The following is a 57,671-nucleotide window of genomic DNA, read 5'->3' on the forward strand; positions in this document are numbered from 1 at the left end:
ATGGATCAAAAAATCATGAAATTCCTCTCCCCACAGCAAGCGCAATATTTAGAGATTGATGCTTTTAAGGAGTCTATTTTGAAACAGGAAGTGGGCTTCGAATACTTGGCTTCTCAAGCAACGGATGAAGCGAAGAAGCAGGCGAAGAAAGAGGCAGATAGCCAAATCGCAGATTTGAAGAAAGCTCTGGGCGACAACTATAAGAAAACGCTAAAAGACGCTGACGTTACTGAGGGCGACATCCATAGTTATATGGAGCGTGTGCTGACGGTTTATCAGGATATGCTGCTTAAAGTGACCGACGATCAGGTTGTTAAAGAATTTGAAGCTACAAAAGGTGACTTTACGGTAGCGACTTTGCGTCATGTGCTGATCGGTCTGACCGATGCTGACAACAAAGAGCGCACCAGCGAAGAAGCTCTGAAAATCGCGAAGGAAGTTAAGGCAAAGCTGGACGGCGGAGCTGATTTTGCAGCAATCGCTAAGGAATACTCTGACGATACAGCCTCTAAGGAAACGGGCGGAGAATACAAAGATAAAGCTGTAGGCACCTATGTAGATGAGTTTAAGAAGGCTGCCCAAACGTTGCCTTTGAATACCATTAGTGATCCTGTAGAGACTTCTTACGGTTACCACATTATTAAGGTGGAGTCCCGCACAGACAAAACCTTTGACCAGTTAACGGATGAACAAAAAGAAGGCATTAAGAGCTCCATTGTGTCCAAGAACCTAGAAGCGTTCATGGAGAAGGATTTGGAAGGCATTATTGAGAGCATCAATCTGCCGAAGAGCTCTGCTGCCGCAGATGAATCCGGAACAGAAGCCACTACAGCACCAAGTGCATCCCCAAGCGCTACAAAAGCCGCTGAATAAACATCGGCAAAAATGGACAAGCTTACCTTAGAAAAAGCCATCCTCACTTAATGTGAAGATGGCTTTTTATTTCGAGGAAACATCTGTAGAACGGCTTTATCTTGATACAGATATTAATACATGTCAGCTTATGTATAAGGATCTGGGAAGAGATGAATACTATGGTCAGATATTACGATAAATCACTGGGATTATCCTTTCCCATAATGGACAGTAGTAAGACCATACTTCTTAAGAAAGCGGGGCACATGTGAAATGAAAGCTACTGGAATTGTTCGGCGTATTGATGATCTCGGACGAGTGGTTATTCCCAAAGAAATTAGACGTACTCTACGGATTAGAGAAGGCGACCCATTGGAAATTTTCGTCGATCGGGACGGTGAAGTCATACTCAAGAAATATTCCCCGATTGGTGAGTTGGGTGACTTTGCAAAAGAGTACGCGGAGTCGTTATTCGAAGGTACTGGTCATATTACGATGATTGCTGATCGTGATACCTTTATTGCACTAGCTGGAGGCTCCAAGAAAGACTATTTGGAGAAACAAGTAGGAATCCTCTTGGAGAAGGTCATGGATAGTCGTAAGACGGTGCTGGAAACCAACGAAGGCAGTTATGAAATCGCTAAAGATCATCCGGATTTGGTGTCCTCATATGTAGCCTCACCGATCATTTCCGGTGGAGATCCTATTGGTTGTGTAGTGATGGTAAGCAAGGATGATTCGGCAAAAATGTCGTCAATGGAAGTGAAAATGGCCGAAACCGCCGCTGCATTCCTCGGCAAACAAATGGAGCAGTAATCGTAATATAGACCCCGCTTTCCTTTTGGTAAGATATACAAAGGGTAAACGGGGTTTTGTCGTTCATACAAAACCGTTTCTACTTGTGGGCATACATACGTTATAATATAGAAATTCATCCCATCAAAGTCGTAGAAGCAGGTATTTTATGAAATCTAACACACAAACATCACGATTGCTCCAAGGGGCATTTATTTTAAGTGCCGCAGCGATTATTTCAAAGCTTATAGGTACACTCCAAAAGATCCCGCTGCAAAATCTTGGCGGAGATGCGGTATTTGGTATATACAACACAGTTTATCCCTTGTACACGATGTTGTTAACGGTAGCGATGCTGGGTCTGCCAGCAGCCATATCCAAATTTGTCGCTGAGGCTTCTGCCGGAAGGCGGGATGACGAGGGGCGGCGGATTTTGCTGGTATCTGCCGTAATAACGGGTCTTAGCGGATTGGTTATCGGAGCAATTACCTACGCAGGTGCGCCGATTATAGCTGAGTGGGTCGGCAACTCGCATGTGATGCCCGCTTTACGAACAAGTGCTTGGGGACTGGCAGTTGTACCAATCATGTCAGCACTGCGCGGTTACTTTCAGGGACTTCATAATATGGTTCCAACGGCTGTGTCACAAATTGTAGAGCAGTCCGTACGTGTTACAGTGATGATTGTACTGCTGTTATATCTGACCTCACAGGGGGCAGGCGCTGAGAGTATCGCTGCTGGCGCATTGCTTGGCTCCGCTGGGGGAGGGGTAGCAGGGCTTGTGATTATGCTGTTGTATTTGCGACGTCATCGGCAGCGGTTAAGACAGGACACCTCTTTAGATGCTGCCGTCTCTGTCGAGAGTCAAAATTTAAAGCTGCCCAATATGGAAAGTAAAGGGCGTTCCAATCAACGGATAAAGGGCGTTAAAGCAAGTACATTGCTGGCTTATGGAATTCCTGTGATGCTTGGCGCACTGGCAATGCCTCTTATCGGCCTTGTAGATGTATTCACTGTACCTCGCTTGCTATCCTCTGTAGGGAGCGAAGTGGAGGCGATGACACAATTTGGTGTGTACAATCGCGGTTTGCCGTTAGTGCAGATTGTAACGATGATCGCCACTTCTTTGTCCGTTGTGTTCATTCCAGCCTTGGCAGAGGCGAAGTACAAAGGGGATACGAAGCTGATCGAGAGCCGTTGCAGCTTATCGCTGCGTTGGTTCTGGCTGTTAGGTCTAGCGGCCTCAGCAGGCCTAGCAGTGCTTGCTGAGCCGATTAATATGGCTCTTTACGGGGATACCGCCGGTAGCAGCACTATGACTTGGCTGGCCTTAACCGCTGTTGGCGGTACGGTCAGCATCATCTCGGCTGCGCTCCTGCAGGGCCTCGGCTACGTGCGCGCCCCGGCCCTGCACCTTTTGGCCGCCGCGCTGCTCAAGGCGGCCCTGAACCTGCTGCTGGTCCCGCAGCAGGGCATTACCGGCGCGGCCATCGCTGGCGTGGCCGCGCATTCGTTCGCAGCAGCGCTCAACGTGCTGCTGCTCTACCGCCAGGGCCATCTGCGGCTTCGCCTAGCAGATGCCCTGGCACGGCCCGCGCTGCTCACAGCGGGCCTGGCTCTTGCCGCCGCAGCCGCCAGCTGGGGCGTGGGCGCTGCGGCTACGGCCGCTGGCATTGGCGGCGGGCGCACCGCCAGCTTGGCGCAGAGCCTGCTCGGAGTGATCGCAGGCTGCGTTGTCTTTGCCGTAGGGGCAATAGCCCTGCGGCTCCTTAGCGAGAGCGAGCTGCGCCAGCTTCCGGGCTTCGGCCCGTCCCTGGCGGACAAGCTGAAGAAGCTGCGCTTATTCCCTTAATCTACATTTACATCACAATATAAAAATGCGGTCTGCTGAGACAGCCGCTGATGAGGAGGAACAGACATGAGTGCAACATTAACGGTCGTTGGTCTTGGTTCAGGTAACCCTGATCGACTGACGTTAGGGATTATAAAGAAATTGAAGGCAGCATCTGTTGTTTACGTGCGGACAAAAGAGCATCCAGTCATGGCTGCACTCTCCGAGCTTGAAATTGCTTCACAGTCTTTCGATGGATTGTATGAATCCTTATCTTCGTTTCCTGAGGTTTATGCAGCGATTACTTCAAAGCTGATTGAAGAGGCTCGGTCCGCACCTGAGGGTACAGATATTGTCTATGCGGTTCCGGGTCATCCTATGGTGGCGGAATCAGCGGTTTCACAGCTGCGTGAGCGGTGTCCTGAGGAAGGCATTGAACTGCAAATATTAGGCGGAGAGAGCTTCCTCGACGAGGCGTTTGTTCGACTGGGGTTTGACCCCATCGAAGGATTTCAACTATTAGATGCTTCTGGTATTCGCAGCGCTCAGCTTCAGCCTGAACTGCATACCCTGATTGGCCAGGTATACGATAGCTTTACAGCCTCGGAGACAAAGTTATGTCTGATGGAGCTGTATCCGCCTGAATATGAAGTGGTTGTGGGTCATGCACTCGGTGTGGAGAACGAAGAAAGTATTGTAAGAGTCCCTCTATACGAGCTGGATCGTCTTAACGGTTATGGAAATTTGTCGTTGGTCTATGTACCTGCGAATCGTGACGAGAATCTAAGAAATCGTACCTTTGCTCGTTTGCATGAAATTGTCGATATTCTTCGAAGCCCGGAGGGTTGTCCATGGGATCGGGAGCAGACACATGAATCCCTGCGCAAAAATTTAATCGAAGAAACCTATGAAGTCCTTGAAACCATTGATGAGGACGACCCCGATCATATGAAAGAGGAGCTGGGCGACCTTTTGCTGCAAATTATGCTTCACTCTCAAATGGAGGAGGAGCTGGGCACGTTTAACGTGTATGACGTCATTGAAGGGCTGAATGATAAGCTTATCTTCCGTCACCCTCACGTCTTTGGAGATACCAATGCGAATGATGCCGAAGAAGCGTTGAAGAACTGGGAGGGCATGAAGGCAGAAGAGAAGCGGCGTAAAGGTGTGAAGCCAGAGGAATTATCCGTTCTTAGTGGTGTTCCGCGTGACCTACCTGCCCTTATGAAGGCATACAAGCTTCAGAAAAAAGCATCCAAGGTGGGCTTTGACTGGGACAACGCTACGGATTGCATAGCCAAAATTCGTGAGGAGATCGATGAGCTGCAGGAGGCGATTGACACAGATGCGGCGACAGATGATCAAATTCTGGAACTTGGGGATTTGTTGTTTGCAGTTACGAATGTCGCTCGTTTTATCGGTGCAGATCCGGAAGAGGCATTAACCCGAACTAACCGCAAATTTGTGCGCCGGTTCCAATATATTGAGCAAAGCTTGCACCGCAAGGGAAAGAGTGTAAAGGATAGTAGTTTGGAAGAGATGGAAGAATTGTGGCAAGAAGCTAAGGCGGAGGAGCGAAAAGTCTAGCCTTTCACAGCCTCCTTACAGTATATGGACTCTAAAATGGGGCAATGCTGTGGATGTAGCTTTTATTTTCTGATTTAGAATGTGGCCAGTAGTTTAATAGTGCTATAGAATAGATTCTGCGACGATTTGTGAGAAATAACTACTTCTTTTTTAAAAAAACGACGAATCGTGGCAGGATTTTAAGGTGACATCAAGAATAACATAAAGACGAAATGCGATTCGCCCCATCCTATGGTGGTGATTCTCGTTTCATTTATTTTTTCGTATCCTAGGAGGAACTTTAAATTATGAACAAGACAGATTTGGTAAACAACATTTCCGAGAAAAACGGATTGGCAAAAAAAGATGTAGAAGCAGTATTGAACGGGTTCTTGGGTGAGATTACAGAAGCTTTGGCAAAAGGTGATAAAGTCCAACTGATCGGTTTCGGAACTTTTGAAACTCGCAAACGTGCAGGACGCACTGGTCGCAACCCGCAAACGGGCACAACGATTGAAATTCCAGAATCGACTGTACCGGCTTTCAAAGCTGGTAACAAGCTTAAAGAAGCCGTTAACTAATGCGTCTTGACAAATTCCTGAAAGTGTCTCGTTTAATTAAGCGCCGTACAGTGGCCAAGGATGTGTCCGAACAAGGCCGGGTACTGATTAACGGGCGGGAATCTAAACCTAGTAGTGCAGTTAAGATCGGTGACGAGATTACTGTACAATTTGGGCAAAAGCTTGTAACGGTCAAAGTAGAAAAGCTGGTCGAAACGACTCGCAAGGACGAGGCCGCTGGGATGTATACTCTAGTTCGGGAAGAGCCTGTTGCCAAGAGCAGCGGACTGGACTGGTAAGAGTAATAGTAAATAAAGAAGAAGGCATAACTTTACATTCTGTAGAGTGGTGCCTTCTTTTTTTCTTTTTGTTTCTCTTATTTTTTTAGAGGGACGGGATGTTCTATAACTTCTACTTCTGCCATAGATTAGAGGTAAGAAGGAGGGGTACATGCTATGATCGAGCCAGGAAAGGTAAACAAACAGCATGATCTGCACATGCGCAGTCGTAAGCAGTTAGAGTTGACGGGCGTGCAAAATGTGGAGAGCTTCGACAGTGAGGAATTTTTGCTTCGTACAGAACTCGGCCATCTCACCATTCGCGGGAATCATTTACATATCAAAAATTTAAGTCTGGAGAACGGAATGTTGTCATTAGAGGGCAATGTACATTCCCTGATTTATCTCGATCCCGGATCGCAGGGCAAAAACAAAGGTCTACTCGGTAAGCTATTTAAATGAATCCTGCAGTTCAGTGGGTGACGCTGTTCTACATGATCATGGCTGGGTTGGCAATGGGACTGGCCTATGACAGCTACCGGGTGCTGTCGCTGAAGTTCAATTTTCCCAAATGGCTGAATGCTATGCTAGATCTACTATATTGGCTATGGGCCGCTTTGCTAGTATTTCGTATGCTATATGCCGGAAATCAAGGCCAACTGCGATTTTATGTCTTTTTAGGTTTGTTTCTAGGAGTATGGATCTATTTTTTAATCTTCAGTGTTACGGTACGGCGTTTTGTGTTAATGTTAATTCAATCGGTTCAGTATATGTTCAGGTTGCTATGGAGACTTGTGGAGATCCTGATAGGTACACCTCTTCGCTGGCTTTGGCGTTTTATTTTAGGACTGCTAAAGCTAACAGGTCGTATTCTATGGTTTATTCTTAAGCTTCTGCTGCGTCTGACCAAACCAATTTGGGTATTACCTGTAAGGTGGATCTCTCCACGGTTATCGCGGCTGACACATAGCGCCTGGATTGTGAAGATCACTGGATGGATTACCAAATGGCGGAAACGCTGACCTTGAATTAGGGGGTACGTTGCATGAACAGATTTACTGCGGAAGAGAAAAGTAATCATAGTAAAAATTCGGCCGCAGGCGCGAAGAGAAGAAGATTCATGTGGATTGTCTTTGTGGCACTATTTTTTGGCTGGGCGGGTTATACTTACTTCGATCAGAGTGCAGTCATTGCGGACAAGGGCAAGGAACTTGCGAAGAAACAGGAAACTAGTAAGGATGTCATGGCATCTTTAACTCAATTAAAATATGAATTATCCAGACTTAATGATGACGAGTATATTGGCCAATTAGCACGTAAATGGTACAATATCTATCCTCAAGGGGAAACTCCTATTCGAACAGAGCAATCCGAGCAATAATAGAGGTTAAAAGAGGCTTTTACTCTGTTGCCTTGATTTGCTCTTTACTGTATAATCAAATCACCGCAGACAGGATGACCTTAATATTCGTCTGTATATTTTTAAGGGAGGATCATTTTATTCTATGGCAATTGAAGTGGGCACCAAGTTAGAAGGCAAAGTGACAGGCATCACGCATTTCGGAGCATTTGTGGATCTGTCAGGAGGTGTCACAGGTCTCGTTCACATCTCGGAAATCGCCGATAATTATGTCAAGGATGTTAACGATCATCTGAAGATTAGTGATGTAGTAACAGTCAAGGTGATCAACGTCGATAAGGACGGCAAGATCGGACTTTCCATTAAGCAGGCTGTTGACAAGCCGGCATCGGAAGTACGTCCGCCTAGAGCTCCAAGACCAGAACGTCCTAGCGGCGGAGACCGTTTCGGCGGTGGCGGCGGCAGTGGTGGAGGCGGCGGTGGATTCAATCGTGAACGGGGTGGGCGTCCATTTAAGCCTGCAGCCGGTAAACCTTCATTCGAGGATAAAATGTCGCGATTCCTGAAAGACAGCGAAGAACGTATATCTTCGATCAAGAAGAACACAGAAGGAAAGCGTGGAGGCCGTGGAGCCAAACGCGTATAATCCAATAACCTGTACATCATAAATAACCGCAGGGGCATTTCGCCCTTGCGGTTTTTTTGTCATGTCATATAAAATTGCCGACAGCATCCATGCCATTCTCACATAACTCTAGGGCAATCGCTGACGAATGACCGCCGCGTCAGCGCGTGAAACTGCGTTGGAAATAATCTTGAAACTAATCAACCTACCGCCCCGCATGGGATAGAACAGCTTTTTTAAAGATCGCGGTCGAAGGCTTTTTTGTCGGAAATTTCTTGTGTGTGTCCCTCCATTTCTGACAAACTTTCTCAAATCCCCGGCTATATAATGAGTACCATAAATTCTTAAACGGGTGGTGTAGGGGAATGAGTAAAAGCAACGTGGTAAATTTGCCAGAGTGGACAAGAGTGGGAAGTGAAGATAAGAAGCAAAGACAAGCCTTACGCACGCGTATTGCAGCTTGGGGTCAGAAGCAGCGGTACATTCAGCTTATAGCAGCGAAGAAATGGATGCTTTTGCTTAGTTTCATGGGATTTCTGCTGGGTAGAGCCATGATTTTGGACGAACTATCTCCTTTTGCCGCCGCATACTTTGCCGTCATTGTGTTTATGCGTCGCGACTCTATTCTACCTGTAGCTGCAGCCATTATAGCTGGAAGTCTCTTTACCCCATTCCCTGGAGCTTTGATTGTTACTGCTGAACTGATTATTTTCTTTCTAGTTTATAAAGGGCTGGAAAGTTATGAGCGAATAGACTTGTCCTATGCACCACTGATGGTGTTCGTGTCTTCGTTTATGGTTGGCTTGTTCCAGATCGTTATTGGCCCTTCTCTTTCTTGGTATCCGCTTATGATGACAACACTAGATGCTCTATTAGGCTTTGTGCTTACATTGGTGTTCATTCAAGCGCTACCTCTACTAACCTATAAGCAAAAGAGTAGAGCGCTCAGGAATGAGGAGATTCTATGCCTTATTATCTTGCTCGCCTCAGTAATGACAGGCCTAGTGGGTTGGACCCTTAACGGTTTGTCTTTGGAGCATATATTGTCACGTTATTTAATTCTTCTCTTCGCCATGGCAGGAGGGGCTCCTCTTGGTGCTGCTGTCGGGGTGGTGACCGGGTTGATTCTCAGTCTGGCGGATATCAGTGCAATCTATCAGATGAGCCTGCTTGCTTTTTCCGGAATGCTGGCGGGAATGATGCAGGGCGGCCGAAAAGGTGCAGTATCTATTGGGATGTTGCTAGGATCCACGATCCTTTCCGTCTATTTTACGGGTCCGGGTGATATGATGGCCTCAACATGGGAGACCTGTGTAGCGGTGGTGCTATTTCTTATAACGCCTAAGGCGATGATATCTGCTATTGCTAAATATGTTCCGGGCACATCAGACCATAGCCGATCTCAACATGAGTATGCACGAAGGGTAAGGGATCTAACGGCAGAACGGGTGACGCAATTCTCACAGGTATTCCAGCAGCTGTCGAGCAGCTTTGGGCAGATTCCACGCGCAGGAGAAGTAGGGAAATCAGACCGTGAGATGGAGGATTTCATGAATACGGTAACAGAGGGGGCCTGTGCGGGATGCATTCGGCGTTCCCACTGCTGGGATGCGAAATTCTATCAGACATATAGATACATGACAGATATGATGACCACTGTGGAGGAATGCCCTGATATTACGGCAGCTCAGTTACCACCGGAATGGAGCCGGATTTGCGGTAAAACTGGCGAAGTGCTTGAAGTCATGAAAGGGCAATATGATCTTTACCAACATGATATGCGATGGAAAAGACAAATATACGATAGTCGTCAATTTGTTGCCGAGCAGTTATCCGGCGTGTCGCAGGTTATGGAGGACTTAGCGCGAGAAATTAAACGTGAAGGACAGGCCATGTATCGCCAGGAAGCTCAAATCCGTGAGACATTGGAGAAATTGGGCTTGTCTATCCATGGCATTGAGATCTTAAGTCTGGACCCTGGACGTGTAGAAATTGAGGTGGTTCATGCCTATACTCGTGGATTTGATGAGTGCCGTAAAATGATCGCCCCGCTCTTATCTGACATTTTGGATGAGAATATTGCTGTCATGAGTGAGACGGCAGTCCATCCTAGGGAAGGCTTGTCGATGGTTACCTTCGGTTCAGCTAAAGCTTTTGAGGTAAACACAGGGGTGGCTGTCGTTTCTAAAAGTGGAGATATGCTGTCGGGTGACAGCTTTAGCACCGTAGAGCTTGGAAATGGTACCTTTGCGGTATCCATTAGCGATGGGATGGGAAATGGTGAGCGGGCGAGAATGGAGAGCAGTGCTGCACTTGGCATGTTAGAGAAGCTACTGCAATCGGGTATGGACGAGAAGTTGGCTGTAAAGTCGGTAAACTCTATTCTCTTATTACGTTCTCCCGACGAGTTCTATGCTACCGTCGATATGGCTTTAATCGATCAGTACTCTGCACAGACCACCTTTATGAAGATTGCTTCCGCACCGAGCTTTATCCGGAGGGGCAGTGAGGTCATTCCAATAACCTCTAGTAATCTGCCTATAGGAATCATTAAAGATATCGACGTGGATTTGATCAGCATGCAGCTTCGGGCGGGTGATATTTTGATTATGATGACGGATGGTATTTATGATGCGCCTGGATATGCCGTTAATAAGGAGATATGGATGAAACGGTTGATCCAAGAGCTTGAAGGGGATGATCCTCAAGATTTGGCGGATAGCCTGTTAGATAAGGTGATTCGTTATCAGGGCAATGAGATCCATGATGACATGACGATTGTCGTCAGTCGTGTTGATCATTTTCATCCGGAATGGTCCAGCCTGCATATGCCTGGTGTCGGCCGAATGGAGCGTCCGCGTACGGTGAGCTAGATGGTTGGGCACGCGCGAAGTGTCGTAATGCCTGTATGTTTAAGCACGCGCGAAGCGTCGTGTTGCTTGTATGTTTTAGTACGCGCGAAGCGTCGTGTACACTGTTGTTGGTATAGGTCGAGGCGAGTCTGTGATGTGTAACTCGCCGACGTCTACTATTTACGTTTCAAAGGTTGACTGACTTTGGCGCGTAATTTTTTCAGATCTTAACTGTTTACTAGTGAAGGTATGGAACGGAGAGAAATTTTGGAGCTGTAGAAGCGGAGCGTTCGCCTTTGTCCTCGGATTCCAACCGCAACAGGCGGTTCTAATCAGGGAATCTGAGGACAACAGCGATCGAAAGCCCAAACATTTCTCGCAGTTCCCCTATTCACTATCCCACAGTTCAGATCACAAATGTCCCCAACAATAGCGACCGTTTGAAATCTCTCATTTCTGGATATGCTAGAAACAGAGGTTTCAAACAAGGGGGAGTGGAGAGTTATGAAGCAGATTTTGCTCATTACTGACGGTTGTTCAAACGTAGGGGAAAGTCCGGTGATGGCAGCGGCGCATGCCTTGCAGGAGGGAATCACCGTAAATGTGGTCGGTGTAGTTGATTATGGTACGATCGGCGAACTCGGAAGCCGGGAAATAGCCGACATTGCCAAGGCCGGGGGAGGCCTTAGCCGAATAGTCGGAACGCCACAACTGGCGCAGACAATTCAGATGATGACACGGAAAACTGTGGTTCAGACGATCCAGCAGGCGGTTAATAAGGAAGTAAAAAAGATACTAGGTGAAGGGTCGCTGGAGCAGCTACCACCTGTTCAACGCTCGCAGGTTGTTACAGTTGTAGATGAACTAACAGAAACATCGCCACTGCGCATTGCGCTCCTTATCGATGCCAGTGCTAGTATGAAGCCTAAACTGGGTGCTGTGGAAGATGCGATTCGGGATTTGGCGCTCAGTCTGGAAGCTAGAGAAGGAAAGAGTGAGATCGCTGTGTTTCATTTTCCTGGAAATAACAGCAGCGAGGATGCCAGACTTGATTTAGATTGGACCAAGGATATGTCAGGTATTCGTACGCTATTCTCCAAATTACACATGAGAGGCGCAACACCGACGGGTCCAGCTATTTTCAAGGTGCTTGAACATTATCGTTATGATACACTGGATGAACATCGTGGACGGCGAATGGATGACCACGACGAAAGAGAAGGGATGATTGGTGGGTATGTCGTCTAATCCGTCCTATCCTACTGGCACCTTAATTACCGGCAAATGGCGGGGAAACCGTTATGTCGTGGAACGGATGCTGGGAAGGGGCGCGAACGGAACCGTATATCTTGTGCAAAGAGAAGGCAGACGGGAATGGTACGCGCTAAAAATCGGATACGATACACTTGAGCTGCAATCGGAGATCAATGTACTGACGTCGCTGCAATCGCGTCGAAAGCGCAATGAACACCGTGCTCGCCGTGAATCTCCATTATCTTCTTATTTCTTGGAATCGGATGATTTTGCGAATGGAAACAACGTACCTTTTTATGTCATGCGGTATGTTGAAGGCAAGCCTTTGCATCATTTTTTATCGAAGAATGGACCGGAATGGTTAGGTTTGGTAGGGCTTGGGTTGCTCGATAAGCTGCGCACATTACATGAATGCGGTTTTGTGTTTGGAGATTTGAAGCCGGAGAATGTAATGGTGTCCAATTACGGTGAAGTGGAGCTGATCGATTTTGGAGGCGCAAGCCCTAAAGGTCGTAGTGTGAAGCAATTTACGGAGTGGCATGACCGTGGCTTTTGGAATGCAGGTAGCCGCACGAGTGATGAGGGGTATGATTTATTCGCTTTTGCTGTGCTGTGCCTCCGTCTTTTAAATGAAGAGGGGCTCAAGAAAGCCGCGCTACAGTTGCCGCAGACAAGAAGTGTAGATGAACTGTTTAAGTTGGCCAGAAATCTACCCGACAAGAAACTATCCTCTTGGATTTGTTTGGCGTTAAAAGGAGGTTTCTCCGGTTCTGCAGATGCTACAGAGGTCTGGCGCAACCATATTTACAATTCGCGTAGAAAGCGACCTGATAGTATGGACACACCTCGCTGGCTTAAAAATGCTTTTGCATTATCCTTGTTCGTGCTTGCCTTTACGATTTATTGGGTATTTCGGTTTTGAACTTATACATATAGTTGAGAAAAGGGGGGCCGCATATGGAGCAAATGAATGGACTGATGGAGTCAGTATTGGAGTCAGCAGCCGAGCATGAGCTGTGGGCACCCCATGACACCATTGTAGTCGCAGTTTCCGGCGGCCCGGATTCTGTGGCTCTTTTGCATGTTTTGCATGAAATATCTTTAAACGTTATGCCACTTACCTTAATATGTGCTCATGTGAATCACGGATTTAGACCGGAGTCGAAGGAAGAGGCAGAGCTCGTACGTGGTATGGCTGAAGAACTGGGATTGCCCTTTGAGTTTGCGGAATTCGATATTCCCTCCTTGGCTAAAGAGAGTGGACTTGGTCCTGAGGGAACTGCACGTGAGAAGCGGTATGAATTTCTGATTGATACGGCACACCGATATGGGGCGCGTTCTGTTGCTCTGGCTCATCATGCGGATGATCAGGCAGAAACTGTCATTATGCGTTTATTACGCGGAAGTGGATTATCGGGACTGTCGGGTATCAAGTGGAAAAGAACAGAAAAAAAGGTGGAACTCATTCGCCCATTCCTACGTATTAACAAAACAGCACTTTTGGGTTTATGCCAAAATGAAGGTTTCACTTATGCTGAGGATGCCACCAATCTGCTAACGAAATACAAGCGGAATGCCATTCGTTTGGAAGTTCTTCCTTTTCTGGAAAAGTATAATGGAAGAGTGCGGCAGTCCCTCGTACAGCTTGCGGAAATTGCAGGGGCTGAGGATGAATATATGGAGGCATCTGCGGTAAAATGCTTTGAGGAGCTCGTTTCGGAAGGGGAAGGGAAATATACCTTTAACAGAGCTTCATTTGCGGCCATACCCTCCGCTTTACAACGGCGTTTGATTAAACTAATATTAAATTATCTGTCGGCGGATCTATCTGCCCTTGATTTCTCCAAGATTGAATCTGTACGTCGGGGAACGCTGCAGAGCTATCCCACCACCTGGAGTTTAGATTTAGGTGGAGGCCTGACTTGTGTGCGGCAATATGATATCATCTTGTTCTCGTCCAAGCCCGCGCAGCAACAGGCAAGCTATACATATCGTCTGTTTTTACCGGACTCCGAGCTTAAACTGGAGGAAATAGGTAAGGTGATGTCAATGGCGGTGCTGGAGAGAGAAAACTTTTTTGTACAGGGGGAGGATTATGGGAAGATGTCGGCTTGGTTTGACCGTGATGAACTGGTCTTTCCACTAACGATACGTTCCCGATTGCCTGGAGATACCATAAGAGTCATGGGATTAAACGGAAGCAAAAAGGTAAAAGATATTTATATTGATGATAAAATACCTGCTGCTAAACGTTCTATGATCCCCCTCGTTTGTGATGGTTTGGGCAATATCGTCTGGATTCCGGGCGTAAGACGCTCGATGCATGCCGCAGTAGGGCGGCACACGACCTCGGTACTTCTGTTGTCTCTAGCAGAGCTGGATGACCCTGAAGAAACGTAATGGTCGAAGTAAGTCTTTCATAGTATAACTTAGGAGGTTTCGCAAGTTGCAAAATGATATTCAAGAAGTCTTGATCACCGAAGAGGAACTTCAGCAGAAAATTAAGGAGCTCGGTCGAACACTGAGCGAAGAATACGCAGGCCGTACCCCTTTAGTCATTTGTGTACTAAAAGGCGCGTTTATATTTATGGCAGATTTGGTTAAAGCCATTACAGTACCTGTTGAGATGGATTTCATGGCAGTGTCCAGCTATGGAGCATCCACCAAGTCATCTGGTGTTGTCAAAATTATTAAGGATTTGGATGTATCGGTAGAAGGCCGCGATATCTTGATCGTTGAAGATATTATTGACAGTGGCCTTACGCTCAGCTATTTAATTGAGCTGCTCCGCAACCGCAATGCTGCTTCTATCTCGGTGGTTACCTTATTTGATAAGCCATCAGGTCGTACGGTTAATCTTGAAGCCAGCTATACAGGCTTCGTATTGCCAGACGAATTTGTAGTAGGCTACGGATTGGATTATGCCGAGCGGTATCGGAACCTCCCATATGTTGGAGTACTGAAGCCTGAGATTTATTCCAATTAAACTATTGATTGCCTTGATCATACGGATCGGGCACCCTTGGCTTCCTATATTTGAGGTGTCCCAAGAGGCTATGGTACAATAACTTGAGTGTTGCGAGAGGAGGTAGGGGATGAATCGGTTCATCCGGAATTCTGGTTTTTATTTGATTTTATTTTTAGTCGTGGTGGGTATTGTCCAGTTTGTGAGCAATGGAAATGAAGCCGCCGATTTCCCTAGATACGACGAGTTACGGCAGGAGATCAAGAACAACAATGTGAAGGATTTGACAGTTCAGTTTGAGGGTAATGCCTTTTTAGTTACAGGCGAATATAGAGAGCTGCCTGCCGATACTAAATCGAAAAGCTTCTCCACATATATTCCTCCAACAGATGCTGCTATTAATGAACTGATTCAGGCCAGTGATGTAAATGGCATTGAATTAACTCAGAAGAAAATGGAAGGTACCAGCATTTGGCTGACATTCCTTTCTTCCATTATCCCGCTGGTCATTATGTTCATCTTGTTCTTCTTCCTGTTTAACCAGGCGCAAGGTGGCGGCGGTAAAGTTATGAATTTCGGCAAGAGCAAGGCTCGGTTATATAATGAAGAGAAGAAGAAAATCAGCTTTGAGGATGTTGCAGGGGCTGACGAAGAGAAGCAAGAGCTTGTTGAAGTTGTTGAGTTCTTGAAAGATCCGCGTAAATTTGCAGCTGTCGGTGCACGTATCCCTAAAGGCGTACTGCTTGTAGGTCCTCCGGGAACAGGTAAAACATTGCTTGCACGTGCAGTAGCAGGTGAAGCCGGCGTTCCTTTCTTCAGTATTTCCGGTTCTGATTTTGTGGAAATGTTCGTGGGTGTCGGTGCTTCTCGGGTACGTGATTTGTTCGAGAACGCCAAGAAAAACGCACCATGTATTATCTTCATTGATGAAATTGATGCTGTGGGTCGTCAACGTGGCGCCGGACTCGGCGGAGGACATGACGAACGCGAACAGACACTTAACCAATTGCTGGTTGAGATGGATGGATTCGGTGGTAACGAAGGCATTATTATTGTTGCGGCAACTAACCGCGCTGATATACTTGATCCTGCATTACTTCGTCCAGGACGTTTTGACCGTCAAATTACGGTTGACCGCCCTGACGTAAAAGGTCGTGAAGCTGTACTTAAGGTTCACGCTCGTAACAAGCCGCTTACGAAAGATGTAAGACTGGATGTTGTCGCTAAACGTACAACTGGATTCACGGGTGCAGATCTAGAGAATCTGCTAAATGAGGCAGCGCTGCTAGCTGCACGTCGTAACCGCAAGGATATCTCCATGATTGAAGTGGATGAAGCCATTGACCGTGTTATCGTAGGTACTGAGAAACGTAGTCGTGTTATCAGCGACCGTGAGAAACGCATTGTAGCTTACCATGAAGCAGGCCATACTATCGCTGGTTATTTCCTTGAGCATGCTGATATGGTGCATAAAGTTACAATTATCCCACGCGGACGTGCAGGCGGATATGTGATTATGCTTCCGAAGGAAGATCGGATGATCGTTACCAAGCAGGAGCTTTTGGATAAGGTTACTGGATTACTTGGTGGACGTGTTGCCGAAGAATTGTTTATTGGTGAGATCGGTACGGGCGCATACAGTGACTTCCAACAGGCTACGCGTATCGTGCGTGCCATGATCATGGAATACGGTATGAGCGATAAGCTTGGACCTATGCAGTTCGGCTCTTCTCAAGGCCAAGTATTCTTAGGTCGTGATATTGGGCATGAACAGAATTATAGTGATTCCATTGCTTATGAGATTGATCAAGAAATGCAGAACTTTATTACTTCGAGCTACGAACGTTGTAAAGAGCTGTTGCTCAAACACTCTAAAGAAATGCATCTGATTGCCAACACGTTACTTGAGAAGGAAACACTTGAGCTTGATCAGATTAAAGAGCTGATTGAACAAGGATTCCTTTCTGAAGATGGTAAGGCTGAAGGTGGCGAAGGCGTTGCACTTGAAGTTGGTGAACCAGTCATTGATAATATCGGTGATGTGCGTGTTCGCATTCAAGGCAAGTCTGAAGATACGGAGTCCACGCCTCCGAACCTGTCTAAGGAAATCCCGAACAAACCTGAGTCTGAGGGAAATGACGGATCTGATGATGACAATAAAGGCGGCGGAACTAGCCTTACCTAAGCAGGCTTACTATTCATAAGATGTAAAATTATCCGGAGAGCGTAATTGTTCTCCGGATTTTTTATTTTAATTTTTAGGTAATTTCATGCTTGGAAGCCTGTCTAGTCACATTGACAGGGGCTGGAACGTTGTGTACATTAGTGATTAATATTACTTACTATTATCATCAGCTTATTCATTTTTTCAGATGATGGCTCATGCCATTTGATAACATCGCGCCGGCGTAAAGCCGCGAAGATTTAAGGGGGAGAACAATCGGTGGAAGCTCTGGCACTTGAGCGCAAGCAGGAACAGAATCGTGAACTTCGTATACGTCTTGAACAGCTTAAAAAGGAAAGAAACGCAATCATTTTAGCTCATTATTATCAACGTGATGAAATTCAGGAAGTTGCCGATTTCCGGGGTGACTCTTTTTTACTCGCTCAGAAGGCTGCGGAGACAGATGCAGAGGTTATTGTATTCTGCGGTGTCCATTTCATGGGAGAAAGCGCTAAAATATTAGCACCAAACAAAACCGTCCTTATTCCTGATGAACGTGCAGGCTGCCCAATGGCTGATATGGTCAATGTAGATGGTTTGCGTAAGCTTAAAGCGCAACATCCAAATGCTAAAGTGGTGACTTATATCAACTCGTCTGCAGAGATTAAAGCGGAAACTGATATCTGTTGTACCTCTGCCAATGCCGTGAAAGTAATCGAATCCCTCGATGCTGAAGAAATTATCTGGGTACCCGATAAGAATCTTGGTCAATACGTACAAGATCAGACCGGCAAAAAACTGATTATATGGGAAGGCTATTGCAACACTCACGATATGTTGACTGTTAAAGATGTAGTAGAAATGAGAGCGAAATACCCTGAAGCAGAATTTGTAGTTCATCCAGAATGTCGTCCGGAAGTAGTGGCCATGGGTGATTATGTAGGCAGTACTACATCCATTCTCGAGTATTGCCGGAAATCCGACCGTAAGCAATTTATCGTTGGAACTGAGGATGGTACAGGATATCAGCTTCGTAAAGATAGTCCGGATAAAGAATTCCATTTTGCTACAAAATTTCTTGTTTGTCCTAATATGAAAGTTAACAATCTAAAAAAACTGGTGAAATGCCTGGAGACAATGAAGCCACAAATCTATGTACCGCCTGCTGTCGCCGACAAAGCCAGAACTTCCCTAGAGCGCATGCTACAAGTCCGGTAGTATGCGCTACTCTTTCGTTGAAACAGGTGAAACGCGGTCATGATTCCACAATATTTGGTTGATTTTGATCTTCGGGATATTCCTAAAGTAAAGACAGATTGTATTGTTATCGGTTCAGGGATTGCCGGATTGTTCACGGCTATTAAAGCCAGTGAAGATCGGCGTGTCATTATGATCACAAAAAAATCAGTAATGGAGAGTAATACTCGCTATGCACAGGGGGGAATTGCAGCTGTAATAGCTGAGGACGATTCTCCTGCTTACCACCGGCAGGATACCTTAATGGCTGGAGCAGGTCTTTGCTCATCCACAGCTGTCGATGCACTTGTTAATGAAGGACCAGATAGAGTTCATGAGCTAATTCGTTTAGGCACTCTTTTTGATAAGGAAGATGGGGTACTGGCTTTGACGCAGGAAGGAGCGCATAGCCACCGTCGTATTTTGCATGCTAATGGAGATGCTACAGGTTATGAGATTGTTCGTGCTTTGGCTGAACAGGTAGCAGAACATAAGAATATTGAGGTGTGGGATGATCATTACGTCATTGATCTCATCACTGAAGGCGGAGAATGTGTAGGCGCATTGTTGCAGCGTCCCGGGGGCGGAAGGTTATTCCTGCAAGGGGATGCGACTATTTTGTGCTCTGGTGGAGCAGGACAATTATTTAGATACACTACCAACCCTGAAGTAGCTACAGGCGATGGGGTAGCCATTGCCTATCGAGCCGGCGCTCATATAAGAGATATGGAATTTATTCAATTTCATCCTACAGCATTGAGTTATCCTGGAGCTCCTAGATTCCTAATCTCCGAAGCAGTTCGTGGGGAAGGCGCAGTATTGCGCAATATTAATGGAGAGCGGTTCATGGAGCGTTATCATGAGTTGCTTGAGCTAGCCCCACGAGATATTGTAGCTCGGGCAATTGTAAGTGAGATGGAGCTTACAAAGTCAACGTTTGTCTATTTGGATATTACGCATGAATCTCCAGAAATGGTGAAGCATCGGTTCCCTACAATACATGAGACATGTATGGGCTATGGATTGGATATTACAAGTGATTGGATTCCAGTGGCTCCAGCTGCGCATTATATGATGGGGGGCATTAAGACCGATCTGAATGGGGAGAGTACGATTCCCCGCTTGTTTGCTTGCGGAGAGGTTTCTTCCACAGGCGTACATGGGGCTAATCGATTAGCAAGCAATTCATTATCAGAAGCAGTTGTTTTTGGGCATCGTATTATTGAGCGGATTCGCAAATTATCCCCGCTTGGACGTGATGTTGTATCAGTTAGCAGCAACGATGGGCGTGTTGATTCGCCAACTCAAGCTATTGTGGAACGCCGTTTGAAGCTGCAAAAGGTAATGGTTCGATATGCTGGATTACGACGTAATGAAGAGACCTTGTCTAAGGGAATAGAAGAATTGAAACGGCAGCTACCCATCTTTGGATCCGTATTGACTAAACGCGAGGAATACGAGTTCGCTAATATGCTGACCTGCTGTTTGCTCGTGACAGAGTCTGCTCTTGCACGGGAAGAGAGTCGGGGGGCACATTACCGTGAGGATTATCCGCAGCGAAGTGATGTTCAGTGGCGCAAGCACCTGCTTCAAATTCGCGATCTGGGAATAGTGGAGGAATTAAGCGATGATGTTTAATGGTTACAATGAAGAACTAGTACAATCCATCAAGGCTTGGCTGCGGGAAGATGTTGGTTCCGGGGATGTAACAACACAGATGACGATACCTGTTGGCCATCAATCTAAAGGGATTATTCATGCTAAAGAAGATGGCGTAATTTGTGGTATCCCGATTGCAGAGTTGGTTTTTGAAATTGTTGATCCTACGCTTAGCTTTACAGCTCTTGTAGAAGAAGGTCAAGCAGTGACCAAAGGGACTGTAATTATTGAGGTGGAAGGCAGCACACACGCAATTCTTACAGGTGAACGGCTTGCGCTCAATTTGATGCAGCGTCTTTCGGGTGTTGCCTCACGTACGGCATCTTTCGTACAGGTGCTTGATGGATTATCGACTCGTCTAGTAGATACACGTAAGACTACACCAGGCCATCGTATGCTGGAGAAATATGCAGTTCGTGTTGGTGGAGGCTTTAATCATCGCTTTGGCTTATATGATGCGGTTATGATCAAGGACAATCATATCAAAGGTGCGGGTGGTATTCGGCAGGCTGTAGGTCGTGCTCGAAAGAACATCCCGCATACGATGAGCATTGAAGTAGAGACTGAGAACTTAGAGCAAGTCGAAGAGGCGCTGGCAGCAGGTGCTGATATTATTATGCTGGATAATATGTCTAACGAGATGATGAAGCAAGCGGTGGCTAGGATTAAAGCTAAAGCGCCACATGTCAAGACAGAGGCCTCCGGCAATGTATCGTTAGAAACGGTTCGTGGGATTGCAGAAACAGGCGTGGATGTGATTTCTGTAGGGCGCCTTACGTACTCCTTCTCCAGTCTGGATATTAGTCTAGACCTTAATGCCAAGAAGGAAGGGCCTTCATCATGATGCTTGCAGTTGATATCGGTAATACCAATATTGTTCTCGGCGTATACAGAAAGCGTGAATTGTTGCATCATTTCCGTCTAAGTACTGCGCGCCAATCGACCGTGGATGAATATGGAGTGCTGATACACAATCTTTTTCAGATGTCAGGGATTTCTGTCAAAGAGGTGGAAGGTGTAATTATATCCTCTGTAGTTCCACCCCTGGTTAAGACTATCGTGGATATGTGTATAAAGTATATAGGCAAAGATCCGTTACTCGTGGGACCAGGGATAAAAACGGGGCTTAATCTTCGCTATGAGAATCCACGTGAGATTGGTGCAGACCGGATTGTTAATGCGGTGGCTGCGATTGAACAATATAAATGTCCGCTTGTTGTTGTTGATTTTGGTACGGCTACGACCTTTGATTGTATCGATGCGGGAGCTAATTATCTCGGAGGAGCAATTGTTCCGGGGCTTGGTATTTCTACAGAGGCCTTATATCAGCGAGCATCCAAACTGCCACGAATTGAGTTAGAGAAGCCTAAAAAGGTTATCGGACGTAATACAGTGCATGCTATGCAGGCTGGTATTATTTTTGGGTACGCGGGTCAGGTTGAGGGAATCGTTAAGCGCATCAAAATTGAGATGAATGCTCCGGGTCTAAAGGTTATTTCTACCGGAGGTCTCGCTTCGCTAATTGCAGGTGAGACGGATTGTATCGACGAAGTAAACCCTATGTTAACACTAGAAGGATTACGAATTATTTATGACCGTAACCAATAAAGATAAAGAAGCCTAAAGGGCGAAGAGATAGGAGGGCTAAGCACCCAATGGAAAAAAAGAAGGATCGACTTATCCGTGGAACGGCTATGAATGGTAAAGTGAGAGCGTTTGCTGTCCGCACAACAGAATTGGTCGAGGAATTGCGGCGTAGACATGATACGTATCCGACGGCTACAGCCGCGTTAGGACGTACGGTTACCGCTGCAGCCATGATGGGCGCTATGCTCAAAGGTAGAGAGAAGCTATGCATCATGGTCAAAGGGGATGGACCGATTGGACAAATTGTTGCGGAGTCCAATGCGTTGGGTGAAGTGTGCGGATATGTACACCATCCTCACGTTCACTTACCTAGCAATAGCATGGGCAAATTAGATGTAGCTGGAGCTGTAGGGACGGAAGGGTTCATTGATATTATTAAGGATTTGGGTTTAAAGGAACCTTATCGAGGTAGTATTCCAATCATCTCTGGAGAGCTTGCAGAAGATTTCACTTATTATTTCGCTGTATCTGAGCAAACCCCAGCTGCCGTTGGCTTGGGTGTACTAGTGGATACTGATGAGTCAGTAATTGTAGCCGGAGGATTTATCGTGCAGCTTCTTCCAGGACTGACGGATGCGGAGATTACGGAGATCGAAAAAGCTCTAGGGGCTATGCCTTCCGTGACAACACTCCTTGATCAGGGCTTAGAGCCAGAAGAAATGCTGCGTTTTCTTTTGCCGGATGCCGTGGTTATGGATGAACTGGATATTAACTTTGCTTGTCAATGTTCGCGTGAGCGGGTAGAGCAGACATTGATTAGCCTTGGGCAAGCTGAACTGGAGAGAATAATTGCAGAAGATGAACAGGCTGAAGTTGTATGTCATTTTTGCAACGAGGCTTATGTTTTTAATAAGGACGAATTACAGGTCATTTTAGAACAAGCGAACTCGTAGGTCATGGGATGATGACGAGACAGGAACGCGCACTTCGCAATACGGTTGTTATTCTAGCTGTTGCATCTTTAATGCTCGGGGGTCTGTTATTCTGGAGTTTACGCGCCATGGCCCTTCTAAAAGGAGATACAACAGAGAGTGAAACATCGGAGATAGCGACTGCAGGCGGGCAACCGATAACAGATAAGCAGTGGATGGATGAGCTGAAAAAAAAGCATGGTTACGAAGTGCTAGTTGGAATAATTAATCATATTGTTGTGGAGATGGAAGCAAAGGCTCTGGGGATTACTGTGACGGACGATGAGGTTGAGCAGGAGCTTGCACGAACTATGGTTGGATACGGTTCCGAAGAACAGTATTATGCGCAAATGCAGTCTCAGCTGGGGTTATCCCGCCAGGAAGTGTTCGCAGAGACAGCTTATCGTCTAACCTTACAAGCGATAGCCACCGTGGGTATTACGATTAATGAAGCGGATATCGATACTTATTTAGATCAAAATGCTGAGCGGTTCACTCCGAAAAGAGAACTAGAGCTCTCCATGATCAAGGTTTCATCTTATGAAGAAGGCGAGCAGGTAATGGATCGCTTGGAGCAGGGTGAGAACTTTGCTGATTTGGCTAGGGAAGTGTCCATTGATGAAGCGAGTCGGCAGCAAGGAGGCAGTTTGGGGAAGGTGGAGGAAGACGATCCTTTTTGGCCTGAAGGACTGCTTAAGACTGCGGCTAGTTTGGATGCGGGTGATATAGCGGGACCGATTCAGGCGGAGGACGACTTCGCTATCATTCGACTAGAGAGTATTCACTCTCCAGCAGTTCCGGAGCAGAAGGAGATACGGGCGCTGATACGTCAAGAACTGGCTTTGGAGCAAGCACCTCCTCTACAACAAGTAGAGAGTGATTTGCGTACAAAATATGATGTGGCAATAAATATTGACAACAGCCTGCAAGATTGATAATATGATATTAACGTAAAACCTACCGTTTTAGTCGGAAATAACTAACGGTGGTCAAATATCTACACCTCTTTATAGCAGTTATTACTGCGTAAAAGGCACCCACATACAGAAGAGTAAAGTCATAATTTACGTTCTTATATTGCACTTATCATTCTAAGGAGGTTTTTGCTCATGGCTAAAGTCGTTAACAACGTAACAGAATTGATCGGCGGTACTCCGCTCGTTCGTTTGAATCGTCTGGCACAGGAAGGCTCCGCAGATATTTATTTGAAATTGGAATATCAGAACCCGGGATCAAGCGTAAAAGACCGTATCGCAATCAGCATCGTGGAAGAAGCTGAGCGCGAAGGTCTACTGAAGCCAGGAGGTACAATTGTAGAAGCAACTAGTGGTAACACTGGTATCGGCTTGGCACTTGTAGCTGCGGCTAAAGGTTATAAGGCAGTTATCGTAATGCCTGAAACCATGAGCTTGGAGCGTCGCAATCTACTTCGTGCATACGGAGCAGAATTGGTACTAACTCCAGGATCGGAAGGCATGAATGGTGCGGTTAAGAAAGCGGAAGAAATTCTGAAAGAGAACCCAAGCTATTTTCCATCCGAGCAATTCAAGAATAAAGCGAACGTGAAGATCCACCGTGAGACCACTGGACCTGAAATCGTTGAAGCGATTGAGTCCATCGGTGGCCCACTGGATGCTTTTATTGCAGGTATCGGAACAGGTGGAACGATCACGGGTGCAGGTGAAGTGCTGAAGAGCAAATATCCTGACGTGAAGATCTATGCTGTGGAACCTGCTGCTTCTCCAATCTTGGCAGGAGGCAAACCAGGCCCTCACAAAATCCAGGGTATCGGAGCTAACTTCATTCCTGAGATTCTGAACCAGGATATTTATGATGAGATTATCCATGTAGAGAACGATGAAGCATTCGAAACTGCACGCCGTGTAGCTAAAGAAGAAGGCGTTCTGTCCGGTATTTCTTCAGGTGCTGCTGTGTTTGCGGCGCTTAAGGTAGCTAAAGACTTGGGTCCTGGCAAAAAGGTAGTTGTCATTATTCCAAGTAACGGTGAACGTTACCTGAGCACACCACTTTACAATTTCGAAGCGTAATTGCTTGCAATAACGTAAATCTATAAGAGTCTTCATACCACCCTTTTGGTGGTGATGGAGACTCTTTTCGTTGATTAATAAGGCAAAAGGTTCTGTACATATACGGCAGGCTTGACGCGGTAACATCATTATTGTTGAAAAACACTTTGCTTTTTACTGAAAACGCAAAAACCATAATAATTTCCTATCGCTGGGGGCTTTTCAATAATGCCTTAAGTACAGTATACTGACAGGCAACATACTACTGACGATTTAAAATAGGCGAGGGCTGGACAAAACTAATGGAATGCTTACGAAGCGAGTTTTGTTGAGAAGTGATGACTAAGATGTAATGGCTTCATAAATTAAGCAAATGCTTACGAAGCGAGTTTTGTCCCGAAGAATAAACTGTAGGATTATGCTAGACAAAACTTAAGCAAATGCTTACGAAGTAAGTTTTATTGCGAAGTTATGTCTATGATGTAATGGCTCCATAAAACTAAGCATTTGCTTACGAAGCGAGTTTTGTCCCGAAGATTAAATTGTAGGATTATGCTAGACAAAACTTTTAGGAGGATGGCTTTGGAAATCATAACGACATGGCATGAGTGGGAACAATGGGCAGCTGAGGACTGGAGCATGTTCCCTTTAATAATAAAATCCCCCCGGTGCACAAACGAGTTGCCTGCATCGTGGGAGAAGGCCTGGGAATTAGCTTCCCAGTATTCTGTAGTCTTAGAAAGTGGCAAGGGCGGGCGCTTTACGTACTTAGGCTTAAATCCTGTCTCCATATTGAAGGGCAAAGAGGACAAGGCCGAAGTATTTAACTTTTCTACTGAATCTCTGGAATCAGCGGACGATGAGGAAATACATGAGGTAACAACGTTGCAAGGACAGCCGCTGGAACTGCTACAGCAATGGATGTCTGGCTTCACCTCGCCAAGTCTAAATGTTCAGGGCATTCCTCCATTTACAGGTGGATGCATTGGATTTCTAGGGTACGATGTGGTCCGCTCATTGGAGCGTTTGCCGTCTCTTGCACAAGATGATCCTGGTTTTCCTGATTATCTTTTTATGAGGATGGATGAGGTATGGATTTATGATCATGAAGAGCATGTGCTTTATTGTGCAGTTCACGTCCCGGTTCCAGCAGAATGCGGGATGGAGGAATTGCAGAACCTTTACCTCGGGGGGATAGAGCAGGCCGGGCGAATGGTTGAGCAATGGCAGTTGATTTCTTCAACCTCGGGCTTGAACAAAGAAACCGTAGATAGCATTGAATCCATTACGGCTTCATCAGGAGAGTGGCCGGGCATGACCTCGGCTTTTTCACCAGAGAAGTTCCAGCAGGCTGTGCTGGACGTTCAGGAATACATCCGCCAAGGCGATGTATTCCAAGTGAACCTCTCGCTGCGCCAGGAGGCGCAACTGAAGTCCTCGCCGGAGGATGTTTACGAGTGGCTGCGCAAGCTCAATCCGTCCCCGTACATGGGGCTCTTGCGGTCGCCCGGCTTCGCGCTGTCCAGCGCTTCACCGGAGCTGCTCGTCAAGCTGCACGGGGACAAAGTGAGCGCACGGCCAATCGCCGGCACCCGGCGCCGAGGCCTGACTCCCGCGGAGGATGCCGCCATGGAGGCGGAGCTTCGCGGGAGCGAAAAAGAGATCGCCGAGCATATCATGCTTGTCGATCTAGAGCGCAACGACATTGGACGTGTCGCTGCATACGGGTCCGTCAGCGTGCCTGAGCTGATGACGGTGGAGCGCTACTCTCATGTGATGCATCTCGTTTCGCAGGTTGAGGGCCAGGTCGCGCCTGATAAGGACGCTTACGCTGTTATCGCAGCTTTGTTCCCGGGGGGAACGATTACAGGTGCGCCTAAAGTAAGAACAATGGAAATCATTGAAGAACTGGAGCCGGTTCGGCGTGGACCGTATACAGGATCCATGGGCTTTATTGACTATAACGGAAATATGGAATTAAATATTATTATTAGAACACTGGCTGTAAAGGATGGAGTCGGATATATTCAGACAGGTGCAGGCATCGTGATCGACTCTGATCCATATCGTGAATACCGTGAATGCCATAATAAAGCCAAAGCGGTAGTGAAGGCAGTCCTCTGTAGTGAATTGCAGCAGGAATCCCAAACTACCGGCGGCGCCGAAGGGGGAGAAACACTGTGATCTTGGTCATCGATAATTATGATTCCTTTACGTATAACCTCGTGCAGTATTTGGGGGAACTAGGGGAAGAGGTTAAAGTACACCGCAACGATGAAATTACCATTGAAGAGATTGAAAAAATGGCTCCCGATCATATTCTAATTTCTCCAGGACCATGTACACCTAATGAAGCGGGGATCAGTTTGGAATTATTGCATCATTTCAAAGGTATTATTCCGATCTTCGGCGTATGCCTTGGACATCAGGCGATTGGCCAAGCATTTGGTGGCAATGTTATTCGTGCAGAGCGTTTGATGCATGGAAAGACATCTCCGATTCATCATAAAGGCACGTCGGTTTTTGAAGGTCTGGAGTCTCCTTTTACAGCAACTAGATATCATTCTTTGATTGTTGAACGTGAGAGTCTGCCCGATTGTCTGGAGATTACAGCGGAGACTGAAGAAGGGGAGATTATGGCACTGCGCCATAAAGAATACCCTATCGAAGGTGTGCAGTTCCACCCGGAATCTATTATTACGGATCATGGTCATACGATGCTGCGTAATTTCTTGAAACGGAGAGCCGGAGAAACGGCATGAAATATATAGGATTTAACAATGATGTCATAGATGCACGACAAGCCGTGGTTTCCGCACTGGATCACGGCTTTTTATACGGCATAGGGTTATTCGAGACTTTTCGGACGTATGGTGGACTGCCTTTTTTGCTGGAGCGTCATTTGAAGCGTATGGCGGAGGGGTGTAAGGAGCTTGGTATTCCCTTTGAGCAGGATGCTGAACATCTGCAGGAGTGGATTCAACGTGTTATGGACAAAAATGAATTAAAGGAAGCTTATATACGCTATACCGTGACCGCTGGCGAGGATATTCTCGGATTACCGGCGGACGATTACCGTGAGCCTAATCATTTGCTGTACATCAAAGCGCTCCCGAAAGCTCCTGATAAACTATATACCGAAGGCAAAGAGCTGCAACTGTTGTCCTTACGACGTAACACTCCTGAGGGAGCAGTGCGGTTCAAGTCGCTGCATTACATGAATAATATTTTGGCCAAGCGTGAGCTTAGGGGGTATGCCTCTGCTTCGAATGGTTCTGAAGGACTGATGTTGACCGAACAAGAGATCATAGCAGAGGGCATTGTCAGCAACATCTTTTTTATAAAAAACAATATTCTCCATACGCCGGATATCTCAACTGGGATTCTGCCGGGAATTACCCGGGAAATGGTAATGGAGCTGGCTCGTAGTGCTGGAATTAGGGTAGAAGAGGGCGCATATCACTGGGAGCAGTTGAAAATAGCCGACGAAGTATTTCTTACTAATTCCGTGCAAGAAATTGTTCCTGTCACAACGCTTTGGGAAAAAGATAAAAGATTTACCGTAGGCGATGGCCTTTGCGGCAAGATTACTTCGGTAATGATTTCAGCCTATAGAGAAAGGACGGGAGTATCGAATTGAGACCAGTCATATTTAAGCGGACGTACCGCTGTGGAAGTACAGATTTACAATTGGGAGATCGAACGCTGATTATGGGCATCCTGAATGTAACCCCGGATTCTTTTTCAGATGGAGGACTTTGGGATCATCCGGACAAAGCAGTAGAACATGCGCTGCGCATGGCTGCCGACGGTGCTGACATCATAGATATTGGTGGGGAGTCTACCCGTCCAGGTCATAAACCGGTGGGGCTTGAAGAGGAACTAGCGCGTGTATTGCCCGTCATCGAGAGTATTCATCGAGCGGCACCGCATATTCCATTATCTATTGATACCTACAAAGCTGAAGTGGCACGCCAAGCTATTGCCGCTGGTGCTCATATCATTAATGACATATGGGGCTGTAAGGCAGATCCGGAAATGGCGGCAGTGGCAGCGGCAGCGGACTGTCCTATTATTTTGATGCATAACCGTCAGGATCGTGAGTATACAAATCTAAGTGCAGATATGTCGGCAGACCTTAAGGAAAGTATTGACCTTGCTTTAGCCGCAGGCGTGAAGCCGGCCAATATTATCTTGGATCCAGGGATCGGCTTTGCTAAGGATTTTAATGAAAATTTGCAGGCAATGATGCTTTTGGACGGATTAACTGAGCTTGGCTATCCACTGTTACATGCGACTTCACGCAAAAAATTCATCCGGACGGTACTTGATTTACCCTCTGACGATGTTGTCGAAGGTACCGCAGCTACTGTAGCTTTCGGTATTGCTCAGGGCTGCCAGATCGTACGTGTGCATGATGTATCCCTGATTAAAAGAACGGTCAAGATGTGTGATGCGATGTTGTATGCTGCACCTCCAGTGGTGCGTGAATAAAGATATTTTAGAAAAAGGGCGGGTTTAAAGATGGATAAAATGACGCTGCATCGAATGGAATACTACGGATATCATGGTGTATTTGAAGAGGAGCGTAAGCTGGGTCAACGTTTTTACATTGATTTGGAGCTGGAGCTTGATCTGCAGGGAGCGGGTCAGAATGATGATTTGAACCAGACGGTGAACTATGCTGAAGTGCATGAGCTGGTCAAAAATATTGTCGAAATAAAGTCCTTTAAGTTGATTGAAGCTTTGGCAGAATACATTGCATCCTCCGTACTGGACACTTATACTGTTATCAATGCAGTAACGGTAAAAGTAACTAAACCGCATCCGCCATTCGACATTCATTTTCAGGGAGTGACTGTAGAGCTGCGCAGAACTAGAAAGTGAGAACAATGTCCATGAATATACATTCCACCTCTGAAGAATCAGAGGCTTATATTGCTTTAGGGGCTAATTTGGGTGACCGTGAGGGTACGCTGTCAGAGGCTTTGAACAGACTGAATAATCATGATGAAATAAAGGTGGTTCGCTGCTCCAAAGTTTACGAGACAGAGCCTGTAGGTTATTTAGATCAGCCACAGTTTCTCAATATGGCAGCAGCTTTGCGCACGACGCTTGCGCCAGAGACCTTGCTGGAAGTAATGCTGGGGATTGAGACGCAGCTGGGTCGTATCCGGGATATCCGGTATGGGCCGAGAACGGTAGATCTAGATCTATTGTGGGTAGAGGGGCAGACACTGGATACCCCGCATTTAACGTTACCGCATCCGCGTATGTTTGAGCGTGCATTTGTAATGCTTCCGCTCAGTGATATCGTTCCACAGGACGAACAGTCTTCCGGACTCCGCAAGTTGATCACAGCAGCGCTTCAAGACATAGACGGGAAGGAAGGAATTCGGTTGTGGACAACAAGCGTATGGGACGGAGGATCAGGGCATTCCGCAAGCTAAAAGGCTACACTCAACAGGAGCTTGCGGATCTCGCTGGGATTTCATTGGCTGTGCTTGGCGCAGTCGAGAGAGGCAACAGACATTTGGAAGATCAAATTTTAGATAAAATTGCGAATGTCCTAGGGGTTACAACCGAAGAATTGGCAAATCCTAACTCATAATTTTTAAGGAATACAAATAGGAATAAGGAAATGATACGAATGCTGAAGATTGGCGACATTGAGATGAAGAATCAAGTTGTTCTGGCACCTATGGCTGGCGTTTGCAATCCAGCTTTTCGTCTAATCGCTAAAGAGTTTGGTACAGGTTTAGTCTGTGCAGAAATGGTGAGCGACAAGGCTATTATTCACGGAAATACGCGTACTCGCGAAATGTTGTTCGTGGATGAACGTGAGAAACCGCTTAGTTTGCAGATTTTTGGTGGAGACAGAGAGTCACTGGTACAAGCGGCAAAAGTAGTTGATAAAGAGACCAATGCTGATATTATCGATATCAATATGGGATGCCCGGTGCCTAAAGTAACAAAATGTGATGCGGGAGCCCGTTGGCTTCTGAATCCCGACAAAATCTATGAAATGGTATCCGCGGTTGTCGATGTTGTTGATAAGCCTGTAACTGTGAAGATGCGGATTGGCTGGGATAGTGAGCATATTTTTGTCGAAGATAATGCGCGTGCAGTAGAACGTGCGGGTGGCAAGGCTGTCAGTGTACACGGACGAACACGGGAGCAACTCTACACGGGTCGTGCGGATTGGAATTATATCAAGATGGCAAAGGAAGCGGTCTCCATTCCGGTTATCGGCAATGGGGATGTCAATACACCTGAAGATGCTCGGGCTATGCTTGATCAGACGGGTTGTGATGGTGTGATGATCGGGCGTGGTGCGCTAGGTAACCCATGGATGCTGTATCGTACGATTCAGTATTTAAGCACCGGGGAACTGATGCCTGAGCCGGGGTTAGATGAGAAAATTAAGGTTGCCATTCTTCATATGGATCGACTGGTTGCTCTTAAGGGAGAAGCCATTGCTGTTCGTGATATGCGTAAGCATATGGCTTGGTATTTAAAAGGCCTAAAGTCTGCTGCACGTGTGAAGGATGTACTCATGTTAGAGACCAAACGTGATGGAATGGTGAAGATTTTGAATGATTTTGTCGTTCAACTTCAGCATGAAGAAGCGAATAAGGGGAATGAAATGTCTTCATCCGCAGTATAAACGTTATTTTCCTAACGCTTTTTGAACACATCCCACTTTATATGTGGTGTCATTGACATTTTGTAGCGGTTCCAATATAATTTCACAGTATAAAATCGCCGTTACAGTAAGAGCAATGCAGCAGGGAGTGTTCTTATCCTCCTAGATTAGCATATAGTATGGTGTTTTCAATAATTGTATACGACAGGAGAATCGGTTGAGATGAGCGATAAAGAAGTCATCCTTACGCCGGACGGGCTAAAGCGTCTGGAAGATGAGCTGGAGACCCTCAAATCTGTGAAACGCCGTGAGGTTGCTGAACGGATTAAGGTAGCGATTGGCTACGGAGATATCAGTGAGAACTCGGAGTATGAAGACGCGAAGAATGAGCAGGCTTTTATCGAAGGACGCGTTATCACCTTGGAGAAGATGCTTCGCAACGCGCGCATCATTAATAGCGACGAGATCGTTACTGATGTGGTAAGTATCGGTGTTACTGTAAGTGTAGAAGATTTGGAATATGGTGACACTATGGAATACACGATCGTAGGTACAGCGGAGTCCGATCCACTGAATAATAAGATCTCCAATGAAAGTCCAGTAGGCAAAGCCATCATCGGCAAGAAAATAGGCACGATTGTTGACGTTAATACACCTGCAGGCGTTATTCAATATAAAATTCTCGATATCAGAATGAAGTAGTGTACAGATCTTATAGTCTGTAAATAGATGTGCTGCCGAATGTATAAGTAGTTTTGTTGTATGCAGGCAGATAAGGGAACATTGTTTGGGAAAGCTTCCTTAGGGAAGCTTTTTTTCAAAATATAAGGGATTTATATCTGTAAGGGGATGAATAGCATGACCGAGGAAATCAATAATGTGGAAAATGCAGAGAACGAACTTAGTGAGCTTTTGCAAATCCGCCGTGCCAAATTGGACGAGCTAAGAGGACTTGGTATCGATCCTTTCGGCAAAAAGTATGAGCGTACAGCTAACGCTGGCGACTTAGTATCGAAGTATGATGGACTTTCTAAAGAAGAATTGGACGAGCTATCCGTTGAAGTCAGCATAGCAGGCCGTATTATGGCAAAACGTGTGATGGGTAAAGCCAGTTTTGCGCATATCCAAGACCTCAGTGGAAGAATCCAGCTTTATGTTCGTCAAGACAGCATTCCTGAAACGCAATACGCAGCGTTCAATGTTCTCGATCTAGGAGATATCATCGGCGTTCGCGGAACAGTATTCAAAACTAAAACAGGCGAGACCTCCATCAAAGTGCATAATCTCGAAGTCTTGTCCAAGTCCTTGTTGCCACTTCCTGAGAAATATCATGGCCTTAAAGATGTAGAGCTGCGTTACCGTCAGCGCTATGTTGATTTGATTATTAATCCAGAAGTTCAACAGACATTTATTGCTCGTTCAAGAATCATTCAATCGATGCGTCGTTATTTGGATTCACTTGGTTATCTTGAAGTCGAAACACCAACACTTCATGCGATTGCCGGTGGAGCTGCTGCGCGTCCGTTTATCACTTACCACAATACGCTTGAAATGCAGCTGTATATGCGGATTGCGATTGAGCTTCATTTGAAACGTCTTATTGTTGGTGGATTGGAAAAAGTATACGAAATCGGTCGTGTCTACCGTAATGAAGGGATCTCGACTCGTCATAATCCTGAGTTTACTATGATTGAGCTGTATGAAGCTTATGCTGATTACAAGGACATCATGAACCTTACGGAGAATATGATCGCTCATATTGCCCAAGAGGTATTAGGAACTCAACAGGTCGACTATCAGGGCAAGCCGGTAGATCTGTCACCAGGATGGCGTCGTGTAACTATGGTTGATGCCGTTAAAGAAGTAACCGGTGTTGATTTCAGTGTTCATATGACAGATGAGGAAGCACAGGCTCTCGCAAAAGAGCACCGTGTACCTGTAGAGAAGCACATGTCTTTCGGCCATATCCTAAATGCTTTCTTCGAGCAATTTGTAGAGGAAACTCTGATTCAGCCTACCTTTGTAATGGGACATCCGGTTGAAATCTCACCACTTGCTAAGAAAAACGATGAGGATCCACGCTTCACCGATCGTTTTGAATTGTTTATTGTGGGTCGTGAGCATGCGAATGCATTTAGTGAATTGAATGATCCGATCGACCAACGTCAACGCTTTGAAGCGCAAATCCAGGAGAAAGAGCAAGGAAATGACGAAGCTCATGAGATGGATGATGACTTCATCCGTGCTTTGGAATATGGTATGCCTCCTACTGGTGGACTAGGAATCGGTGTTGACCGTTTGATTATGTTGCTTACGAATTCTGCATCTATTCGTGATGTACTGCTGTTCCCGCATATGCGTAACCGTACAAACGAATAGTATTTATACAACAATGAGCACGGGGGAGCTGTCTAACGGCGGTTCTCCTTGGCTACTGTTGATCAGAAGGTAAGGGTTTCAGTATTGTTTTGAGGATATATAGCTTAATGCTAATTTGTTTGAAAAAAAGTGTTGCAATCAATCTCTATACATGATATATTCTAAGTCCGGCCAAGAAATACACATGCCGAGCTCGAAAAAGAAGTTGAAAAAAGAGCTTGACATTAAATAGCCGGACATGATATGGTATAAGAGTTGCTGCTGAGACATTAAACGGCACCAACGAGAACTTGATCTTTGAAAACTGAACAACGAGTGAGTAGGAAATCACGAAAGTGAAATCCAAAACTGATGAGTTTCACAGCGTACTTTACGCTTTTGAAATTTCATCGTGAGAATTAATTTTCTCGTCAGATGTTTCAAAATGAGCATATCGCTCTTTTCAATACTAATTGGAGAGTTTGATCCTGGCTCAGGACGAACGCTGGCGGCGTGCCTAATACATGCAAGTCGAGCGGAGTTATTTTGAAAGCTTGCTTTCAAAATAACTTAGCGGCGGACGGGTGAGTAACACGTAGGCAACCTGCCCCTTAGACTGGGATAACTACCGGAAACGGTAGCTAATACCGGATAATTTCTTTTTTCTCCTGAAGGAAGAATGAAAGACGGAGCAATCTGTCACTGAGGGATGGGCCTGCGGCGCATTAGCTAGTTGGTGGGGTAACGGCCCACCAAGGCGACGATGCGTAGCCGACCTGAGAGGGTGAACGGCCACACTGGGACTGAGACACGGCCCAGACTCCTACGGGAGGCAGCAGTAGGGAATCTTCCGCAATGGACGAAAGTCTGACGGAGCAACGCCGCGTGAGTGATGAAGGTTTTCGGATCGTAAAGCTCTGTTGCCAGGGAAGAACGTCCGGTAGAGTAACTGCTATCGGAGTGACGGTACCTGAGAAGAAAGCCCCGGCTAACTACGTGCCAGCAGCCGCGGTAATACGTAGGGGGCAAGCGTTGTCCGGAATTATTGGGCGTAAAGCGCGCGCAGGCGGTCATTTAAGTCTGGTGTTTAAACCTTGGGCTCAACCTAAGGTCGCACTGGAAACTGGGTGACTTGAGTACAGAAGAGGAAAGTGGAATTCCACGTGTAGCGGTGAAATGCGTAGATATGTGGAGGAACACCAGTGGCGAAGGCGACTTTCTGGGCTGTAACTGACGCTGAGGCGCGAAAGCGTGGGGAGCAAACAGGATTAGATACCCTGGTAGTCCACGCCGTAAACGATGAGTGCTAGGTGTTAGGGGTTTCGATACCCTTGGTGCCGAAGTTAACACAGTAAGCACTCCGCCTGGGGAGTACGGTCGCAAGACTGAAACTCAAAGGAATTGACGGGGACCCGCACAAGCAGTGGAGTATGTGGTTTAATTCGAAGCAACGCGAAGAACCTTACCAGGTCTTGACATCCCTCTGAATCTGCTAGAGATAGCAGCGGCCTTCGGGACAGAGGAGACAGGTGGTGCATGGTTGTCGTCAGCTCGTGTCGTGAGATGTTGGGTTAAGTCCCGCAACGAGCGCAACCCTTAACTTTAGTTGCCAGCAAGTAATGTTGGGCACTCTAGAGTGACTGCCGGTGACAAACCGGAGGAAGGTGGGGATGACGTCAAATCATCATGCCCCTTATGACCTGGGCTACACACGTACTACAATGGCCGGTACAACGGGAAGCGAAGCCGCGAGGTGGAGCCAATCCCATCAAAGCCGGTCTCAGTTCGGATTGCAGGCTGCAACTCGCCTGCATGAAGTCGGAATTGCTAGTAATCGCGGATCAGCATGCCGCGGTGAATACGTTCCCGGGTCTTGTACACACCGCCCGTCACACCACGAGAGTTTACAACACCCGAAGTCGGTGGGGTAACCCGCAAGGGAGCCAGCCGCCGAAGGTGGGGTAGATGATTGGGGTGAAGTCGTAACAAGGTAGCCGTATCGGAAGGTGCGGCTGGATCACCTCCTTTCTATGGAGAATCGTCTTCTGCAATGAAGACATTCAAATCGGAAGTTAAACTTCCACAATCTCAGGTTTAGGCCTGTTACTCACTCGTTGCTCAGTTTTGAGAGTTTAAGCTCTCAAGTAAGACTTGATCCTTGAAAACTGGATACCGAAACGAATTTGCGTTTTAGAACATCTTTTAGCAACTTGTGCAAACAAGTAAATGTTATTAGTGAGATGATTCCAAGAGAGATATCGTATGATATTTTCCTGCGGAAAAATCAAGGTTAAGCTAATAAGAGCACACGGAGGATGCCTAGGCGCCAGGAGCCGACGAAGGACGTGGCGAACAACGAAACTGCCTCGGGGAGCTGTAAGCAAGCTTTGATCCGGGGGTGTCCGAATGGGGAAACCCAGCTGTGGTAATTCGCAGTTACTCACATCTGAATACATAGGGTGTGTAGAGGCAGACCAGGGGAACTGAAACATCTAAGTACCCTGAGGAAGAGAAAACAATAGTGATTCCGTCAGTAGCGGCGAGCGAACGCGGAACAGCCTAAACCTAAGAGCTTGCTCTTAGGGGTTGTGGGACGTCTCACATGGAGTTACAAAGGAATATGGTAGGCGAAGAGGTCTGGAAAGGCCCGCGATAGAGGTAAAAGCCCTGTAGCCTAAACTGTGTTCTCTCCGAGACGGATCCCGAGTAGTGCGGGGCACGTGAAACCCCGTATGAATCCAGCAGGACCATCTGCTAAGGCTAAATACTACCTGGCGACCGATAGTGAAACAGTACCGTGAGGGAAAGGTGAAAAGCACCCCGGAAGGGGAGTGAAATAGAACCTGAAACCGTGTGCTTACAAAAAGTCAGAGCCCTATCTATGGGTGATGGCGTGCCTTTTGTAGAATGAACCGGCGAGTTACGTTTAACATGCAAGGTTAAGTCGAGAAGACGGAGCCGCAGCGAAAGCGAGTCTGAATAGGGCGACTCAGTATGTGGACGTAGACCCGAAACCGTGTGATCTACCCCTGTCCAGGGTGAAGGTGCGGTAACACGCACTGGAGGCCCGAACCCACGCACGTTGAAAAGTGCGGGGATGAGGTGGGGGTAGCGGAGAAATTCCAATCGAACTCGGAGATAGCTGGTTCTCCCCGAAATAGCTTTAGGGCTAGCCTCGGTATAAGAGTAGTGGAGGTAGAGCACTGATTGGGTGCGGGGTCCGCAAGGATTACCAAGCTCAGTCAAACTCCGAATGCCATATACTTATTGCCGGGAGTCAGACAGTGAGTGCTAAGATCCATTGTCAAAAGGGAAACAGCCCAGACCATCAGCTAAGGTCCCCAAGTGTGTGTTAAGTGGGAAAGGATGTGGAGTTGCACAGACAACCAGGATGTTGGCTTAGAAGCAGCCACCATTGAAAGAGTGCGTAATAGCTCACTGGTCGAGTGACTCTGCGCCGAAAATGTAACGGGGCTAAACACACCACCGAAGCTATGGCTAGATACGTATGTATCTGGGGTAGGGGAGCGTTGTATGTGGGTTGAAGGTGTACCGTAAGGAGCGCTGGACAGCATACAAGTGAGAATGCCGGTATGAGTAACGAAAAGATCAGTGAGAATCTGATCCGCCGAAAGCCCAAGGTTTCCTGAGGAAGGCTCGTCCGCTCAGGGTAAGTCGGGACCTAAGGCGAGGCCGAAAGGCGTAGTCGAAGGACAACAGTTTGAAATTACTGTACCACCGTAATCCGCTATGAGCGATGGGGTGACGCAGGAGGGTAGTGACGCGGACTGATGGATATGTCCGTCTAAGCAGTGAGGCTGATGTGTAGGCAAATCCGCACATCGTTAAGGCTGGGCTGTGATGGGGAGCGAAAATTGTAGTAGCGAAGGTCATGATCTCACACTGCCAAGAAAAGCCTCTAGCCAGGAGAAGGTGCCCGTACCGCAAACCGACACAGGTAGGCGAGAAGAGAATTCTAAGGCGCGCGGAAGAACTCTCGTTAAGGAACTCGGCAAAATGACCCCGTAACTTCGGGAGAAGGGGTGCCCCGGTAGTGTGAATAGCACGAGGGGGCCGCAGTGAAAAGGCCCAAGCGACTGTTTAGCAAAAACACAGGTCTGTGCGAAGCCGCAAGGCGAAGTATACGGGCTGACGCCTGCCCGGTGCTGGAAGGTTAAGGGGAGTGGTTAGGGGTAACCCGAAGCTATGAACCGAAGCCCCAGTAAACGGCGGCCGTAACTATAACGGTCCTAAGGTAGCGAAATTCCTTGTCAGGTAAATTCTGACCCGCACGAATGGCGTAACGACTTGGGCGCTGTCTCAACGAGAGATCCGGTGAAATTTTAATACCTGTGAAGATGCAGGTTACCCGCGACAAGACGGAAAGACCCCATGGAGCTTTACTGCAGCTTGATATTGAATTTGGGTACGATCTGTACAGGATAGGTGGGAGCCGTAGAAATCGGAGCGCAAGCTTCGGTGGAGGCGCCGTTGGGATACCACCCTGATCGTATCTAGGTTCTAACCTAGTGCCCTAATCGGGTACGGGGACCGTGTCAGGCGGGCAGTTTGACTGGGGCGGTCGCCTCCTAAAGAGTAACGGAGGCGTTCCAAGGTTCCCTCAGAATGGTTGGAAATCATTCGAAGAGTGCAAAGGCATAAGGGAGCTTGACTGCGAGACCTACAAGTCGAGCAGGGACGAAAGTCGGACTTAGTGATCCGGTGGTACCGCATGGAAGGGCCATCGCTCAACGGATAAAAGCTACCCTGGGGATAACAGGCTTATCTCCCCCAAGAGTCCACATCGACGGGGAGGTTTGGCACCTCGATGTCGGCTCATCGCATCCTGGGGCTGAAGTAGGTCCCAAGGGTTGGGCTGTTCGCCCATTAAAGCGGTACGCGAGCTGGGTTCAGAACGTCGTGAGACAGTTCGGTCCCTATCTGTCGTGGGCGCAGGAAATTTGAGAGGAGCTGTCCTTAGTACGAGAGGACCGGGATGGACGTACCGCTGGTGCACCAGTTGTTCCGCCAGGAGCATGGCTGGGTAGCTACGTACGGACGGGATAAGCGCTGAAAGCATCTAAGCGTGAAGCCCCCCTCAAGATGAGATTTCCCAATTAGTAAGACCCCTTGAAGACGACGAGGTAGATAGGTTGGAGGTGGAAGTGCAGTAATGCATGGAGCTGACCAATACTAATCGGTCGAGGGCTTATCCTATACTTAAAACGCAAATTCAATTCGGATTCAGTTTTCAGGCATCAAGCCTGTAACACGCTTAGAAATTTATTCTCACTTCTGGTGATGAAGCAAATTTCACGCGGCAGCGTCTGTTTCACAGACGCATGTTTGGTGGCGATAGCGGAGGGGTTCCACGCGTACCCATCCCGAACACGACCGTTAAGCCCTCCAGCGCCGATGGTACTTGGACCGAAGGGTCCTGGGAGAGTAGGACGTTGCCAAGCACGCAAGACCACTGTTGAGAAATCGACAGTGGTCTTTTTGTTGTATTATTGAAGAATTCATTAGGGTTTAATTTGAGATACTACAGTAGAGATAGGCGTAAGGATTGGTGGTGGCTGTGGTGAATTTTATAATTCCACTACAAAACGTCCACTGTGCGTGGACAATAGTCCAATAATTCGCTTACTCGAGAGTCGTTTTTTGAATACCTACTCTGATGATGTAATGTTCTTGACAGTCCAAATGCCCTTTGCTAAGATGGCAATAATATATTTTTGGATGAGCATCACAAACCTAAATTGAAGATATGAACTTGTTCTACTTCCAGATGTACAGAGTTGTCTGTCGTGAATGGACTTAAAGGCGAAGGTTCTTCTTTATAAAGTTTGTAGGCGGGTATAATTTAAAAACAACCGAGGAGGAATGACCCAGGTGTGGAAAGATAAGTTTGGTAAAGAAGGTCTAACTTTTGATGATGTGCTGCTGGTTCCGCGTAAATCTGAGGTACTGCCGAAGGAAGTAGATTTGACTACAGTTCTAAGTAAGAATGTGAAGTTGAACATCCCGCTTATGAGTGCAGGTATGGACACAGTCACAGAAGCGGCTATGGCCATTGCTATTGCTCGTGAGGGTGGTATCGGCATTATTCACAAGAATATGCCTGTAGAGCAGCAAGCGGAAGAAGTGGATCGTGTGAAGCGTTCCGAGAGCGGAGTTATTACTAACCCTTTCTCACTTTCAGCAGAACATCTGGTTTCTGATGCTGAACTATTGATGGGTAAATATCGCATTTCAGGAGTACCGATCGTAGACAGTGACAACAAACTGGTCGGTATTCTAACTAATAGAGATTTACGCTTTATTCATGACTATAGTATTCCAATTAAAGAAGTTATGACGCATGAGAATCTCGTGACTGCTGCTGTAGGTACGACACTTCAAGAAGCAGAAGGCATCTTACAACGTCATAAAATTGAGAAATTGCCGCTGGTGGACGAGAATAACGTTCTTAAGGGCTTGATCACGATTAAAGATATCGAGAAAGCCATTCAGTTCCCTAACGGAGCGAAAGATGCACACGGTCGCTTACTAGTTGGAGCAGCTGTCGGTATCTCTAAAGATACATTCGAACGTACTGCAGCGTTAGTTAAATCAGGTGTAGATCTGATTGTCGTTGATTCTGCACATGGTCATCATATTAATATTATTGAAGCTGTTCGCCAAATTCGTGAGTTGTATCCTGATCTTACGATTGTTGCTGGTAACGTGGCTACAGGTGAAGCAACCCGTGAACTTATTGAAGCTGGAGCTTCTGTAGTTAAAGTAGGTATTGGACCTGGATCTATCTGTACAACACGCGTTATCGCTGGTATCGGTGTTCCGCAGGTTACAGCCATTTATGATTGTGCAACGGTTGCTCGTGAGTACGGAGTTCCTATCATCGCTGACGGTGGAATCAAGTACTCCGGTGAAATCACTAAGGCTATTGCCGCTGGTGCTCATGCAGTAATGATGGGAAGTATGTTTGCGGGTACAGAAGAAAGCCCAGGAGAATCGGAGCTTTATCAAGGCCGTAAATTTAAAGTATATCGTGGTATGGGCAGTATGAGTGCCATGAAACAAGGTAGTAAGGATCGTTATTTCCAGGATGACGATAAGAAGCTTGTTCCTGAAGGAATTGAAGGCCGTATCGCTTTTAAAGGACCTCTTTCGGATACCGTTCATCAATTGATTGGCGGGCTGCGTTCGGGTATGGGCTACTGTGGTACCAAGTCGCTCGAAGAGCTCCGGAATGACACTTCGTTCATTCGTATCACAAGTGCTGGACTTCGCGAAAGCCATCCACATGATGTGCAAATCACGAAAGAAGCGCCAAACTATTCCGTGTAATGGACTAGAAAGACTATTTTTTGGACAGACAGGACTATTTCGTCCTGTCTGTCTTTTTTTGCGTGTACCCCTGTGTTAGAATAGAACAAGCTATTGATATGAGGTTTAAAGGAGAGTAGTAATCATTGAAGCACAAGCAGAAGTTTAACGGTAAGCAATTTATGATTAAGACAGTCACAGTAGGTCTACTTTTAAATATGTTAGTTTCCACTCCACTTCCGGCATTCGCTGAGGAAGGTACGACTACGACAATACAAGCTGGTACTGCAGCTCAGACCACTCAGAAAGCGGTAAAGATCCCTTCTGTGGAATCACTGGGTCTAAATTTGAAATCAGCGGTTCTAATAGAACCAACAACAGGTGAAGTTCTTCTATCAATGAATGCAGATGAGGCTTTGCCTCCAGCTAGTATGACTAAGATGATGACAGAGTATCTTGTAGCAGAAGCAGTGAAGACAGGACAGCTTTCCTGGGATCAAAAAGTCATAGTAGGTGAAAATGCGTCTAAACAAGTCGGATCACGGATTTTTCTAGCGGAAAATGACGAGCATACGGTTGAAGAGCTGTACATAGCAATGGCTGTCGGATCTGCAAATGATGCTACAGTAGCTTTGGCAGAACTAGTTTCTGGATCAGAATTGGAATTCGTAGAGCTAATGAATCAGACTGCCCAGAAGATGGGGATGAAAACTGCTTATTTTGTTAATTCTACTGGATTAGACAAAGCTGACATGCCTAAGAAGTACCGCTCAACTGATAAGAAAGAAAACGTAATGTCAGCGATGGATGCTGCTATCCTTGCCAAACATATCGTTACGGATCATCCTGATTTTAATAGATTTACTACGGTTCAGTCTTATAAGTTCCGTGAACGCGATACCGCGCCAATGATTAACTTTAACTGGATGTTGGAAGCTAATAAGAATATCCAGAATTTTAAGGCTTATGCATATGAGGGATTGGATGGCTTGAAGACAGGCCATACCGCTAGAGCTAAATATTGTTTTGCAGGTACAGCTGTACGTGATGGCATGCGTCTGATAAGTGTAGTAATGGGGGCTGATACAGAGCCACACCGTTTTACAGAGACGAAAAAAGTACTTGATTTCGGATTTAATAATTTTGAAATCAAACAAGTTGTAGCCCCTAAAACAGTAATAGCGGGGAATGAAACCGTGCCAGTTCTTAAAGGGAAAAGTAAAGAGGTGTCTGTAGTTACGGATGAAGCTGTTTCATTTATCGTCCCTAAGGGAACAACCTCCCCTGAAATTAAAACAACCGTTGAAATAAATGATCCGGCAACCTTAGTTGCTCCTATAGAACAATCTGCTAAAGTGGGTAAGGTCACTTATTCCTACCAAGTTGAAGGCATGTCGGATGTTCAGCAGAAGACAGTTAATCTGATTACTGCTGAAGAAGCGGAGAAAGCCGGTTGGTTCAGCTTATTCCTTAGAGCCATTGGAGATTTCTTCGGCGATTTATTTACAGGGATCAAGAACTTGTTCTAATGAATTTAGCGTCGAAAATTGTATTAATTCCGAGTAAGTGGATTGTATATTTCCCTTCATTGGGGTAAAATTACAAGTTAGATTACGATAGATCATTCGGGGGGCTAGGACATGGAAACTGGAACATCGCGAGTTAAAAGAGGCATGGCAGAAATGCAAAAAGGCGGCGTCATTATGGACGTCATGAATGCAGAACAAGCAAAAATTGCTGAGGCTGCGGGTGCAGTAGCAGTTATGGCTTTGGAACGCGTACCTTCTGACATTCGCGCAGCTGGCGGTGTAGCACGAATGGCCGATCCTACAATTGTAGAAGAGGTTATTAAAGTGGTAAGTATCCCTGTTATGGCTAAGGCTCGTATTGGCCATTACGTAGAAGCAAAGGTCCTGGAATCCTTGGGTGTTGACTATTTGGATGAGAGTGAAGTTCTTACTCCTGCTGATGAAGTGTTCCATATTAATAAACGTGAGTTCACTGTTCCATTCGTATGTGGAGCTAAGGATCTTGGAGAAGCCCTGAGACGTATTAATGAAGGTGCATCCATGATTCGTACGAAAGGTGAGCCAGGAACAGGCAACATTGTTGAAGCAGTGCGTCATATGCGCTTTATCAACAGCCAAATCCGCAAAGTAACCAATTTGTCCAAGGATGAGCTATATAATGAAGCTAAGAACCTGGGAGTGCCTTACGAGTTGCTGCTTGAAGTACATGAGCTTGGCAAGTTGCCGGTTGTTAACTTTGCGGCTGGCGGTGTAGCAACTCCTGCCGATGCTGCCCTGATGATGCATCTAGGTGCGGATGGTGTGTTCGTAGGCTCGGGTATTTTTAAATCGGACAACCCTGAGAAATTTGCACGCGCGATTGTTGAAGCTACTACACACTATACTGATTACAAACTGATTGCAGAAGTATCCAAGAACCTTGGTGCACCAATGAAGGGGATTGATATTGCAACTCTAACCCCGGCTGAACGTATGTCAGAGCGTGGCCGTTAATAGAGAGAAGGTTGCCCGGATGAAAATAGGAGTGCTGGCGCTTCAAGGCGCTGTTACGGAGCATATTGTTAGTATAGAGAAGACCGGTGCAGAGGGCGTACCTATCAAGCGGGTAGAGCAGCTTGATGAGGTTGATGGCCTAATTATTCCTGGTGGTGAAAGTACAACAATCGGTAAGCTGATGCGGAAATACGGCTTCATCGAAGCCATACGTGATTTCTCCAATCAGGAGAAGCCGATCTTTGGAACTTGCGCGGGAATGATTGTTCTGGCCAAAAGGATTGCCGGCGGCGAACCAGGGCATTTGGAGCTAATGGATATAACGGTAGCCCGGAATGCATTTGGTCGTCAACGGGAAAGCTTTGAATGTGATCTGGAGGTTAAAGGCATCGATGAGCCGGTCCGTGCTGTGTTTATACGTGCACCGCTTATCAACGAGGTAGGTCCGGGAGTCGATGTGCTTACAGTCTATAATGATGAGATTGTAACTGCGCGGGAGGGTAACCTGCTGGTGTCTTCTTTTCATCCAGAACTGACCGATGATTTTAGACTGCATCAATATTTTGCCGATATGGTAGAGACTACTAGGCAAGTGCAACAACAGAATCGCATATAAGAACATTCTGACTCTTTCAAAGCTGTAAGCAGCAATTTGAAAGAGTTTAGGCTGTTTTCAGGAGGGAAACTTTGTGTTAGACGTAAAAGTATTGCGCAGTGATTACGCTCGAGTTGAACAAGCCTTAGAGAAACGGGGTAAATCACTGGATTTGATTGCTGATTTTCCACAACTTGATCTACGCAGACGTGAATTACTGCAAGAAACAGAAGGTCTTAAGAACCGTCGTAATACGGTATCGGGTGACGTAGCGAAGAAGAAAAAGAATGGTGAGCCAGCAGATGACTTAATCGCAGAAATGCGTACGGTATCTGATCGAATTAAAGAGCTCGATGACGAAGTACGCGAATTGGAAGCTCAGATTGCTGATCTTACTATGAGCATTCCGAATATTCCTCATGATTCAGTTCCAGTAGGGAAGTCCGAGGACGATAACGTTGAATTGCGTCGCTGGTCAGAGCCGAAAGAGTTCGGATTTACTCCAAAATCACACTGGGAGCTTGCACAGCAGCTCGATATTATTGATTTTGAAGCTGCGGCCAAGGTTACGGGATCCCGGTTTGTTTTCTATAAAGGATTGGGAGCACGTTTAGAGCGGGCGCTAATTAACTTTATGATGGATCTTCACAGTGGTGAGCATAATTATGAAGAAATGCTGCCACCTTACATTGTAAATAAAGACAGCTTATACGGAACAGGACAACTTCCTAAGTTTGAGGAAGATCTGTTTAAGCTACGTGACACTGAATACTATTTGATTCCTACAGCGGAAGTACCTGTAACGAACTACTATCGCGAAGAGATTTTGACAGCAGCAGACCTGCCTAAGTACCATGTAGCATACAGCTCTTGTTTCCGTTCTGAGGCGGGTTCAGCGGGCCGTGATACTCGTGGTTTAATTCGTCAGCATCAGTTCAACAAAGTAGAGCTGGTGAAGCTTACTACACCTGAATCCTCTTATGAGGAGTTAGAGAAAATGACAGCAGATGCTGAACGTGTGCTGCAGCTTCTGGGACTGCCTTATCGTGTACTTGGGCTATGTACAGCTGATATGGGCTTTACTTCGGCTAAGACGTACGATTTGGAAGTATGGCTGCCTGAGAGTGGAATGTACCGTGAAATCTCTTCCTGCTCGAATACGGAGGACTTCCAAGCGCGTCGGGCAAATATTCGTTTCCGTAAAGATCCAAAGTCCAAGCCCGAATTTGTTCATACACTGAATGGATCTGCTTTGGCTGTTGGACGTACTGTTGCAGCAATCCTTGAGAATTATCAGCAAGAAGATGGAAGTGTGCTGATTCCGGAATGTCTACAACCGTATATGCGCAATGTGAAATCGATCCAACCTAAATCTATTTAATAAAAGGGTTGCTTTTTCTCTACACCATATGGTACAATTACTAATGCATGTGAAATTTATATGCATTTGGAGAGGTACCGAAGCGGTCATAACGGGGCGGTCTTGAAAACCGTTAGGGTGCAAGCCCACATGGGTTCGAATCCCATCCTCTCCGCCATTCCTTTAAGAACTTTAAGAAATAAGTAGATAGAAACCGTCTCCTCTGGGGGCGGTTTTTTTGTTGTGCTTGAACTAGTTCAATTTTAGTTATTGTTTAATGTGCCTAAGTTCAATGAGAATAAAAAGATTGATTTCTCCGCAATGTATTAGAGAAGGAGGATGATCATAATTATGGACAGACAATTGGAAGTAGATCAGCATAATCTTGTCTCGGCCTGGCAAGAACGCCTGCCTGCGTTAATGGAGGATGGGGACAGTTTTAATGTACTGGCGGATGAAGGTGACCCGAATAGTCTGCTGATTCATTTTAATGCAGCGGGACGTCAAGGTTACTCCCTTGATTTCCGATGTAAGTATGTAGATAGCAGGGAGGTTGCTGTTGATCTGCTTGATGTGGAGCAGAGTGGAATTCATATTGATGAGCATAGCGATGCAGTGCAGCTATTAGCACAGCAGTACACACGGCAAATACACGAATGTGCTCAGGCTCTTCAGAATATGACTAATCCTTAGGAGGAATGAACAATGTCAAAGCCAAAGAGTATTCCAGTTCCCGGGGCACAGCCCAACGATGGTCAACCTAGAAAGGAGCATCATTCTTCAGCACCAAAGCCACTTTCCGGATCTAAAAAGGTGAAACAGGCTAATCATGTAGACCATCATAATCCGCAGGGATAACAAATAAAAACAATAAGAATTATAAAGAAGTGTTTCTTGATTTTTACAAATAGTTTATCATTAGAGGGGGGAGATTTTTTTTACATGGGAGAGGAGAAAAATAATGAACAAAAAATGGGGTTTATCGGCCGCGGCGCTGTTGCTAACAGCAGCAGTAATTCTGCCGGGATGTGGAAGTAAACAGGAGGCGCCAAAAGAGGCCTTAAAATCAGCCGCTACAAAAGCGACCACGATGTCTTCATATGAGATGAAGAGTAAGTTCTCGATCAATGATCTAACCATCGAGACCGCTGATGCTGAATCTGCTGCAATGACAACACAGGTACTCAGCATGCTTAAGAACGCTGATATAACCGTTGATGGGGTTTATCAGGCTGATCCAATGCAGACAGAGCTAACTATGGTTCTGAATCTCAAGGGCGATATGAGCATGAGCTTCAATGTCCCTATGGTGATGACCACTGAGAAGCTGTATGTTAAGATTCCATCGATTCCGTTCTTCCCGATTCCGGAGACAATCGTTAACAAGTTTGTAGAGGTGGATCTCAAGGCGTTGGCTGAGCAAGAGGGTGCTGAATTTAATCCAAACTCTCTGGATACGCAGAAAATGCAAAAGTTCTCTAATGAAGTCATGGACACTGTATTAGCCGAATATGATGAAGGAAAATATTTTAATGAGCTTAGTCCAAAGGAAGCAAATTTGCCAGAGGGTGTTGAAGCTAAGCAAGTCGTTCAGTTCAAAGTGACGAACGATAATGTTAAAGAAGCAATCACCATCTTTGTGAATAATGCCCTGCCTAAAATCATTGATATTGTGAGCAAGGAAGAATACAAGGATATGCTGCAAATTAATGATGCGGATCTAGCTAAGGCTAAAGAAGAGATCACATCAAGTGAAACTAGAACTGAATTCGATAAGAGCTTGGCAGATCTTGATAAGTATCTTACGATTAATCAGTTCCACTACAATACAGCGATCAATAAAGACGGATTCCCTGTGTACCAAGATTTATTGATGGACATTAAAGTTAATGATCCAGAAGATGGTACGAACGTAGCCTTCTCTGTAAACGGAACAGGTCAATATGACAAGATCAATGAGAAGCCAGAGTTCAAGATTGGAATTCCTCAAGGCGATGATGTAATTACAATGGATCAACTAGAGGAGCAATTCGGTAGCTTGGGGACTTATTAATAAGAAGTTATGAGAGAAAGACCCGCATGTCGCGTATGATATACGCCCATGCGGGTCTTATTAATAGATGAATCCTGAACGAGTCAGTAAAAAGTTATTTAGGTTCAACCAGTAACACATCTTCGGCCAATATTGCGTAGGTTTGGTGATCCTGCCACTGGCCATTTATTTTGAGAAATTGGCGGGCGATGCCTTCAGGTTTAAATCCGCTCTTCTCCAGCACCTTCCGGGAAGCCTCATTATGCAATAAGATGGCTGCCTGAACCCTATGAAGACCTAAGGCTCGAAAAGCGTAGCCTAGAATCAATCCGACCGCAGCAGTCATATAGCCTTGTCCTTGCATCCTATGGTCCATCAAATAACCTAAATCCGCATACTGAGCTACACCTCTTGAGACATTAGATAGCGTGATTTGACCTATTAGTTGTCCATCAAGCAGATAGACACCGAACATATAGGCTCTGTCCTCCAGCGCATCCTCCAGACGCTGATTAATGATCCTTTGTTGACTCTCCAGCGTGTAGAATTGCTCATCGCGTTTAGGTTCAAATGGTTCGTGTGTCAACCGATTATTCAAGCGCAGCTCCAGTAACTTCTCTGCATCCTTTAGCTCTAGTGGAGAAATATAGATGTTTTGTGAGGTATGATATAAAGTAAGGGTCATTTCAGGGTTCTCCTTTTTTTAAAATATGGACGCCGATGGTGTTTATGCTTGTTTCGGTGGCTTTTGACGTAAACGGCGAAAGAATGAGGTCAGTAGATCTGCACATTCCTCTTGTAAAACCCCCTGAATGACTTCGGTACGATGATTAAACCGCGGCTCTTCAAGTAAATTCATGAGGGTTCCAGCACACCCGGCCTTAGGATCGGGAGTGCCATATACAGTGAGGGGTACCCTTGATTGCACAATCGCCCCAGCACACATCGGACAAGGCTCTAAAGTAACATAAAGCTGGCAATCCAGCAGTCGCCACGAATTCATGAATTTGCTGGCCTCACGAATGGCTACCATTTCTGCATGAGCTGTAGAATCCATTGTTGTTTCTCTTAAATTGTATCCGCGTCCGATAATTTCACCATGCCGTACGACGATCGCCCCTATAGGAACCTCTCCTAATGCTTCAGCTTTATGGGCTTCTGCTATCGCCTGCCTCATCCAATGTTCATGAACCGCCTCCATATCATCTAGCGATTCACCCGCTCTAATATTCAAGATCATCTTCCCTTTCTTTATATCCATTGTACAACGAACAAATATTCGTTCTTAACAAAATGTGCATAACTCTGTGGATAACCGCCTACTTATGCACATTTTTGTGCACATCGTTCTATAATAAAATGTTTATATGTGCATAAGATGTGGATGGTTTCTTAAAATATAAGAAATTATATATTTCTCGCTATCCTTTATTCTTATATTTCTTGCTAAATCGCTTACCGTCCTTATAAGGGCACCGAAGGCGTTTATACTTGTATATTGTAGATAAAGACCCATTGAATTTCAATATTCCTTGAATTGAATGCTTCATTGAAATGTCTTTTCAAATGTGAGGGCAAAAGGTATGATGTTTATTGTAGGCCCCGCAAGGATTTACCAGTGGATAAGAGGTGAACAAACAGTTTGTCCATAAAGACAAAACTATCTGCTATTATTTTTGGGGCGGTGTTGCTAATTTTAGCACTGAACCTGACATTTAACCTTTATGCCGCCCAAAATAATCTACGGAATGAAAGCATTAATAATATGCAACTAACTGCTATGCAAATGGCCGTTTCTGTAGAACAAAGTAACTATAGCTCTAACTATGTAGAATATCAAATTGCGCATAATTTAAGGATGGCGGCTATCTTTGCCTCCGAGGAATTGGACCCAGACTATAAGAACGTGACGAATGAAGAACTTAAAGCCCTAACTTCCAAGGTGGGCGTGTCTAATATTTCAATTCTGGTAAAGACTGATAACGATGTCGTAGTAGCAAGGTCTTCGGTACCTGGTGATATTGGGATGTCCACAAAGGATTGGGGGTACTGGTACCTGGCCTTTTTGGAGTTGTTCGATAATCAGGAGGTATCCGTGGGTCAGGGTCAGGCCTTGGACCATTTTTGGTCAGGCCCATTTGAATATTCAACCTACAATCCCGATTTCATTGAGAAGTGGGGTTATTATCGTGATGAAGAGAGCAACTACATCATCAATCCCGTTATTCTCAATACGGAGGCCAGCGATTACGTCAAAATCACTAATCCCGACCAAATTGCATCGAGAACTAAAGAAGCTAATCCAGGGATTTTAGAATTGACAGGATTTAACCCGGCAACCTTTGCTTCTGCAAGTATGAAGGCGGACGGAAGCGACACGCTGAATAAGAAGCTGGGGAACCGCCCCATTAAGTACGGCACCTATACTTATGGTAATGTGGAGCGGGATAGACAGGCGATTCTATTAGCTCAAGGGAAGCAGAAGCCGGTTACGCTCGAAATGAAAGTACATGGAAAAAGAGTGCTCAAAAGCTACATTCCTATCCAATCGCCTGGACTGAAAGCTTATGTGATTGGAGTCGTTTTGGATTACTCCGTGATTTCATCTGTCGTTCATGATCAATTAATTAATAGTCTGACAACGTCACTGTTATTGCTTACATTATTCTTGTTATGTAGTTACATACTGTCTGGATTTGTTACTCGTCCGATTCAGGCGATACTTGCCAAAGTGAACGATGTAGCTAAAGGAAAATTTGAGCCTCCTCTAAAGGTAACAAGCCGGGATGAGCTAGGACAGTTGGCTCTGCGAATCAATGCTATGACGGCTCACCTCATGCAGCGCACCAATCGACTCAAACAGACACTGGAAGAGAACCGAGCGGTTAAGGAGCATTTGGAGTCCGTCATTAACGGAACTTCTGATGCGATTCATACGATCGATATGGATGGCCGAATTACTAGTACGAACAGAGCCTTCGAAGAACTATATGGATGGAGTGCCAAAGAGGTATTAGGTAATATGCCATACCTTGTACCTGCGACAGCGCTTAAGCAGGAGGAAGAGCGGCTTAATGCGTTAAAGAATGGTGCTGTTCTACCGCCCATTGAAACCGTAAGACTTAAACGTGATGGAACAATAGTCGAAGTTAGTGTTAGTACCTCGGTAATTCGTGACGAAGACGGATATCCGCATTCCTTTATTCACGTTTCACGTGATATGACGGAACGTAACCGAATGGAGGAACTGCTTAGACGCTCTGAGAAGCTGACTACAGTAGGCCAATTAGCTGCTGGTGTAGCCCATGAGATTCGTAATCCGCTTACAACGCTAAAAGGATTTTTACAGCTTCAACAAGAGAAGCGGATTCTGGTTCCACTCCATATTGAACTGATGTTATCCGAGCTGGAGCGGATTAATTTGATCGTAAGTGAATTTTTGATTTTGGCCAAGCCTCAAGCTGTTCATTTCCAGGAAAAAGATGTACGGGACATCCTTGGTGATGTAGTTTCTCTATTAGACAGTCAAGCTCATTTGTTTGGGATTCAGTTTAGTGCCATATTCTCTGAACATCCATCTACCGTACACTGTGAAGTGAACCAGCTAAAGCAGGTGTTTATAAACATAGTCAAAAATGCAATTGAAGCTATGCCAGATGGTGGTGTGATTTCAATGGAGCTAAGAAACACCTTGGACTCTGTCTTCATTCTTATTTCAGATCAAGGTGAAGGAATTCCTAAGGATATGTTGCCTAAGCTGGGTGAACCCTTCTTTACTAATAAAGAGTCGGGAACAGGCCTTGGGCTAATGATTAGCCAACGTATTATTCAGGCTCATAAGGGTCATTTGGATATACAAAGTGAAGTAGGTCAAGGGACAACTGTTATGATCAAGCTGCCTGCAGCTGGTACGGATACCCCTTGGCTTAATATTAAGGATGAACGGAGTGAAGGACAACGTGAGAATTAATAAATTCATCAGTGAGACAGGGTACTGTTCACGCCGTGAAGCAGACAAGCTGGTAGAAGGCGGTAGAGTTACGATCAACGGAGAACCTGCTGTGCTTGGCAGTCAGGCCGTTCCGGGTGATGATGTGCGAATAGATGGTGTTGCGCTTGAAACATCAAGCCAGACGGTTTACATTGCGTTAAACAAGCCAGTGGGTATTACTTCAACTACAGAGCAGCATATTAAGGGGAATATTGTTGATTTTGTAGGTCATCATGAGCGAATCTTCCCGATTGGGCGTCTCGATAAGGATTCAGAAGGATTGATTCTGCTTACTAACGATGGGGACATCGTTAACAAGATTTTACGCTCCGAAGGTCGGCATGAAAAAGAGTATGTGGTTACTGTAGACAGACCGATTACGCCATCATTTATTACCGGCATGTCCAGCGGCGTAAAGATATTAGGTGAGAAGACGCTACCTTGTGAGGTCACTCGTATTACAGAGCGTGTATTCCGTATTATTTTGACGGAGGGCAAGAATCGTCAGATTCGCCGTATGTGCAGCGCTTTTGGCTACGAGGTTAGAAAGCTGCAACGCATTCGGATTATGAATATTCGTCTAGGGGCATTACAAACTGGAGAATGGCGTGAATTGTCTGCTGAAGAAAAGCAAGAACTTGGAGCTACACTGAACTACAAACTTCTATAGTCTAGAAGAAATAGTGATCTAATTATGAATACAATTTATCAAAAAAAGAGCTGTTCCATCGGTCTAAGACCTTGGGACAGCTCTTTATGCTTTGAACTAGGACAACCATTATTCATCGGAAGGAGCAATACCTGAGAACTCTTTGGTTTCTTGATATTTACGAATAATGGACACTTCAACCCGGCGGTTCTTACTTCGTCCAACAGCTGTAGTATTTTCAGAAATAGGGTGGTACTCCCCGTATCCAATTGCACTAAACTTGCGTGGATTCAAGTTCGTATTCGTTAGCAAGATCTTCATGAACTGAAGAGCACGATCCGCGCTCAGGTCCCAGTTGGAAGAATAGTCGCTATTAGAGATAGGGATATTATCGGTGTGTCCTTGCACAACTACATCATAATCCGGGAATTGCTGTAGCATGGTTGAGATGGACTTTGCTAATTGCCGAGAATCATCCTTAACTACAGCCTGTCCGGAAGCGAACAGCGCGTTATCACTTATCGTAATCATAAGCTGAGACTGATTGAGCTTAGTACTGAGAAGATCGGTAAGACCGTTCTTGCTGATATATTGATCAAACTGCTTTTTAAGCTTCTCTAAATCTTCTTGTTCCTTTTGCCGCAGCTTAGCCATTTCTGTTTGTTCATTTTTCTTGGCTACTGATTTATCCATTTGATCATTTTTTCCTAAATCCTCTTGACTCTTAGATGGCATTGCCGCCCGCTCTTCAAGAACACCTGTACCGCCATTAAGAGCGGAGCTGAAGGCTTGACTCATCTCTTCGAATTTTTTGGCATCCGTTGCACTCATAGAATACATTACGATGAACAAGGCTACCAGAAGGGTCATAAGATCAGAATAAGGCAGTAGCCACGATTCATCGGCGTGTTCTTCATGCTCTTCGTGTCTAGTCTTTTTGCTCACCCGATCCACTCTCCTTCTCATCATTTAACTTAGCTCGTTCCGAAGGTGTTAGGAAGACAGCAAGCTTCTGATTGATGGCAATAGTGGATACACCGGATTGTATGGACAATAGACCTTCGACCATCATCATTCGAACTTCAATTTCACGTTTGGAAAGTCGTTTTAGCTTATTGGCAATAGGATGCCATAATACGTAACCTGTAAAGATACCGAGTAGTGTTGCGATGAAGGCAGCCCCGATTGCTGCAGCCAATTTGTTCATATCACTCATATCAGCCAGAGCGGCGATAAGTCCGATAACAGCCCCGAGCACGCCAAGTGTAGGAGCATACATACCTGCTTGTGTGAAAATGAGCGCGCCTGCTTTATGTCTATCCTCTGTGGCGTGGATGTCCTCCATGAGAACATCGCGGACAAAGTCCTGATCATTCCCATCAATAATCATCCGCATGCCGTTTCTGAGGAAGTTATCTTCTATTTCATCGACTTTAGACTCAAGTGCCAGTAGACCTTCACGCCGTGTAATAGAAGCCCATTCCATGAACATAGTAATTAATTCGGATTTACTGATTAATTTCTTTTTGACAAAAATTATTTTAAACAGACTTGGAATCTTTTTGACCTCCGAGATTGGAAAGGCCATAAAGATGGAGGCCGCCGTCCCCACTAAGATAATAACGTAAGCAGCGGGTGTGGCTAAAGCGTGAAGAGGAGCGTGCTTGAGGATCATACCCCAAATTACTGCAACTAGACCAAAAATTAAACCGAGTATTGTTGAAATTTCCATTATGCACCTCGTCCATGAGATTATAAGATGTGTTCCGACAAAGCCGCGTATATCATCCTTGAAACAGCGGCAAGGCACTCTGTGCGAAACCGAATAACGTATATTCTTATTTATCGACATCATTCCGTTTTTTGTGAAGTCATTTTTTCGGCTATAATGGATAAGGTAAGTAATTATTCATCTGTGGAGAAAACGGAGTGATACATGTGGGTGTAAAGCATGGTAGAGATTACGGTGAAATCCTGACGGATTTGACCGAGGCTGTCGGCAGAATTTCCGATGGGTACTTATTTTTTGAAATGGATCCGGAAGAGTGGCAAGAATTGCCGCAGGAATCCAAGATGGAGGTATGGGAGGCGCTGGCTGAGGATCTCTTCTTCGCGCTGGGTAATGAACCTATGATTGAGGTGGGGAGCGGCGTTATCATTTATGATAAGGACACGCACCGCATTAATATTTTAGTCGGAGAAGAGGATTTAGCCTCTGTTGTTTTGATTTAAGAAGAGGGGGCGGCGGGGCGTAATTTGCCCGTAGTTAGTAGCCCGTGTTAAAATTGGTATAGCCGAGTTATAATCGCTGGGATTCTTGAATACATTTAATCGAAAATATTGCCTTTATCCTGGCACATCCCTTGGACCTCAGAAGCTAAGGGATGTTTTGTTTAACGAATAAGACAAGTAAAGGATCTACGGATTTTACTGCAATTTTTAGTAAGGGAGGAAACGAATTGTTATTTACGGAAGAAGAACTGCGTGAACAGATCAGCAAGCTGGAAGGTTGGAAGCTGGAAGAGAATACCATGGTGCGAAAATATATGTTCAGCCAGTATATGAAGGGTATTGCTTTCGTTGATGAAGTTGCCACCATTTCAGAAGCCTTTGATCACCATCCACATATTACGATTGATTATAAGACAGTGACTCTACGACTGAAATCAAATGAGCAAGATGGTATTACAGCTCTTGATATTCGAGAGGCACATGAATTTAATGAAGCCTTTGAGAAAAATCGTTAGTTTCACCCAAACTCATAAATAAACGCCCGTGCGCAGATAGTGAACTATCTTCTGGCACGGGCGTTTTTAGTTGCTTGGGTAGTTACTTTTTCTCTGAGAGCCAGAGGGCGACGTTTGCAATCTCCTCAGGGGCTAGCTTTTCTTTAAAGGAAGGCATTTGGCCGCGTCCTTTAGTGACGATACTGTAGATTTCTTCAGCATCATGCTGACCGCCTTCATTTTGAAGACTGGGTCCAACTCCACCTTGAAGCTGATCGCCATGACAGGTGATACAGCTGGCTTTCACGGTTGCTTCCGCCTTTGCCGCATCCAATTGAACTACCGGCATCGTTGGCTTATTCTGTTCAGCTACCTCTTCTTTACCTGGAAGTGTAAACATAAGTACTACCGCAAAGGCACAGGCGGCAAAAAACAAACCGCTCATGATCCATTTCTGCATCCCAGTTCGTCCCTTCTATGTAAGCTGCTTCCTACATTATAGCTCAAGGTGAAGCGTTATCATAGGGTTTGTGACAAATAAATGAACGATAATTCCATCAAATCATTGAAAAATATGGAATTTAATATTATTTGTCATAGACCATGCAATAAAATGGTTTGTTTCCTGTGGGGGTTAAGCGCTCATACGTATCGGTAATCGTAAATCCACACTTTTGATAAGTTCGGATCGCCCGCTGGTTCCAGGTCAATACCTCTAGATCTATCTCACGCTCAGGATAACGAATCAAGGCTGCTTGCACGATTGCATCCATGAATAATTTCCCTAGGCCTTGACCGCATAGATCGGGGTGCATGCCAATCCCCAAGCGAACAACACCTTCCATCGGAAACAACTGCGCGAATCCGCATAAAGCTCCTTGCCCATTTAATATGGAGACATATTGCTCATTCCGTAACTGGGGGTCGCCGAACTCGATTTCAAGAGCCTGCATTTGCTCCCAAGGCATCCAGCCGTAAATATTATAAGGGGGAGTGTAATCCCAGTTGCAAATCTCTTCCGCGTGACTGGTCTCCATAGGTGCTACATGAAAAGTAACGGAGGGATTTATCATAAGGTCAAAGACCTCCTTTCACGGGGGGGACTTTAAAATATAAGAAAGTATAAGTTTCACACAATACTATATGTATTATATACAAAAAGAGGGATGGTCGACTCAGAAACTTTATGAGGATTAATGTTTTACAAATTTTGAGAGGGGTAAATATTAAATAAGACAAAAAAACAAGCTCTTCCCCAAGAAGCAACATCTTGGAAAAGAGCCTATGTACGATTTACTTATTGAACATCATCATTATCTTCTGTCTCAGAAGCAACAGAATGATAAGCATCTGTGCTCATAATCCGTTTAGCACCGATGTAGCGTTTCACGTAGTAACTATCACTCAGGGAGCTAATCGTTACACCGCGTGAGGAAGATGCGTGTGCAAACTTGCCTTCACCGACATAAATACCGACATGGGAGACACCCTTACCACTTGTATTAAAGAATACAAGATCTCCAGATCTTAAATCATCTTGGGAGATAGCAGTACCCATTTGATACTGGGAACCTGATTGGTGTGGTAGATTGATACCGATTTTATCAAATACATACATTGTAAATCCGGAGCAATCAAATCCATTTGTGGAGATGCCGCCGGATACGTACTTAGTTCCGATGGTCTTGTCGATCACTTTATCCATTTTGGAATCCGCGAAAGCGCTTCCTGCTCCGATGGTGAAAATAATGGAAAAGCTAAGTACTGCTGCTGCTAGCTTCTTCTTCAAAAGTTTATACCCCTTCCGGATGCCTACGAGGTTAGCTTAAGGGTTCGGTTGAAGGTCCCCTATGACCCCTCTAAAAATGGAGGTCAATTCACCCAAAGTTGGTTCCCCCGTTTTCCTAATAGTTAGGAAACTCGGCTGATACTGTTGATTAGGAATAGCTTGTAATCAATACATGACAAAACCTTTGTAAATAACAACTTAATGATTACAAAAATGTTACTAAAATCTTACTGCAGTTATTGTAACAAACAGAGTGCCGCTTGGCAATCGTTTTTAACATAATCATGCAGAAAAATTCGTTTTTTTAAAGACAAAATGCATATGTAAGCGATAATATTAAACTAATTTTTATATTTATTGAAATTTTTATCAAATAAAAGTGTTTAAAGTCCGTTCTAGTGGTGTAAAGAATAGAATAAGGCAAAAGAAAACCTGGATTCGATTAAGTCAATAATCAAACCCAGGTCTATATAATGTAATTGTGAGGTTATAGTTGTGGGGAAGTATTAATCGTAGGCTACAGCTTGATATGAGGAAGTACTCATTACTCTTTTAGCACCAACGTAGCGATTGGCCCAGTAGGACTGGCTAAGTGAAGTGATGGTCACGCCATATGAAGATGATGATTGTGCGAATTTTCCGTTTCCAACATAAATGCCGACATGGGATACGCCGTTGCCCAATGTGTTAAAGAAAACTAGGTCACCTGAACGCAATTTGCTTTTGGCTACAGGAGTTCCGACACTATATTGAGCTTTTGAAGTACGGGGCAAAGAAAGACCCACCTTCTTGAATACATACGTAGTAAATCCAGAACAGTCAAACCCGGCAGTACTAGTGCCTCCGGTTTTATAGGCAACTCCAATAGTCTTTGAAATAACACTGTCCATCTTAGAGTCTGCAAAGGCACTTCCTCCACCAATAGAGAACGCCATTACAAGTCCTAGCGCCGCAGCGACGCATGCTTTTCTTAAATTCTTCAAAAAAATTGTACCCCTTCCAATGCCTGTGAGGTTAGCTTAAGGGTTCGGTAGAAGGTTCCCCTATGATCACTGCAAAGCGAGATCAATTCACCCAAAATATGGTTCC

Annotated in this window: 53 protein-coding genes, 1 tRNA gene, 3 rRNA genes and 2 riboswitches (2 of these 59 cut by a window edge); of the genes, 49 read left to right on the forward strand and 8 right to left on the reverse strand. The window is 45.6% G+C overall.

Annotation, left to right across the window (positions count from 1 at the left end; all coding sequences use genetic code 11):
* The 45 genes from NSU15_RS00265 to NSU15_RS00485 form a co-directional block, all read left to right on the forward strand.
* Positions 1 to 873, forward strand: the 3' portion of a protein-coding gene (locus tag NSU15_RS00265) for a peptidylprolyl isomerase (RefSeq protein ID WP_042123130.1). It extends 156 nt beyond the left edge of the window; only the last 873 of its 1,029 coding nucleotides appear in the window; the start codon falls outside the window, past its left edge; it ends in the stop codon at positions 871 to 873.
* 255 nt (positions 874 to 1,128) lie between these two features.
* Positions 1,129 to 1,671, forward strand: a complete 543-nt coding sequence (spoVT, locus tag NSU15_RS00270; RefSeq protein ID WP_042123132.1) for a stage V sporulation protein T — start codon at positions 1,129 to 1,131, stop codon at positions 1,669 to 1,671.
* A gap of 148 nt (positions 1,672 to 1,819) precedes the next feature.
* Positions 1,820 to 3,502: a polysaccharide biosynthesis protein gene (locus NSU15_RS00275; protein ID WP_339288718.1), complete on the forward strand. Its 1,683-nt coding sequence runs from the start codon at positions 1,820 to 1,822 to the stop codon at positions 3,500 to 3,502.
* Between the two features lie 66 nt (positions 3,503 to 3,568).
* The gene (mazG, locus tag NSU15_RS00280; protein WP_042123136.1) at positions 3,569 to 5,068 is read left to right on the forward strand and encodes a nucleoside triphosphate pyrophosphohydrolase; all 1,500 of its coding nucleotides are present in this window, start codon (positions 3,569 to 3,571) and stop codon (positions 5,066 to 5,068) included.
* Positions 5,069 to 5,355: 287 nt separating this feature from the next.
* Positions 5,356 to 5,628 (forward strand): HU family DNA-binding protein, encoded by a 273-nt coding sequence (locus tag NSU15_RS00285; protein WP_036678778.1) that lies wholly within the window; start codon positions 5,356 to 5,358, stop codon positions 5,626 to 5,628.
* Positions 5,628 to 5,906, forward strand: a complete 279-nt coding sequence (locus tag NSU15_RS00290; RefSeq protein ID WP_042183857.1) for an RNA-binding S4 domain-containing protein — start codon at positions 5,628 to 5,630, stop codon at positions 5,904 to 5,906. The genes NSU15_RS00285 and NSU15_RS00290 overlap by 1 nt, the downstream gene beginning before the upstream one ends.
* Before the next feature lie 156 nt (positions 5,907 to 6,062).
* On the forward strand, positions 6,063 to 6,347 hold the full coding sequence (gene yabP / locus NSU15_RS00295; RefSeq protein ID WP_042123140.1) for a sporulation protein YabP: 285 nt from the start codon (positions 6,063 to 6,065) through the stop codon (positions 6,345 to 6,347).
* Positions 6,344 to 6,907, forward strand: coding sequence for a spore cortex biosynthesis protein YabQ (yabQ, locus tag NSU15_RS00300; RefSeq protein ID WP_042123142.1), 564 nt, complete (start codon positions 6,344 to 6,346; stop codon positions 6,905 to 6,907). The genes yabP and yabQ overlap by 4 nt, the downstream gene beginning before the upstream one ends.
* 23 nt (positions 6,908 to 6,930) lie before the next feature.
* Entirely contained in the window at positions 6,931 to 7,266 is a 336-nt protein-coding gene (locus tag NSU15_RS00305; protein ID WP_042123145.1) for a septum formation initiator family protein, read from the forward strand.
* A gap of 124 nt (positions 7,267 to 7,390) precedes the next feature.
* Entirely contained in the window at positions 7,391 to 7,891 is a 501-nt protein-coding gene (locus NSU15_RS00310) for a S1 domain-containing RNA-binding protein (RefSeq protein WP_036678766.1), read from the forward strand.
* Between the two features lie 344 nt (positions 7,892 to 8,235).
* On the forward strand, positions 8,236 to 10,743 hold the full coding sequence (gene spoIIE, locus NSU15_RS00315) for a stage II sporulation protein E (protein WP_339288719.1): 2,508 nt from the start codon (positions 8,236 to 8,238) through the stop codon (positions 10,741 to 10,743).
* 483 nt (positions 10,744 to 11,226) lie between these two features.
* Positions 11,227 to 11,970 (forward strand): vWA domain-containing protein, encoded by a 744-nt coding sequence (locus NSU15_RS00320; protein WP_042123149.1) that lies wholly within the window; start codon positions 11,227 to 11,229, stop codon positions 11,968 to 11,970.
* On the forward strand, positions 11,960 to 12,898 hold the full coding sequence (locus tag NSU15_RS00325; protein ID WP_042131739.1) for a serine/threonine protein kinase: 939 nt from the start codon (positions 11,960 to 11,962) through the stop codon (positions 12,896 to 12,898). Before NSU15_RS00320 ends, NSU15_RS00325 begins: the two co-directional genes overlap by 11 nt.
* A gap of 35 nt (positions 12,899 to 12,933) precedes the next feature.
* The gene (tilS, locus tag NSU15_RS00330; protein WP_042123151.1) at positions 12,934 to 14,376 is read left to right on the forward strand and encodes a tRNA lysidine(34) synthetase TilS; all 1,443 of its coding nucleotides are present in this window, start codon (positions 12,934 to 12,936) and stop codon (positions 14,374 to 14,376) included.
* A 46-nt stretch (positions 14,377 to 14,422) separates the two neighbouring features.
* Positions 14,423 to 14,962 carry a hypoxanthine phosphoribosyltransferase gene (gene hpt / locus NSU15_RS00335; RefSeq protein WP_042123153.1) on the forward strand — a complete coding sequence of 180 codons (540 nt, stop codon included), beginning with the start codon at positions 14,423 to 14,425 and terminating at the stop codon, positions 14,960 to 14,962.
* A gap of 109 nt (positions 14,963 to 15,071) precedes the next feature.
* Positions 15,072 to 17,126 carry an ATP-dependent zinc metalloprotease FtsH gene (ftsH, locus tag NSU15_RS00340; protein ID WP_042123154.1) on the forward strand — a complete coding sequence of 685 codons (2,055 nt, stop codon included), beginning with the start codon at positions 15,072 to 15,074 and terminating at the stop codon, positions 17,124 to 17,126.
* Positions 17,127 to 17,384: 258 nt separating this feature from the next.
* The gene (gene nadA / locus NSU15_RS00345; RefSeq protein ID WP_042183878.1) at positions 17,385 to 18,323 is read left to right on the forward strand and encodes a quinolinate synthase NadA; all 939 of its coding nucleotides are present in this window, start codon (positions 17,385 to 17,387) and stop codon (positions 18,321 to 18,323) included.
* A 39-nt stretch (positions 18,324 to 18,362) separates the two neighbouring features.
* Positions 18,363 to 19,979 carry an L-aspartate oxidase gene (gene nadB, locus NSU15_RS00350; RefSeq protein WP_042123158.1) on the forward strand — a complete coding sequence of 539 codons (1,617 nt, stop codon included), beginning with the start codon at positions 18,363 to 18,365 and terminating at the stop codon, positions 19,977 to 19,979.
* Positions 19,969 to 20,844 carry a carboxylating nicotinate-nucleotide diphosphorylase gene (nadC, locus tag NSU15_RS00355; RefSeq protein WP_042123160.1) on the forward strand — a complete coding sequence of 292 codons (876 nt, stop codon included), beginning with the start codon at positions 19,969 to 19,971 and terminating at the stop codon, positions 20,842 to 20,844. The genes nadB and nadC overlap by 11 nt, the downstream gene beginning before the upstream one ends.
* On the forward strand, positions 20,841 to 21,608 hold the full coding sequence (locus tag NSU15_RS00360; protein WP_042123162.1) for a type III pantothenate kinase: 768 nt from the start codon (positions 20,841 to 20,843) through the stop codon (positions 21,606 to 21,608). Before nadC ends, NSU15_RS00360 begins: the two co-directional genes overlap by 4 nt.
* A 47-nt stretch (positions 21,609 to 21,655) precedes the next feature.
* Positions 21,656 to 22,540 carry an Hsp33 family molecular chaperone HslO gene (gene hslO / locus NSU15_RS00365; RefSeq protein ID WP_042123163.1) on the forward strand — a complete coding sequence of 295 codons (885 nt, stop codon included), beginning with the start codon at positions 21,656 to 21,658 and terminating at the stop codon, positions 22,538 to 22,540.
* Between the two features lie 8 nt (positions 22,541 to 22,548).
* Positions 22,549 to 23,493: a peptidylprolyl isomerase gene (locus NSU15_RS00370; RefSeq protein WP_339288720.1), complete on the forward strand. Its 945-nt coding sequence runs from the start codon at positions 22,549 to 22,551 to the stop codon at positions 23,491 to 23,493.
* Between the two features lie 174 nt (positions 23,494 to 23,667).
* On the forward strand, positions 23,668 to 24,606 hold the full coding sequence (cysK, locus tag NSU15_RS00375; RefSeq protein ID WP_042123166.1) for a cysteine synthase A: 939 nt from the start codon (positions 23,668 to 23,670) through the stop codon (positions 24,604 to 24,606).
* Between the two features lie 555 nt (positions 24,607 to 25,161).
* Positions 25,162 to 26,769 (forward strand): anthranilate synthase component I family protein, encoded by a 1,608-nt coding sequence (locus tag NSU15_RS00380; RefSeq protein WP_339288722.1) that lies wholly within the window; start codon positions 25,162 to 25,164, stop codon positions 26,767 to 26,769.
* Positions 26,766 to 27,347 carry an aminodeoxychorismate/anthranilate synthase component II gene (gene pabA, locus NSU15_RS00385; protein WP_042123170.1) on the forward strand — a complete coding sequence of 194 codons (582 nt, stop codon included), beginning with the start codon at positions 26,766 to 26,768 and terminating at the stop codon, positions 27,345 to 27,347. The genes NSU15_RS00380 and pabA overlap by 4 nt, the downstream gene beginning before the upstream one ends.
* On the forward strand, positions 27,344 to 28,225 hold the full coding sequence (pabC, locus tag NSU15_RS00390) for an aminodeoxychorismate lyase (RefSeq protein ID WP_042123172.1): 882 nt from the start codon (positions 27,344 to 27,346) through the stop codon (positions 28,223 to 28,225). The genes pabA and pabC overlap by 4 nt, the downstream gene beginning before the upstream one ends.
* Positions 28,222 to 29,079: a dihydropteroate synthase gene (gene folP / locus NSU15_RS00395; protein ID WP_339288724.1), complete on the forward strand. Its 858-nt coding sequence runs from the start codon at positions 28,222 to 28,224 to the stop codon at positions 29,077 to 29,079. Before pabC ends, folP begins: the two co-directional genes overlap by 4 nt.
* Positions 29,080 to 29,109: 30 nt before the next feature.
* A complete protein-coding gene (gene folB, locus NSU15_RS00400; RefSeq protein ID WP_042183904.1) occupies positions 29,110 to 29,472 on the forward strand; it encodes a dihydroneopterin aldolase in 363 nt (120 codons plus the stop codon).
* A gap of 11 nt (positions 29,473 to 29,483) precedes the next feature.
* Positions 29,484 to 30,035: a 2-amino-4-hydroxy-6-hydroxymethyldihydropteridine diphosphokinase gene (folK, locus tag NSU15_RS00405; RefSeq protein WP_339288725.1), complete on the forward strand. Its 552-nt coding sequence runs from the start codon at positions 29,484 to 29,486 to the stop codon at positions 30,033 to 30,035.
* Positions 29,987 to 30,196: a helix-turn-helix transcriptional regulator gene (locus NSU15_RS00410; RefSeq protein WP_042123178.1), complete on the forward strand. Its 210-nt coding sequence runs from the start codon at positions 29,987 to 29,989 to the stop codon at positions 30,194 to 30,196. Before folK ends, NSU15_RS00410 begins: the two co-directional genes overlap by 49 nt.
* A gap of 39 nt (positions 30,197 to 30,235) precedes the next feature.
* Positions 30,236 to 31,252, forward strand: coding sequence for a tRNA dihydrouridine synthase DusB (gene dusB / locus NSU15_RS00415; protein ID WP_042123180.1), 1,017 nt, complete (start codon positions 30,236 to 30,238; stop codon positions 31,250 to 31,252).
* Positions 31,253 to 31,453: 201 nt separating this feature from the next.
* Positions 31,454 to 31,933, forward strand: a complete 480-nt coding sequence (gene greA, locus NSU15_RS00420; protein WP_042123182.1) for a transcription elongation factor GreA — start codon at positions 31,454 to 31,456, stop codon at positions 31,931 to 31,933.
* A 156-nt stretch (positions 31,934 to 32,089) separates the two neighbouring features.
* The gene (gene lysS / locus NSU15_RS00425) at positions 32,090 to 33,610 is read left to right on the forward strand and encodes a lysine--tRNA ligase (protein WP_170880371.1); all 1,521 of its coding nucleotides are present in this window, start codon (positions 32,090 to 32,092) and stop codon (positions 33,608 to 33,610) included.
* 449 nt (positions 33,611 to 34,059) lie between these two features.
* Positions 34,060 to 35,617: ribosomal RNA gene (locus NSU15_RS00430) — 16S ribosomal RNA — on the forward strand.
* A 260-nt stretch (positions 35,618 to 35,877) separates the two neighbouring features.
* A 23S ribosomal RNA gene (locus NSU15_RS00435) occupies positions 35,878 to 38,806 on the forward strand.
* 128 nt (positions 38,807 to 38,934) lie between these two features.
* Positions 38,935 to 39,051 (forward strand): 5S ribosomal RNA (rrf, locus tag NSU15_RS00440).
* Together the 16S, 23S and 5S rRNA genes form the textbook arrangement of a ribosomal RNA operon.
* 430 nt (positions 39,052 to 39,481) lie before the next feature.
* The gene (gene guaB / locus NSU15_RS00445) at positions 39,482 to 40,939 is read left to right on the forward strand and encodes an IMP dehydrogenase (protein WP_042123184.1); all 1,458 of its coding nucleotides are present in this window, start codon (positions 39,482 to 39,484) and stop codon (positions 40,937 to 40,939) included.
* Between the two features lie 161 nt (positions 40,940 to 41,100).
* Positions 41,101 to 42,447, forward strand: a complete 1,347-nt coding sequence (locus NSU15_RS00450) for a D-alanyl-D-alanine carboxypeptidase family protein (protein WP_339291187.1) — start codon at positions 41,101 to 41,103, stop codon at positions 42,445 to 42,447.
* A 111-nt stretch (positions 42,448 to 42,558) separates the two neighbouring features.
* Positions 42,559 to 43,440 carry a pyridoxal 5'-phosphate synthase lyase subunit PdxS gene (gene pdxS / locus NSU15_RS00455; RefSeq protein WP_042123186.1) on the forward strand — a complete coding sequence of 294 codons (882 nt, stop codon included), beginning with the start codon at positions 42,559 to 42,561 and terminating at the stop codon, positions 43,438 to 43,440.
* Between the two features lie 19 nt (positions 43,441 to 43,459).
* Positions 43,460 to 44,056 carry a pyridoxal 5'-phosphate synthase glutaminase subunit PdxT gene (gene pdxT / locus NSU15_RS00460; protein WP_339288726.1) on the forward strand — a complete coding sequence of 199 codons (597 nt, stop codon included), beginning with the start codon at positions 43,460 to 43,462 and terminating at the stop codon, positions 44,054 to 44,056.
* Between the two features lie 73 nt (positions 44,057 to 44,129).
* Positions 44,130 to 45,416: a serine--tRNA ligase gene (gene serS, locus NSU15_RS00465; RefSeq protein ID WP_076121361.1), complete on the forward strand. Its 1,287-nt coding sequence runs from the start codon at positions 44,130 to 44,132 to the stop codon at positions 45,414 to 45,416.
* Between the two features lie 68 nt (positions 45,417 to 45,484).
* A tRNA-Ser gene (locus NSU15_RS00470) sits at positions 45,485 to 45,573 on the forward strand.
* 173 nt (positions 45,574 to 45,746) lie between these two features.
* A complete protein-coding gene (locus NSU15_RS00475) occupies positions 45,747 to 46,088 on the forward strand; it encodes a hypothetical protein (RefSeq protein ID WP_042123192.1) in 342 nt (113 codons plus the stop codon).
* Between the two features lie 12 nt (positions 46,089 to 46,100).
* Positions 46,101 to 46,253 (forward strand): small acid-soluble spore protein P, encoded by a 153-nt coding sequence (locus NSU15_RS00480; protein ID WP_076121359.1) that lies wholly within the window; start codon positions 46,101 to 46,103, stop codon positions 46,251 to 46,253.
* A 103-nt stretch (positions 46,254 to 46,356) separates the two neighbouring features.
* Complete coding sequence (locus NSU15_RS00485) at positions 46,357 to 47,448, forward strand: hypothetical protein (protein WP_076121357.1); 1,092 nt, start codon at positions 46,357 to 46,359, stop codon at positions 47,446 to 47,448.
* A 94-nt stretch (positions 47,449 to 47,542) separates the two neighbouring features.
* Here the strand turns inward: NSU15_RS00485 and NSU15_RS00490 are convergent, their stop codons facing one another.
* Together NSU15_RS00490 and tadA are read right to left on the reverse strand one after the other, a co-directional pair.
* Positions 47,543 to 48,112: a GNAT family protein gene (locus NSU15_RS00490; protein WP_339288729.1), complete on the reverse strand. Its 570-nt coding sequence runs from the start codon at positions 48,110 to 48,112 to the stop codon at positions 47,543 to 47,545.
* 42 nt (positions 48,113 to 48,154) lie between these two features.
* Positions 48,155 to 48,667, reverse strand: a complete 513-nt coding sequence (gene tadA, locus NSU15_RS00495; RefSeq protein WP_339288731.1) for a tRNA adenosine(34) deaminase TadA — start codon at positions 48,665 to 48,667, stop codon at positions 48,155 to 48,157.
* A gap of 402 nt (positions 48,668 to 49,069) precedes the next feature.
* On the opposite strand from tadA, the gene NSU15_RS00500 reads away from it, so the two are divergent.
* A complete protein-coding gene (locus NSU15_RS00500) occupies positions 49,070 to 51,397 on the forward strand; it encodes an ATP-binding protein (protein ID WP_076121351.1) in 2,328 nt (775 codons plus the stop codon).
* The gene (gene rluF / locus NSU15_RS00505) at positions 51,387 to 52,088 is read left to right on the forward strand and encodes a 23S rRNA pseudouridine(2604) synthase RluF (RefSeq protein WP_339291189.1); all 702 of its coding nucleotides are present in this window, start codon (positions 51,387 to 51,389) and stop codon (positions 52,086 to 52,088) included. The genes NSU15_RS00500 and rluF overlap by 11 nt, the downstream gene beginning before the upstream one ends.
* A 108-nt stretch (positions 52,089 to 52,196) precedes the next feature.
* Here rluF and motB read toward each other — a convergent pair whose 3' ends face one another.
* On the reverse strand, positions 52,197 to 53,012 hold the full coding sequence (gene motB, locus NSU15_RS00510; protein WP_339288734.1) for a flagellar motor protein MotB: 816 nt from the start codon (positions 53,010 to 53,012) through the stop codon (positions 52,197 to 52,199).
* Positions 52,996 to 53,799, reverse strand: a complete 804-nt coding sequence (gene motA / locus NSU15_RS00515) for a flagellar motor stator protein MotA (protein ID WP_042123206.1) — start codon at positions 53,797 to 53,799, stop codon at positions 52,996 to 52,998. The genes motB and motA overlap by 17 nt, the downstream gene beginning before the upstream one ends.
* A 206-nt stretch (positions 53,800 to 54,005) precedes the next feature.
* On the opposite strand from motA, the gene NSU15_RS00520 reads away from it, so the two are divergent.
* Positions 54,006 to 54,299, forward strand: coding sequence for a hypothetical protein (locus NSU15_RS00520; protein WP_042131745.1), 294 nt, complete (start codon positions 54,006 to 54,008; stop codon positions 54,297 to 54,299).
* A 227-nt stretch (positions 54,300 to 54,526) separates the two neighbouring features.
* Complete coding sequence (locus tag NSU15_RS00525) at positions 54,527 to 54,814, forward strand: 4a-hydroxytetrahydrobiopterin dehydratase (RefSeq protein ID WP_339288737.1); 288 nt, start codon at positions 54,527 to 54,529, stop codon at positions 54,812 to 54,814.
* A gap of 82 nt (positions 54,815 to 54,896) precedes the next feature.
* Here the strand turns inward: NSU15_RS00525 and NSU15_RS00530 are convergent, their stop codons facing one another.
* The 4 genes from NSU15_RS00530 to NSU15_RS00545 all read right to left on the reverse strand — a co-directional run bounded on the left by NSU15_RS00530 (position 54,897) and on the right by NSU15_RS00545 (position 57,517).
* On the reverse strand, positions 54,897 to 55,253 hold the full coding sequence (locus tag NSU15_RS00530; protein WP_042123211.1) for a cytochrome c: 357 nt from the start codon (positions 55,251 to 55,253) through the stop codon (positions 54,897 to 54,899).
* A 127-nt stretch (positions 55,254 to 55,380) separates the two neighbouring features.
* Entirely contained in the window at positions 55,381 to 55,866 is a 486-nt protein-coding gene (locus NSU15_RS00535; protein WP_339288738.1) for a GNAT family N-acetyltransferase, read from the reverse strand.
* A gap of 224 nt (positions 55,867 to 56,090) precedes the next feature.
* Complete coding sequence (locus tag NSU15_RS00540) at positions 56,091 to 56,582, reverse strand: C40 family peptidase (RefSeq protein WP_042183954.1); 492 nt, start codon at positions 56,580 to 56,582, stop codon at positions 56,091 to 56,093.
* 5 nt (positions 56,583 to 56,587) lie between these two features.
* Positions 56,588 to 56,729, reverse strand: a riboswitch (cyclic di-AMP (ydaO/yuaA leader).
* A 359-nt stretch (positions 56,730 to 57,088) separates the two neighbouring features.
* A complete protein-coding gene (locus NSU15_RS00545; RefSeq protein WP_339291191.1) occupies positions 57,089 to 57,517 on the reverse strand; it encodes a C40 family peptidase in 429 nt (142 codons plus the stop codon).
* A gap of 53 nt (positions 57,518 to 57,570) precedes the next feature.
* A riboswitch (cyclic di-AMP (ydaO/yuaA leader) is annotated at positions 57,571 to 57,671 on the reverse strand (it continues 38 nt past the right edge of the window).

It is taken from the genome of Paenibacillus sp. FSL E2-0201, from assembly GCF_037963325.1.
Lineage (GTDB): Bacteria > Bacillota > Bacilli > Paenibacillales > Paenibacillaceae > Paenibacillus_AQ.

Excerpts from the sequence above, each read along its gene's own strand:
- NSU15_RS00305 (WP_042123145.1), top strand. The coding sequence starts at position 6,931 with ATGAACAGATTTACTGCGGAAGAGAAAAGTAATCATAGTAAAAATTCG.
- yabQ (WP_042123142.1), top strand. The coding sequence starts at position 6,344 with ATGAATCCTGCAGTTCAGTGGGTGACGCTGTTCTACATGATCATGGCT.
- pabC (WP_042123172.1), top strand. The coding sequence starts at position 27,344 with ATGAAATATATAGGATTTAACAATGATGTCATAGATGCACGACAAGCC.
- NSU15_RS00475 (WP_042123192.1), top strand. The coding sequence starts at position 45,747 with ATGGACAGACAATTGGAAGTAGATCAGCATAATCTTGTCTCGGCCTGG.
- folB (WP_042183904.1), top strand. The coding sequence starts at position 29,110 with ATGGATAAAATGACGCTGCATCGAATGGAATACTACGGATATCATGGT.
- lysS (WP_170880371.1), top strand. The coding sequence starts at position 32,090 with ATGACCGAGGAAATCAATAATGTGGAAAATGCAGAGAACGAACTTAGT.
- motA (WP_042123206.1), bottom strand. The coding sequence starts at position 53,799 with ATGGAAATTTCAACAATACTCGGTTTAATTTTTGGTCTAGTTGCAGTA.
- dusB (WP_042123180.1), top strand. The coding sequence starts at position 30,236 with ATGCTGAAGATTGGCGACATTGAGATGAAGAATCAAGTTGTTCTGGCA.
- NSU15_RS00320 (WP_042123149.1), top strand. The coding sequence starts at position 11,227 with ATGAAGCAGATTTTGCTCATTACTGACGGTTGTTCAAACGTAGGGGAA.
- hslO (WP_042123163.1), top strand. The coding sequence starts at position 21,656 with ATGGAAAAAAAGAAGGATCGACTTATCCGTGGAACGGCTATGAATGGT.
- NSU15_RS00545 (WP_339291191.1), bottom strand. The coding sequence starts at position 57,517 with ATGGCGTTCTCTATTGGTGGAGGAAGTGCCTTTGCAGACTCTAAGATG.
- NSU15_RS00310 (WP_036678766.1), top strand. The coding sequence starts at position 7,391 with ATGGCAATTGAAGTGGGCACCAAGTTAGAAGGCAAAGTGACAGGCATC.
- NSU15_RS00535 (WP_339288738.1), bottom strand. The coding sequence starts at position 55,866 with ATGATAAATCCCTCCGTTACTTTTCATGTAGCACCTATGGAGACCAGT.
- tilS (WP_042123151.1), top strand. The coding sequence starts at position 12,934 with ATGGAGCAAATGAATGGACTGATGGAGTCAGTATTGGAGTCAGCAGCC.
- ftsH (WP_042123154.1), top strand. The coding sequence starts at position 15,072 with ATGAATCGGTTCATCCGGAATTCTGGTTTTTATTTGATTTTATTTTTA.
- yabP (WP_042123140.1), top strand. The coding sequence starts at position 6,063 with ATGATCGAGCCAGGAAAGGTAAACAAACAGCATGATCTGCACATGCGC.
- NSU15_RS00380 (WP_339288722.1), top strand. The coding sequence starts at position 25,162 with ATGGCTTTGGAAATCATAACGACATGGCATGAGTGGGAACAATGGGCA.
- tadA (WP_339288731.1), bottom strand. The coding sequence starts at position 48,667 with ATGATCTTGAATATTAGAGCGGGTGAATCGCTAGATGATATGGAGGCG.
- NSU15_RS00450 (WP_339291187.1), top strand. The coding sequence starts at position 41,101 with ATGATTAAGACAGTCACAGTAGGTCTACTTTTAAATATGTTAGTTTCC.
- pdxS (WP_042123186.1), top strand. The coding sequence starts at position 42,559 with ATGGAAACTGGAACATCGCGAGTTAAAAGAGGCATGGCAGAAATGCAA.
- folK (WP_339288725.1), top strand. The coding sequence starts at position 29,484 with ATGAATATACATTCCACCTCTGAAGAATCAGAGGCTTATATTGCTTTA.
- NSU15_RS00285 (WP_036678778.1), top strand. The coding sequence starts at position 5,356 with ATGAACAAGACAGATTTGGTAAACAACATTTCCGAGAAAAACGGATTG.
- nadC (WP_042123160.1), top strand. The coding sequence starts at position 19,969 with ATGATGTTTAATGGTTACAATGAAGAACTAGTACAATCCATCAAGGCT.
- cysK (WP_042123166.1), top strand. The coding sequence starts at position 23,668 with ATGGCTAAAGTCGTTAACAACGTAACAGAATTGATCGGCGGTACTCCG.
- spoVT (WP_042123132.1), top strand. The coding sequence starts at position 1,129 with ATGAAAGCTACTGGAATTGTTCGGCGTATTGATGATCTCGGACGAGTG.
- NSU15_RS00360 (WP_042123162.1), top strand. The coding sequence starts at position 20,841 with ATGATGCTTGCAGTTGATATCGGTAATACCAATATTGTTCTCGGCGTA.
- NSU15_RS00290 (WP_042183857.1), top strand. The coding sequence starts at position 5,628 with ATGCGTCTTGACAAATTCCTGAAAGTGTCTCGTTTAATTAAGCGCCGT.
- NSU15_RS00370 (WP_339288720.1), top strand. The coding sequence starts at position 22,549 with ATGATGACGAGACAGGAACGCGCACTTCGCAATACGGTTGTTATTCTA.
- spoIIE (WP_339288719.1), top strand. The coding sequence starts at position 8,236 with ATGAGTAAAAGCAACGTGGTAAATTTGCCAGAGTGGACAAGAGTGGGA.
- nadB (WP_042123158.1), top strand. The coding sequence starts at position 18,363 with ATGATTCCACAATATTTGGTTGATTTTGATCTTCGGGATATTCCTAAA.
- NSU15_RS00325 (WP_042131739.1), top strand. The coding sequence starts at position 11,960 with ATGTCGTCTAATCCGTCCTATCCTACTGGCACCTTAATTACCGGCAAA.
- pdxT (WP_339288726.1), top strand. The coding sequence starts at position 43,460 with ATGAAAATAGGAGTGCTGGCGCTTCAAGGCGCTGTTACGGAGCATATT.
- mazG (WP_042123136.1), top strand. The coding sequence starts at position 3,569 with ATGAGTGCAACATTAACGGTCGTTGGTCTTGGTTCAGGTAACCCTGAT.
- NSU15_RS00480 (WP_076121359.1), top strand. The coding sequence starts at position 46,101 with ATGTCAAAGCCAAAGAGTATTCCAGTTCCCGGGGCACAGCCCAACGAT.
- NSU15_RS00485 (WP_076121357.1), top strand. The coding sequence starts at position 46,357 with ATGAACAAAAAATGGGGTTTATCGGCCGCGGCGCTGTTGCTAACAGCA.
- greA (WP_042123182.1), top strand. The coding sequence starts at position 31,454 with ATGAGCGATAAAGAAGTCATCCTTACGCCGGACGGGCTAAAGCGTCTG.
- NSU15_RS00490 (WP_339288729.1), bottom strand. The coding sequence starts at position 48,112 with ATGACCCTTACTTTATATCATACCTCACAAAACATCTATATTTCTCCA.
- NSU15_RS00275 (WP_339288718.1), top strand. The coding sequence starts at position 1,820 with ATGAAATCTAACACACAAACATCACGATTGCTCCAAGGGGCATTTATT.
- NSU15_RS00530 (WP_042123211.1), bottom strand. The coding sequence starts at position 55,253 with ATGCAGAAATGGATCATGAGCGGTTTGTTTTTTGCCGCCTGTGCCTTT.